Annotated in this window: 51 protein-coding genes and 3 pseudogenes (2 of these 54 cut by a window edge); 18 read left to right on the top strand and 36 right to left on the bottom strand. The window is 72.0% G+C overall.

Annotated elements, in window-relative coordinates; translation table 11 throughout:
- The 3 genes from mug to ACLJWH_RS26850 form a co-directional block, all read right to left on the bottom strand.
- Positions 1-106: the 5' portion of a G/U mismatch-specific DNA glycosylase gene (mug, locus tag ACLJWH_RS26860; RefSeq protein WP_411144323.1), read on the bottom strand. The gene continues 443 nt to the left of window position 1, outside the view; 106 of the gene's 549 nt are visible here — the first part of the coding sequence; the start codon lies at positions 104-106; the stop codon falls past the left edge of the window.
- Between the two features lies 1 nt (position 107).
- Positions 108-1,550: an adenylosuccinate lyase gene (gene purB, locus ACLJWH_RS26855; RefSeq protein WP_411144417.1), complete on the bottom strand. Its 1,443-nt coding sequence runs from the start codon at positions 1,548-1,550 to the stop codon at positions 108-110.
- 100 nt (positions 1,551-1,650) lie between these two features.
- Complete coding sequence (locus ACLJWH_RS26850) at positions 1,651-2,421, bottom strand: SGNH/GDSL hydrolase family protein (RefSeq protein WP_411144322.1); 771 nt, start codon at positions 2,419-2,421, stop codon at positions 1,651-1,653.
- A gap of 167 nt (positions 2,422-2,588) precedes the next feature.
- Between ACLJWH_RS26850 and ACLJWH_RS26845 the strand changes: the two genes are divergently transcribed.
- Positions 2,589-3,212 (top strand): TetR/AcrR family transcriptional regulator, encoded by a 624-nt coding sequence (locus ACLJWH_RS26845; RefSeq protein WP_411144321.1) that lies wholly within the window; start codon positions 2,589-2,591, stop codon positions 3,210-3,212.
- Between the two features lie 179 nt (positions 3,213-3,391).
- Here the strand turns inward: ACLJWH_RS26845 and ACLJWH_RS26840 are convergent.
- The 3 genes and pseudogenes from ACLJWH_RS26840 to ACLJWH_RS26830 all read right to left on the bottom strand — a co-directional run.
- A pseudogene (locus tag ACLJWH_RS26840) lies at positions 3,392-4,453 on the bottom strand (FAD-dependent oxidoreductase); the annotation flags it as partial.
- Positions 4,454-4,762: 309 nt separating this feature from the next.
- Entirely contained in the window at positions 4,763-5,782 is a 1,020-nt protein-coding gene (locus tag ACLJWH_RS26835) for a hemolysin family protein (RefSeq protein ID WP_411144320.1), read from the bottom strand.
- Entirely contained in the window at positions 5,779-7,122 is a 1,344-nt protein-coding gene (locus ACLJWH_RS26830; protein WP_411144319.1) for a hemolysin family protein, read from the bottom strand. Before ACLJWH_RS26830 ends, ACLJWH_RS26835 begins: the two co-directional genes overlap by 4 nt.
- Before the next feature lie 295 nt (positions 7,123-7,417).
- Between ACLJWH_RS26830 and ACLJWH_RS26825 the strand changes: the two genes are divergently transcribed.
- A complete protein-coding gene (locus tag ACLJWH_RS26825; RefSeq protein WP_411144318.1) occupies positions 7,418-7,966 on the top strand; it encodes an FABP family protein in 549 nt (182 codons plus the stop codon).
- Between the two features lie 569 nt (positions 7,967-8,535).
- Here ACLJWH_RS26825 and ACLJWH_RS26820 read toward each other — a convergent pair.
- Positions 8,536-8,922 (bottom strand): transposase, encoded by a 387-nt coding sequence (locus ACLJWH_RS26820; RefSeq protein ID WP_411144317.1) that lies wholly within the window; start codon positions 8,920-8,922, stop codon positions 8,536-8,538.
- A 370-nt stretch (positions 8,923-9,292) separates the two neighbouring features.
- Complete coding sequence (locus ACLJWH_RS26815; RefSeq protein WP_411144416.1) at positions 9,293-9,958, bottom strand: TetR family transcriptional regulator; 666 nt, start codon at positions 9,956-9,958, stop codon at positions 9,293-9,295.
- 108 nt (positions 9,959-10,066) lie between these two features.
- Here ACLJWH_RS26815 and ACLJWH_RS26810 point away from each other — a divergent pair, with 108 nt between their 5' ends.
- Entirely contained in the window at positions 10,067-11,014 is a 948-nt protein-coding gene (locus tag ACLJWH_RS26810; RefSeq protein WP_411144316.1) for an SDR family NAD(P)-dependent oxidoreductase, read from the top strand.
- 20 nt (positions 11,015-11,034) lie between these two features.
- Here the strand turns inward: ACLJWH_RS26810 and ACLJWH_RS26805 are convergent.
- Together ACLJWH_RS26805 and ACLJWH_RS26800 are read right to left on the bottom strand one after the other, a co-directional pair.
- Positions 11,035-11,148: pseudogene (locus ACLJWH_RS26805) on the bottom strand (VOC family protein); the annotation flags it as partial.
- 215 nt (positions 11,149-11,363) lie between these two features.
- Positions 11,364-12,014 (bottom strand): GntR family transcriptional regulator, encoded by a 651-nt coding sequence (locus ACLJWH_RS26800; protein ID WP_411144315.1) that lies wholly within the window; start codon positions 12,012-12,014, stop codon positions 11,364-11,366.
- 238 nt (positions 12,015-12,252) lie between these two features.
- Here ACLJWH_RS26800 and ACLJWH_RS26795 point away from each other — a divergent pair, with 238 nt between their 5' ends.
- A complete protein-coding gene (locus ACLJWH_RS26795; protein ID WP_411144314.1) occupies positions 12,253-13,224 on the top strand; it encodes a multidrug resistance efflux transporter family protein in 972 nt (323 codons plus the stop codon).
- On the opposite strand, the gene ACLJWH_RS26790 is transcribed toward ACLJWH_RS26795, so the two are convergent.
- Together ACLJWH_RS26790 and ACLJWH_RS26785 are read right to left on the bottom strand one after the other, a co-directional pair.
- Complete coding sequence (locus tag ACLJWH_RS26790) at positions 13,202-13,414, bottom strand: hypothetical protein (RefSeq protein ID WP_411144313.1); 213 nt, start codon at positions 13,412-13,414, stop codon at positions 13,202-13,204. The two genes, ACLJWH_RS26795 and ACLJWH_RS26790, sit on opposite strands and share 23 nt — an antisense overlap.
- A complete protein-coding gene (locus ACLJWH_RS26785) occupies positions 13,411-13,608 on the bottom strand; it encodes a hypothetical protein (protein WP_411144312.1) in 198 nt (65 codons plus the stop codon). The genes ACLJWH_RS26790 and ACLJWH_RS26785 overlap by 4 nt, the downstream gene beginning before the upstream one ends.
- Before the next feature lie 123 nt (positions 13,609-13,731).
- Between ACLJWH_RS26785 and ACLJWH_RS26780 the strand changes: the two genes are divergently transcribed.
- Positions 13,732-14,892, top strand: a complete 1,161-nt coding sequence (locus ACLJWH_RS26780; RefSeq protein WP_411144311.1) for an FAD-dependent monooxygenase — start codon at positions 13,732-13,734, stop codon at positions 14,890-14,892.
- Between the two features lie 376 nt (positions 14,893-15,268).
- On the opposite strand, the gene ACLJWH_RS26775 is transcribed toward ACLJWH_RS26780, so the two are convergent.
- Together ACLJWH_RS26775 and ACLJWH_RS26770 are read right to left on the bottom strand one after the other, a co-directional pair.
- Complete coding sequence (locus ACLJWH_RS26775) at positions 15,269-16,228, bottom strand: LysR family transcriptional regulator (protein WP_411144310.1); 960 nt, start codon at positions 16,226-16,228, stop codon at positions 15,269-15,271.
- Positions 16,229-16,450: 222 nt separating this feature from the next.
- Entirely contained in the window at positions 16,451-16,843 is a 393-nt protein-coding gene (locus ACLJWH_RS26770; protein ID WP_411144309.1) for a helix-turn-helix domain-containing protein, read from the bottom strand.
- Positions 16,844-17,057: 214 nt separating this feature from the next.
- Between ACLJWH_RS26770 and ACLJWH_RS26765 the strand changes: the two genes are divergently transcribed.
- Positions 17,058-17,366 (top strand): toxin-antitoxin system HicB family antitoxin, encoded by a 309-nt coding sequence (locus ACLJWH_RS26765; RefSeq protein WP_411144308.1) that lies wholly within the window; start codon positions 17,058-17,060, stop codon positions 17,364-17,366.
- A complete protein-coding gene (locus ACLJWH_RS26760; RefSeq protein ID WP_411144307.1) occupies positions 17,363-17,734 on the top strand; it encodes a fic family toxin-antitoxin system, toxin component in 372 nt (123 codons plus the stop codon). Before ACLJWH_RS26765 ends, ACLJWH_RS26760 begins: the two co-directional genes overlap by 4 nt.
- An 84-nt stretch (positions 17,735-17,818) precedes the next feature.
- Here ACLJWH_RS26760 and ACLJWH_RS26755 read toward each other — a convergent pair whose 3' ends face one another.
- Entirely contained in the window at positions 17,819-18,487 is a 669-nt protein-coding gene (locus tag ACLJWH_RS26755; protein ID WP_411144306.1) for a class I SAM-dependent methyltransferase, read from the bottom strand.
- Positions 18,488-18,854: 367 nt separating this feature from the next.
- Between ACLJWH_RS26755 and ACLJWH_RS26750 the strand changes: the two genes are divergently transcribed.
- Entirely contained in the window at positions 18,855-19,781 is a 927-nt protein-coding gene (locus ACLJWH_RS26750) for an aminoglycoside phosphotransferase family protein (RefSeq protein WP_411144305.1), read from the top strand.
- 714 nt (positions 19,782-20,495) lie between these two features.
- Here ACLJWH_RS26750 and ACLJWH_RS26745 read toward each other — a convergent pair.
- Positions 20,496-20,687, bottom strand: a complete 192-nt coding sequence (locus ACLJWH_RS26745) for a nuclear transport factor 2 family protein (protein WP_411144304.1) — start codon at positions 20,685-20,687, stop codon at positions 20,496-20,498.
- A gap of 118 nt (positions 20,688-20,805) precedes the next feature.
- Here ACLJWH_RS26745 and ACLJWH_RS26740 point away from each other — a divergent pair, with 118 nt between their 5' ends.
- The 5 genes from ACLJWH_RS26740 to ACLJWH_RS26720 all read left to right on the top strand — a co-directional run bounded on the left by ACLJWH_RS26740 (position 20,806) and on the right by ACLJWH_RS26720 (position 27,110).
- Entirely contained in the window at positions 20,806-20,961 is a 156-nt protein-coding gene (locus ACLJWH_RS26740) for a hypothetical protein (RefSeq protein ID WP_411144303.1), read from the top strand.
- 369 nt (positions 20,962-21,330) lie between these two features.
- Positions 21,331-22,806 (top strand): amidohydrolase family protein, encoded by a 1,476-nt coding sequence (locus ACLJWH_RS26735; RefSeq protein WP_411144302.1) that lies wholly within the window; start codon positions 21,331-21,333, stop codon positions 22,804-22,806.
- On the top strand, positions 22,803-23,915 hold the full coding sequence (locus ACLJWH_RS26730; RefSeq protein ID WP_411144301.1) for a M20 family metallopeptidase: 1,113 nt from the start codon (positions 22,803-22,805) through the stop codon (positions 23,913-23,915). The genes ACLJWH_RS26735 and ACLJWH_RS26730 overlap by 4 nt, the downstream gene beginning before the upstream one ends.
- Before the next feature lie 1,005 nt (positions 23,916-24,920).
- The gene (locus tag ACLJWH_RS26725; RefSeq protein WP_411144300.1) at positions 24,921-26,180 is read left to right on the top strand and encodes an MFS transporter; all 1,260 of its coding nucleotides are present in this window, start codon (positions 24,921-24,923) and stop codon (positions 26,178-26,180) included.
- Between the two features lie 36 nt (positions 26,181-26,216).
- On the top strand, positions 26,217-27,110 hold the full coding sequence (locus ACLJWH_RS26720; RefSeq protein ID WP_411144299.1) for a serine hydrolase: 894 nt from the start codon (positions 26,217-26,219) through the stop codon (positions 27,108-27,110).
- Positions 27,111-27,423: 313 nt separating this feature from the next.
- On the opposite strand, the gene ACLJWH_RS26715 is transcribed toward ACLJWH_RS26720, so the two are convergent.
- Positions 27,424-29,046 carry an amidohydrolase gene (locus ACLJWH_RS26715; protein ID WP_411144298.1) on the bottom strand — a complete coding sequence of 541 codons (1,623 nt, stop codon included), beginning with the start codon at positions 29,044-29,046 and terminating at the stop codon, positions 27,424-27,426.
- Positions 29,047-29,300: 254 nt separating this feature from the next.
- On the opposite strand from ACLJWH_RS26715, the gene ACLJWH_RS26710 reads away from it, so the two are divergent.
- Positions 29,301-30,290: an Lrp/AsnC family transcriptional regulator gene (locus ACLJWH_RS26710; protein ID WP_411144297.1), complete on the top strand. Its 990-nt coding sequence runs from the start codon at positions 29,301-29,303 to the stop codon at positions 30,288-30,290.
- Positions 30,291-30,491: 201 nt separating this feature from the next.
- Positions 30,492-30,644, top strand: a complete 153-nt coding sequence (locus ACLJWH_RS26705; protein WP_411144296.1) for a hypothetical protein — start codon at positions 30,492-30,494, stop codon at positions 30,642-30,644.
- Positions 30,645-30,651: 7 nt separating this feature from the next.
- Here ACLJWH_RS26705 and ACLJWH_RS26700 read toward each other — a convergent pair whose 3' ends face one another.
- From ACLJWH_RS26700 to ACLJWH_RS26680, 5 genes are all read right to left on the bottom strand, one after another.
- Positions 30,652-31,146, bottom strand: a complete 495-nt coding sequence (locus tag ACLJWH_RS26700) for a DUF1269 domain-containing protein (protein ID WP_411144295.1) — start codon at positions 31,144-31,146, stop codon at positions 30,652-30,654.
- Positions 31,147-32,181: 1,035 nt separating this feature from the next.
- Positions 32,182-33,060, bottom strand: a complete 879-nt coding sequence (locus ACLJWH_RS26695; RefSeq protein ID WP_411144294.1) for a hypothetical protein — start codon at positions 33,058-33,060, stop codon at positions 32,182-32,184.
- A gap of 5 nt (positions 33,061-33,065) precedes the next feature.
- Complete coding sequence (locus tag ACLJWH_RS26690) at positions 33,066-33,719, bottom strand: papain-like cysteine protease family protein (protein ID WP_411144293.1); 654 nt, start codon at positions 33,717-33,719, stop codon at positions 33,066-33,068.
- Positions 33,720-34,005: 286 nt separating this feature from the next.
- Positions 34,006-36,171 carry a LuxR C-terminal-related transcriptional regulator gene (locus tag ACLJWH_RS26685; RefSeq protein WP_411144292.1) on the bottom strand — a complete coding sequence of 722 codons (2,166 nt, stop codon included), beginning with the start codon at positions 36,169-36,171 and terminating at the stop codon, positions 34,006-34,008.
- Between the two features lie 7 nt (positions 36,172-36,178).
- Positions 36,179-36,913: an ATP-binding protein gene (locus tag ACLJWH_RS26680; RefSeq protein WP_411144291.1), complete on the bottom strand. Its 735-nt coding sequence runs from the start codon at positions 36,911-36,913 to the stop codon at positions 36,179-36,181.
- Positions 36,914-37,762: 849 nt separating this feature from the next.
- On the opposite strand from ACLJWH_RS26680, the gene ACLJWH_RS26675 reads away from it, so the two are divergent.
- Positions 37,763-37,978 carry a hypothetical protein gene (locus ACLJWH_RS26675; RefSeq protein ID WP_411144290.1) on the top strand — a complete coding sequence of 72 codons (216 nt, stop codon included), beginning with the start codon at positions 37,763-37,765 and terminating at the stop codon, positions 37,976-37,978.
- Positions 37,979-38,276: 298 nt separating this feature from the next.
- Here ACLJWH_RS26675 and dctA read toward each other — a convergent pair whose 3' ends face one another.
- The 4 genes and pseudogenes from dctA to ACLJWH_RS26655 all read right to left on the bottom strand — a co-directional run.
- Positions 38,277-39,647, bottom strand: a complete 1,371-nt coding sequence (gene dctA, locus ACLJWH_RS26670; protein ID WP_411144289.1) for a C4-dicarboxylate transporter DctA — start codon at positions 39,645-39,647, stop codon at positions 38,277-38,279.
- Positions 39,648-39,826: 179 nt separating this feature from the next.
- A complete protein-coding gene (locus tag ACLJWH_RS26665; RefSeq protein ID WP_411144288.1) occupies positions 39,827-40,885 on the bottom strand; it encodes a tartrate dehydrogenase in 1,059 nt (352 codons plus the stop codon).
- 72 nt (positions 40,886-40,957) lie between these two features.
- Positions 40,958-41,842: a LysR family transcriptional regulator gene (locus tag ACLJWH_RS26660; protein WP_411144415.1), complete on the bottom strand. Its 885-nt coding sequence runs from the start codon at positions 41,840-41,842 to the stop codon at positions 40,958-40,960.
- A 278-nt stretch (positions 41,843-42,120) separates the two neighbouring features.
- Positions 42,121-42,600 (bottom strand): annotated as a pseudogene (locus tag ACLJWH_RS26655) (transposase); the annotation flags it as partial.
- A gap of 173 nt (positions 42,601-42,773) precedes the next feature.
- Here ACLJWH_RS26655 and ACLJWH_RS26650 point away from each other — a divergent pair.
- The gene (locus ACLJWH_RS26650) at positions 42,774-44,588 is read left to right on the top strand and encodes an FAD-dependent oxidoreductase (protein WP_411144287.1); all 1,815 of its coding nucleotides are present in this window, start codon (positions 42,774-42,776) and stop codon (positions 44,586-44,588) included.
- A 420-nt stretch (positions 44,589-45,008) separates the two neighbouring features.
- On the opposite strand, the gene ACLJWH_RS26645 is transcribed toward ACLJWH_RS26650, so the two are convergent.
- The 4 genes from ACLJWH_RS26645 to bioB form a co-directional block, all read right to left on the bottom strand.
- A complete protein-coding gene (locus ACLJWH_RS26645) occupies positions 45,009-45,293 on the bottom strand; it encodes a MarR family transcriptional regulator (RefSeq protein WP_411144286.1) in 285 nt (94 codons plus the stop codon).
- 284 nt (positions 45,294-45,577) lie between these two features.
- A complete protein-coding gene (bioD, locus tag ACLJWH_RS26640; RefSeq protein ID WP_411144285.1) occupies positions 45,578-46,279 on the bottom strand; it encodes a dethiobiotin synthase in 702 nt (233 codons plus the stop codon).
- Between the two features lie 156 nt (positions 46,280-46,435).
- On the bottom strand, positions 46,436-47,740 hold the full coding sequence (locus ACLJWH_RS26635) for an adenosylmethionine--8-amino-7-oxononanoate transaminase (protein WP_411144284.1): 1,305 nt from the start codon (positions 47,738-47,740) through the stop codon (positions 46,436-46,438).
- The gene (bioB, locus tag ACLJWH_RS26630) at positions 47,733-48,875 is read right to left on the bottom strand and encodes a biotin synthase BioB (protein ID WP_411144283.1); all 1,143 of its coding nucleotides are present in this window, start codon (positions 48,873-48,875) and stop codon (positions 47,733-47,735) included. Before bioB ends, ACLJWH_RS26635 begins: the two co-directional genes overlap by 8 nt.
- Positions 48,876-49,020: 145 nt before the next feature.
- Here bioB and ACLJWH_RS26625 point away from each other — a divergent pair, with 145 nt between their 5' ends.
- Positions 49,021-50,223, top strand: a complete 1,203-nt coding sequence (locus ACLJWH_RS26625; protein WP_411144414.1) for an 8-amino-7-oxononanoate synthase — start codon at positions 49,021-49,023, stop codon at positions 50,221-50,223.
- Positions 50,224-50,263: 40 nt separating this feature from the next.
- Here the strand turns inward: ACLJWH_RS26625 and ACLJWH_RS26620 are convergent, their stop codons facing one another.
- The 6 genes in view from ACLJWH_RS26620 to ACLJWH_RS26595 are tightly spaced (at most 39 nt apart) and all read right to left on the bottom strand, a layout consistent with a single transcriptional unit that may run on beyond the window.
- A complete protein-coding gene (locus ACLJWH_RS26620) occupies positions 50,264-51,655 on the bottom strand; it encodes an NDP-hexose 2,3-dehydratase family protein (protein ID WP_411144282.1) in 1,392 nt (463 codons plus the stop codon).
- Positions 51,656-51,664: 9 nt separating this feature from the next.
- Positions 51,665-52,852, bottom strand: a complete 1,188-nt coding sequence (locus tag ACLJWH_RS26615) for a nucleotide disphospho-sugar-binding domain-containing protein (RefSeq protein ID WP_411144281.1) — start codon at positions 52,850-52,852, stop codon at positions 51,665-51,667.
- Entirely contained in the window at positions 52,840-53,847 is a 1,008-nt protein-coding gene (gene rfbB / locus ACLJWH_RS26610; protein WP_411144280.1) for a dTDP-glucose 4,6-dehydratase, read from the bottom strand. Before rfbB ends, ACLJWH_RS26615 begins: the two co-directional genes overlap by 13 nt.
- Positions 53,844-54,911, bottom strand: coding sequence for a glucose-1-phosphate thymidylyltransferase (locus ACLJWH_RS26605; RefSeq protein ID WP_411144279.1), 1,068 nt, complete (start codon positions 54,909-54,911; stop codon positions 53,844-53,846). The genes rfbB and ACLJWH_RS26605 overlap by 4 nt, the downstream gene beginning before the upstream one ends.
- A gap of 39 nt (positions 54,912-54,950) precedes the next feature.
- The gene (locus ACLJWH_RS26600; RefSeq protein ID WP_411144278.1) at positions 54,951-55,571 is read right to left on the bottom strand and encodes a dTDP-4-dehydrorhamnose 3,5-epimerase family protein; all 621 of its coding nucleotides are present in this window, start codon (positions 55,569-55,571) and stop codon (positions 54,951-54,953) included.
- 12 nt (positions 55,572-55,583) lie between these two features.
- On the bottom strand, positions 55,584-56,104 hold the 3' portion of the coding sequence (locus tag ACLJWH_RS26595) for a Gfo/Idh/MocA family protein (RefSeq protein ID WP_411144277.1). 469 nt of this gene lie beyond the right edge of the window; only the last 521 of its 990 coding nucleotides appear in the window; the start codon falls outside the window, past its right edge; the stop codon is at positions 55,584-55,586.

Genomic DNA, 56,104 nt, shown 5'->3' with positions numbered 1-56,104 from the left:
TCAGCCCGGGGTTGATACCGCAGAAGAGCACCCGCAGCCCGCTCGCGGCCACGTCCGGGACGAGGCGGTCGCGAGCGGCCTGCAACTCTTCGGGGGTGAAGGCCACGTCAGAGGATGGAGCCCGGGACGTACGCCGCGGCCTCGGGGTGCTGCCCCACGATCTCCTCGATCCGGGCGACGACGGCGGCCACCTGACCGGCGGCCGCGCCGGTGAAGGACAGCTTGTCCGCCATCAGCGCGTCCAGCTGCGCCTTGTCCAGCGGGATCCGCGGGTCCGCCGCCAGTTTGTCCAGCAGCTCGTTGCGCTCCGCGCCCTGCTCGCGCATGGCCAGCGCCGAGGCGACCGCGTGCTCCTTGATCGCCTCGTGCGCCTCCTCGCGTCCCACCCCGGCCCGTACGGCGCCCATCAGCACCTTCGTGGTGGCGAGGAACGGCAGATACCGGTCCAGCTCACGGGCGACGACGGCCGGGAAGGCGCCGAACTCGTCCAGCACGGTCAGGAAGGTCTCCAGCAGGCCGTCCAGGGCGAAGAACGAGTCCGGCAGGGCGACCCGGCGCACCACGGAACAGGACACATCGCCCTCGTTCCACTGGTCGCCGGAGAGCTCGCCGGCCATCGAGGCGTAGCCGCGCAGGATCACCATCAGGCCGTTGACGCGCTCGCAGGAGCGGGTGTTCATCTTGTGCGGCATCGCCGAGGAGCCGACCTGGCCGGGCTTGAAGCCCTCGGTCACCAGCTCGTGCCCGGCCATCAGCCGGATCGTCTTGGCGATCGACGACGGCGCGGCGGCCAGCTGCACCAGCGCGGAGACCACGTCGTAGTCCAGCGAACGCGGGTAGACCTGCCCGACCGAGGTGAACGCCTGGCCGAAGCCGAGGTGCGCGGCGATCCGCTGCTCCAGCTCGGCGAGCCTGGCGGTCCCTTCGGCGCCGCCGCCCATCAGGTCGAGCATGTCCTGGGAGGTGCCGACCGGGCCCTTGATACCGCGCAGCGGGTAGCGGGCCAGCAGGTCCGTCAGCCGCCCGTACGCCACCAGCAGTTCGTCCGCCGCGGTGGCGAAGCGCTTGCCCAGCGTCGTGGCCTGCGCGGCGACATTGTGCGAGCGGCCCGCCATGACCAGCTCCGCGTGCTCGGCGGCCAGCGCGCCCAGCCGCGCCAGCACCGCGACGGTACGGTCGCGCATCAGCTCCAGCGACAGCCGCACCTGGAGCTGCTCGACGTTCTCCGTCAGGTCGCGGGAGGTCATGCCCTTGTGGACCTGCTCATGCCCGGCGAGCGCGTTGAACTCCTCGATCCGGGCCTTCACATCGTGCCGGGTGACCTTCTCGCGCTCGGCGATCGAGACCAGGTCGACGTTGTCCAGGACCCGCTCGTAATCGGCCAGCGCCTGCTCGGGAACCTCCACCCCCAGGTCCTTCTGGGCACGCAGCACGGCGAGCCACAGCTTCCGCTCCAGCTTGACCTTGTACTCGGGGGACCACAGCACAGCCAGCTCCGCGGAGGCGTAGCGGCCGGCCAGGACATTGGGGATGCGAGGCTTCGCAGACACAGCAGTCACGTGGCAAGAGTCTACTGGCGATTTCCGCAGGCCAGCGCCCCGGTCCCGGTTGTACGATCCGCCAAGGCGCGGCCGGACGGCGGAGGCGGCCTCAGCCCTCGTAGGGCAGCAGCTCGGGCCGCTTGGCCGGCCGGCCGTCGCCGGACGACCGCCCGGTGAGCCGCCGGCCCACCCACGGCACCAGATGCTCGCGCGCGAACCGCAGATCCGCGGCCCGCCGGGTGCCCCAGCCCGGCGGCGCGGCGGCGGGGAGCGGCGTGTCCCAGTCCGACTCCGCGGCCAGGCCGAGCGCCTGCCAGACGGCCTCCGCCACCCGGCGGTGCCCCTCGGCGTTGAGATGCAGCCGGTCGTCCGCCCACAGCCGCGGATCGGCGAGCGTCCGCGATCCGTACAGATCGACGACCACCGCGCCGTGCCGCTCCGCCGCCTCGTCGATCCGCGCGAACAGCTGCTCCATCCGGGGCCGGAAGCGCTCCAGGACCGGACCGCGCCGGCCCGGACTGCGCATCAGCACCAGCTGCCCGCCGCCGTCGGCCAGCCGCGCCGCGGCCCGGTCCAGCAGCGCGCACACCCGGTCCACCTCGCAGGAGGGCCGCAGTACGTCATTGAGCCCGCCGACCAGGGTCACCAGGTCCGCGCCCATCGCGGCCGCGGGCCCGCACTGCTCGTCGACGATCTGCCCGATGAGCTTGCCGCGCACCGCGAGGTTGGCGTAGCGGAAGCCGGGCGACCGGGCCGCCAGCCGCGCGGCGAGCAGATCGGCCCAGCCCCGGAAGGAGCCGTCCGGCAGTCCGTCCGACATGCCTTCGGTGAAGCTGTCGCCGACCGCGACGAAACTGGTGTAGTGGGCATTCATCTCCATGGCGCGGCGATCCTATCCCGCGGTGTACGGTCGGATGCCGGCCGGCCGGGGGCGCCGGGCCGGCGCGGGGCAGCAGCCGGAATCACACGGCGCGGACTCGGAGACGATGCGGGGACGATGCGGGGAAAACAGAGCGGTGTGCGAGGACGGGCAGGGGTGGGCGTGCGATGACTCCGCGCAGGAGCGCTGACCCCGACGCGCTGACGTTCACCGAGCGGGCCCGCCGTGCGCAGCTCATCGAGTGCACCATCGACCTGATCTCCACCCGCGGTTACCCGGCGGCCTCGCTGTCCGCCATCGCCGAGCGGGCCGGCCTCTCCAAGGCCGCCGTCCTCTACCACTTCACCTCGAAGGACAACCTCACCCGGGCGGCGCTCGCCCAGGTACTGGAGCAGTTCGGCGCGTACGTCACGGAGCGCGTGGCGCGGGCGACGGACCCGAAGGACGCGATCATCGCCTACGTACGCGCGATGATCGGCTACCAGCAGGCCAACCGCCGCCAGGTCCGCGTGATCACCGAGATGCTCCTCGACGACCACGGCGGCACCCGGCTGAAAACCCCCGGTGCGCACGACACCCACGAGCGGTGGCAGACCCTCGCCGCTCTCCTGGCGGACGGCCAACGGGCGGGCGTATTGCGGGATTTCGACCCGCAGACCCTCGCGCTCGCGATCGGCGGGGCGATCGACGGGGTGATCGGACACTGGCTGGCCCACCCGGAACTCGATCTGGACGCGGCCACCGCGGAGCTGGAGACGTTCACCCTGCACGCCATCGAACGCCGCGGCTGACGGCGCCGCGCACCGCGCTCGCACCGGCACCGGCACCGGCGGCGGCGCGCGGCGCCGGCGCTCAGGCCGGGCGCCGGGCGAAGGCGGGGGTGCGCTCCGGACGGATACCGACCCCGCCGGAGGTAGCCGGTGACGGTCCGCAGCGGCGGCACCCGCCGCAGCAGCCGGACCGGCAGCGGCAGCCGGTCGCCGTCGAGCCTGCCGTCCAGTGCGGAGCGGATCAGCGCGTGCTCGGACCGCTGGGACTGCTGGACGACGGTCACCGGCAGCTGTCGCCGCTTCTGCACGCGCGCCAGGTCCACGGTGCCGACCGTGCCACGGCGCAGCGGCGCCGCCAGGATCCGGGCCGCCGCGACCGCGTCCTGCAACGCGAGATTGACGCCGACGCCGCCGACCGGCGACATGGTGTGCGCCGCGTCCCCGATGCACAGCAGACCGTGCCGGTACCAGCGCCGCAGCCGTCCGAAGGTCACCTCCAGCAGCTTCACCTCGTCCCAGGACCGGATCGCGCCGGTCACCCCGGCGTCCCAGCCGAACAGGGCGCCCAGCCGGTCCCGGAGCCACTGGATGTCCTGGGCCCGCAGCTCCGCGTCCCGGCCCTTCCCGATCAGATACGAGGTCTGGTAGTACGTGCCCCGGTCCATCGTGACCGCCGCCTGGCCGCCGCCGAACCGTGCGAAGACCCGCCCGTCCTTGAGCCCGTCGGACGGCGCGTCCACCCGTATCTGCCAGACGTCCAGGGGCACCTCGAACAGGTCCTGGCGGAGCCCGGCGGCGTGCCGGACCGCCGAGTCACGGCCGTCGCAGGCGACGGTCAGATCCGCGGCGATCTCACCGGGCACCCCCTCCTCGTCCACGAAGCGGACCCCGGTCACGCGGCCGCCCTCGGTGCGCAGCCCGGTGACCTCGGTGCGCATCCGCAGGGTGAAGGACGGCTCCTCGGCGGCGGCGCTCGCGATCAGGTTGAGGAAGTCCCACTGCGGGACCATCGCGAAGTACTTGTGCCGCCCGGGGATACGGCGCATATCGGCCAGCACGACCGTGGTGCCGTCGAGCTGCGCCCGCATCTCCGAGAGCCGGGGGAACGGCAGCCGCGCGAACGCCTCACCGAGCCCGAGGTCGTCCAGCAGCCGCAGCGTCGACGGGTGGACGGTGTCGCCGCGGAAGTCGCGCAGGAAGTCCCGGTGCTTCTCCAGGACCGTCACCTCGACACCGGCCCTGGCGAGCAGCAGGCCGAGCATCATGCCTGCCGGTCCGCCGCCCACAATGCAGCACGTCGTGCGGTTCATGCCGTTGCTCCCTCGTCGCGTACGGATGGGTGGACCGGCAGCGCGATACGAGCGACTAACCGATCGGTCAGTAATCTAACCGATCGGTTGGATGGTGGTCGTTGTGGTCGTTGTGGTCGTTGTGGTCGTTGTGGGGTGCGCGGGGGTGGCCGGAGCGGAATGGCGTGTCGCGCGCATGACAACACTCACTCTCAAAAGAAGGTGGCGACGCTGCCATGGGCGCGCGTCGCCACCTCCTCGTCGGCTACCGGCTACCGGCCGTCACGCGGCGGGCTGCTGGAGCACCAGCTCCCGCAGTACGTCCTCCATCGTGACCAGCCCAGCCAGCTTCCCGTCGTCACCGGTCACCGCGGCCAGATGCGTACGGGATCCGCGCATCGCCGTCAGGACGTCGTCCAGCAGCGTCGCGGCCCGGATCCGGGCGATCGGGCGCAGCGCGGCGACCGGGAACGGCTCCTCGCGCGGGATGCTGTCCAGCGCGTCCTTGACGTGCAGATAGCCGAGGATGCGACGGGTGTCATCGACGACCGGGAAGCGCGAGAAACCGGATTCGGCGGCCAGCCGCTCCAGACCGTCCGGGGTGATCCCGAGCCGCGCCGACACCACCCGCTCGACGGGCAGGACGACGTCCCGGACCGGGCGGCGGCCCAGCTCCAGGGCGTCCCGCAGCCGTTCCTTGGCACGGTCGTCCAGCAGACCGGCGTTCCGCGAGTCCTCGACCATCTTGGCGAGCTGGTCGTCCGAGAACGTCGCGGCCACCTCGTCCTTGACCTCCACCCGCAGCAGTCTGAGCAGGCTGTTGGCGAGCTTGTTCACCGCGAAGATCACCGGGCGCAGCGCCCGGGTCAGCGCGACCAGCGGCGGGCCCAGCAGCAGCGCACTGCGCACCGGGTCGGCCAGCGCGACGTTCTTCGGCACCATCTCACCGAAGAGCATGTGCAGATACGTCGCCACGGCCAGCGCGATCACGAACGAGAGCGGGTGCACCAGCACATCCGGCATGCCGACGGCGTTGAACACCGGCTCCAGCAGATGGGCGATGGCCGGCTCCGCGACCGCGCCCAGCACCAGGGTGCACAGCGTGATGCCCAGCTGCGCGGCGGCCAGCAGGGCGGAGACGTGTTGCAGACCCCAGAGCACGCTGTCCGCGCGGCGGTCGCCGTTCTCGGCGTGCGGTTCGATCTGGCTGCGGCGCACCGAGATCAGCGCGAATTCGGCGCCCACGAAGAAGGCGTTGACGACCAGCGTCAGCAGGCCCACGAAGAGCTGGAGTGCGGTCATCGGCCGGCCTCCGCGTCCTGGGCGTCGGCGCTGCCGGGCAGCGGGGCGCGCAACAGCACGCGCGCCGCGCGGTGGCCGGACGCGTCGAGTACCTCCATCGACCAGCCGGCCACCTGGAGGCGGTCGCCGTCCACCGGGATCCGGCCGAGCTCGGTGGCGATCAGGCCGGCCAGCGTCTCGTACGGGCCCTCGGGCAGGCGGAGCCCGATGCCCTGGAGCTGGTCGGTACGGGCGGCGCCGTCGGCGTGGAACATGCTGCGGCCGTCCGTGTCGGTGCCGGCCGGTGCCAGGTCGGGGATCTCCAGCGGGTCGTGTTCGTCACGGACCTCGCCGACGACCTCCTCGACGATGTCCTCCAGCGTCGCGACACCGGCCGTGCCGCCGTACTCGTCGATGACCACGGCCATCGTGCGCTTGCCGGACAGCCGGTCCAGCAGCCGGTTCACCGGCAGCGTCTCGGGGACGAGCAGCGGCTCGCGCAGCAGCTCGGAGACGGGATGGCGGGGGCGGCGCTCGGCCGGGATCGCGAGCACGTCCTTGATGTGCGCGACGCCGACGACGCTGTCCAGGCTGCCGCGGTAGACGGGGAAGCGGGACAGACCGGTCGCCCGGGTCGCGTGCGCGACGTCCTCGGCGGTCGACTGCACGTCCAGGGCCGTCACCTGCACCCGCGGCGTCATGACGTTCTCCGCGGTGAGGTCGGCGAGGTTGAGGGTGCGGACGAACAGCTCGGCGGTGTCCGGCTCCAGCGCGCCTTCCCTGGCGGAGTGCCGGGCCAGCGCCACCAGCTCCTGCGGACCGCGGGCGGACGCCAGCTCCTCGGCGGGCTCCATGCCCATCCGGCGGACCATGTGGTTCGCGGTGGTGTTCAGGTGACCGATCAGCGGCTTGAAGGCGGCGCTGAAACCGCGCTGCGCGGTGGCGACCTTCTTCGCGATGACCAGCGGACTGGAGATGGCCCAGTTCTTCGGGACCAGCTCGCCGACGACCATCAGGACGACCGTGGAGAGCGCCGTACCGATGACCACGGCCACCGAATTCGCGGCGGAGCGCGGCAGACCCGTCGCGTCCAGCGGTCCGGCCAGCAGGGCGGCGATGGCCGGCTTGGACAGCATGCCGATGACCAGGCCGGTGACGGTGATGCCGAGCTGGGCACCGGAGAGCTGGAAGGTGAGCCCGCGGACGGCCTTCAGGGCGCTGTCCGCACCGCGCTCGCCGCGCTCGGCGGCGCGTTCCAGATCGCTGCGCTCCACGGTCGTCAGCGAGAACTCGGCCGCGACGAAGACACCACAGGCCAGGGTGAGCAGGAGCGCGAGGGCCAGCAGGAGCAGCTCGGTCATCGGGTCACCTCCGCCCCGTGATCGAACAGGACCGGGAGGTTCGCGCTATGTCGGGAGGATGCTCGACTACTGGGAGGTTCGCCCATGGTTGGACGCTCACACACCTTTCACTCGGGGAGGGGGAAACACCATGGTAAAGGACCCGCAAAGCAGCGGCCGGGTGTGGAGCGTCGCCCGGCGGACGGCCCCGGCGGCCCCGGTGCTGTCCTCGTCGCTTCCGGCGCGCTGTGGTTCTCGGAGAGCGGCAGCCTCTAGGCTGCCACCCGGCACCGGCCTCGACCCAGGAGCGCACATCATGTCCGACCCGGCCCGGCAGCACCCGTATCCCGACGCCCTTGGGCCGGACGAGACCCCCGCACCGCACGCACTGCTCGCGCCCCTGATCGGATTCCTGGGCACCTGGACCGGCCGGGGGCAGGGCGGGTATCCGACGCTCGCCGAGGAGTTCGCGTACGCGCAGGAGGTCACCTTCAGTCACGACGGGCGTCCCTTCCTCCGCTACGAGGCGCGTGCCTGGCTGCTCGACGCGGACGGTACCCCGCTGCGGCCGTCGGCCCGGGAGAGCGGCTGGTGGCGGTTGCAGCCCGGTGGGCACGTGGAGGCGCTGATCACCCAGCCCACCGGCATCGCGGAGATCCTGGTCGGTCGCGCCGATGACGCCACGGCCGACCTCACCACCCATGAGGTGGCCCGCACGCCCACCGCCAAGGAGGTGAACGCGACCCGCCGCCGCTACACCCTGACCGACGAGGACACGCTCACCTTCGTCCACGACCTCGGGGCGGTCGGCCAGCCGCTCCAGCACCACCTCTCGGCACAGCTCCGGCGCGGGGGCGGCAGCTAGGACGTGTTTGGGATGTGGTCACAGGGTCTGCCGTATCAGGGTGAGTTGGACGGTGGCCTCGTAGTGGACGGCGAGTTTGTCGTAGCGTGTCGCGACGCCACGAGCCTGTTTCGGCAGGCCGATCCGGCATTCGGCCTTGTGCCTGCATTTGTAGAGTTCGCGGTCGAAGCCGTGTGTGCCGTCCGCGCGCGCTGCCGTGCTGTAGACGGTGTCCGGCCTGGTCGCGCTTCTCCGGGATGGTGTGAGCGATCTGCCGACGGCGCAGGTACTCGCGGATCGGGCGGGGGGGAATTACGCGCGGTCCGCTAGCACACGGTCGGGGCGGACGCGTGGGCGTCCGCGGCCCGGCCGGGGTATGCGGATGCGTTCCATGGCCTCGGTGAACACCGGGGCATCGCCGCGCTGCCCGGCGGTGGCCACGGTCGCCGGGACGTGGGACGAGGCGTTCACGGGCAGGTGCGGTTTCGTGGTCAGGCCGGTGTGCGAGCGTGCGAGGCCGTGGTCGTCCGGCTCGGCTGCCGGCCCGTCCGGGACCGGCCGGCCCGGATCGCAAGCCTTTTTTTCGGGCCTCAGCGGCGTGCTGGTGCCTGGCAGACCGTGGAGTCGACGGACACCTCCCACTCGATGTGCCCAGCGGCATCTGCCGTGACCTGCAACTTCTTGAGGACCAGAGTCCATGTTCCGTCGATCTGCCGGCGGCGGAACAGCGTGTACGCGGCCTCCCGCGGCCCGTACCGCTCGGGTATGTCCCGCCACGGCGGGCCGGTCCTCGCCCGCCACCGGATCCCGTCGAAGCACTGCCGCCGATCCCGCGGCGGCCTCCCCGTCTTCGGTATCGGTGGCAACAGCGGCTCCAGCCACGACCACTGGTCGTCCCGGCTCCAGCCACGACCACTGGTCGTCCCGGCAGATCTCCACGTGCCATTCCAAGATCGAAACACGACCTTGATCAACATCTCAGACACGTCCTAGCCGAGTGGGACGCCCACATTGCGGCCCACGGCAAGGCCACCCCCGGTGAGGCGAAACGCGATGCCGCCATCGCCGACCTCAAGAAGCGCCTGACCGCGAAGACCCAGGAGTGCGCGCTCCTGGAGAAGAAGCTGAAGGCCGCCCAGACGGCGATCGCCGCCCTCTTCCATGACAACGAGGCCATAAGGCAGCAACTCGCCAAGGACGCCTCAACCACCGTCACACCTTTCCGCCCTCGCGGCCCCCGCTGAGCATCAGGTCCCATGCGCGGCTCGCTGAGTTCGGGCACCTCGGCCTCCACCGTCCGAGCGCGAGAATTGCAGAGGATTTTCGCCTGTTCCAGTGCGACGCACGTCAGCTGCGGGGGAGCACGCCCAGGAGGGTTGAGGTCAGAGCCAGCTTCAAGTAGTCCTTCAGCTCCAGGTGGAAGCGGGCCAGGTCGGGCTCGGCCTGGTAGGCCGCCTGCAGACTGGGTGGGGGTGTGCTGTACGCCGGCAGCGCGCCGGCCATGAGCATGGTTTGCAGGCTGAACAGTGTTGCGTTCTCGCCCAGCTCCGGCAGGTACTTCAGGAGCAGGGCGGTCATGGTTGTCAGGCGGTCCAGGGAGGCGCGCTTGTAGCGTGCGACGGCCTCGACGGAGACGTTGTGTTCCAAAACGCTGCCCTGTGCGCCGAAGAGTTCGCACAGCACCACTCGGCCGGAGAGTGAGCGGCTGAGGATCTCGGCCACCGCTGCCGCTCGATCGGCCATGGGCGGATTCTCGTCGATACCGGCGGCCAACTCGCCTGCCAGTTCCGTCAGCCACTCCTGTAGGAAGCGGTCCAGCAGTTCTAGCAGCACCGCCTCGCGAGACTCGAAGTAGCGCAGCACGTTCGGCTTCGCCAGCCCTACTCGGCGGCTGAGCTCGTTCAGGGTGACCGCGGCCACGGGCATCTCATCGAGCATCGCCGACGCCGTGTCGAGGATCGCCCGTCGGCGGATCTCCCGCTGCTCTTCGGTTCGCGCCCGCTGGAAAGTCACGATCACCAGCCTAACTTAAGTACCTCCGGTACGTTGGTAATGTACCGGAGGTACTTTAGCGTCGCAGACGCAAGATACCTCCGGTACGTAAATGGGTGGGAGCTCGACATGAGAGAAAAGTGGACGACGGCGAACATTCCGGACCAGTGCGGGCGAGTGGCCGTGGTGACCGGGGCCAACACCGGACTGGGGTACGAGACCGCCAAGGCGCTCGCCGAGCATGGAGCGTCCGTGGTGCTCGCCGTGCGCAACGTCGAGAAGGGCGAGCAAGCCGCAGCCTGCATGACCGGCGACGTGACCGTCCAGGCGCTGGACCTGACCTCGCTCGACTCCGTCCGGACCGCGGCGGCGTCGCTACGGTCCCGGCTCGACCGGATCGACCTGCTGATCAACAACGCCGGAGTGATGTACACCCCGAAGCAGACCACCCGGGACGGCTTCGAGATGCAGTTCGGCACCAACCACCTCGGCCACTTCGCGCTCACCGGGCTGCTGCTGGACCTGATGCTGCCGGTGCCCGGCTCGCGCGTGGTGACGGTCAGCAGCACCGGCCACCGCATCCGAGCCGCGATCCACTTCGACGATCTGCAATGGGAGCGGTCGTACAGCCGGGCCGGTGCCTATGGTCAGTCCAAGCTGGCCAACCTCATGTTCACCTACGAGCTGCAGCGCCGGCTCGCCACGCACGGCACCACCGTCGCGGTGGCCGCACACCCCGGCCTGTCCAGCACCGAGCTCGCCCGCAACAGCCCCGCGACCCTCCGGCTTCCACTCACTTGGCTCGCGCCGCTGATCACCCAGACGCCGGCGATGGGCGCGCTGCCGACCCTGCGCGCCGCCACCGACCCAGCCGCGCTCGGCGGCCAGTACTACGGCCCCGGCGGACGCAACGAGGTCAAGGGCCACCCCCGGCTGGTCACCTCCAGCCCGCAGTCGTACGAGGCAGCCGTCCAGCAGCGGCTGTGGGCCGTCTCCGAAGACCTCACCGGGGTGCGGTTCCCCATCGGTGAGTCCGAGCAGAGCCCGTTTCCCTCCGGATCGGCCACCACCATGTAGCCCGCGCTGCCAGCAGGCGCCGACCCGTCGCGGCGTAAGCGGGTGGCGCCAAGACCGACGAGGCGCACGCACTCTGCTTCGAGGGAGACCATCCGCTCTTCGCTGTGCAGGCCGCTTGCGGCGCATACGTCCAAGCGGGCAGTTACGTCCAAGTGGGCAGTACTTGGACGTCTTGCCCTCGGGAACCTGCTGAAAGAACATCTGCATCAGATGATCAGTGAGAAGCGGCCTGACCGGGATGTCTCATGAGACATGCTGAGCGCGCAGAACGCGCCCATGCAACCACCTGCGCGCGACAGCGGTGGCCGGAATCCGGCGAGGCTCCGTCCGGGCCACGGCGTGGGCGGCCTCACGCCTCCGGATCGTCCACCGCGTCGAGTTCGCCCCAGATCTCGCCCGACAGCTCCGCCGCGGCGTCCGGCGCACCCGCCGCGCAGGCGTCGATCAGTGCGTCGTGCCGCGCGGCCGAGGCGCGTGCCGCGGTGCTGGAGAACCGGCGGCGCTCCAGCCGGCGGAGCAGCGGGGTGTAGCGCCGGACCGTCTCGGCCAGCGCCGCGTTGCCGCACACCTCGATGGGCACGGCGTGCAGCGCGTCGTCGGCGGCGATGGCGGCCGTCGGGTCCGCGGCGTCCAGCGCGCGGACGAACGCGGCGTTGGCCGCCCGCATCCGCGCCAGATGCGCCTCGGTCATCCGGGGGACGGCCGTCCGGACGGCCAGTGCGTGCATCGCCTGGACGACCGCCAGTGCGTCGTGGATCTCCTGTGCCACCACGGGGGCGACCCGGGTGAAGCTCTGCGGTTTCGACACCACCAGCCGCTCCCCGGCGAGGCGGGCGAGCGCCTGCCGGACGGGAGCGCGGGAGAGTCCGAGGCGCTCGGCGAGTTCCGCGTCGTTGAGTTTCTGCCCGGGAGACAGTTCGCCGGAGACGATCGCCTCCAGCAGCGCGTCGTACGCCTCGTCGCGCAGCAGCCTTCTCGGCACCGGTTCCAGTGCGGTCACGCCCCGATCCTAAGCGCCCACCCCGCCCGCCGGGACCGCTCGGGAGGTCACTAACATTTCAGATGTCAATTGCCCCGGCTGTGCGGCGCCAGCCGCGGACACCGGACCAGGGGCAGGTCAGCGGCGAGAGGGCGGGGGAGACACGGTGCCGATACGGATACCGGCAAGGGCGCGGACCGCACCACGGACGGACCTGGGGAGCACCAGGGCGGGGACCGGGACACCGGCGCGTGGGGGCGTGGCCGGCCCCATGGCGCTGGGCGTCGTCGCCGCCGCCTGCTTCGCCACCACTTTCGTGCTCAACCGCTGGATGAGCGTCGCGGGCGGCTCCTGGCTGTGGAGCGCGAGCCTGCGCTATCTCTTCATGGTCGTCCCGATGGTCGCGCTGGTCGCCCTCCGCGGCGGGCTGCCCGGCGTACTGCGCAGCCTGCGGGCCCGCCCCGGGGTCTGGCTGGTCTGGTCGACCGTCGGCTTCGGGCTCTTCTACGCCCCGCTGACCTGGGCCGGCGAGGCGGGCGCGGGCTGGCTGGTCGCCTCCACCTGGCAGCTGGTGATCGTCGCGGGCATCGTCATCGGCGCCCTCGGCGGCGGCCGGATCCCGCCGCGCACCCTGGGCGTCTCCGCGCTGATCGTCGTCGGCGTCGCCCTGGCCCAGCTCCAGCACGCCAGCGGTACCGGGCTCGGCACGGTCCTCCAGGTGGTGCTGCCGGTGACGGTCGCCGCCGTCGCCTACCCCCTCGGCAACCGCAGGCTGCTGGGCCTGGACGGCCTGGACGGCGTCCAGCGCACCCTGGCGATGACGCTCGGCTCGCTCCCGCTGTGGCTGGTCCTGGCCGGTACCGCGGCCGTGACCCAGGGCCCGCCCACCGGCGGCCAGTTGGTGCAGTGCCTGGCGGTCGCCCTGATGTCCGGCGTGGTGGCCACCACCCTCTTCTTCCGCGCCACCGACCGGGTGCGCCACCACCCCGCCGCGCTGGGCGCCGTGGAGGCGACCCAGGCGGCCGAGGTGCCCTTCACCCTGCTCGGCGAGGCGCTGGTGGTGGGCGTCGCGGCGCCCACGGCGGCGGGCTGGGCCGGACTGGCGCTCATCGTGCTCGGACTGTGCGCGCACGCGCTGGGCCGGACACCGGGCGGCACCGCCGCCCGGCGGGACGACGGCGCCCCGGCCCCAGCCCCGGCCCCCGCGGTCAGCGGCCACCCGCGGCGGTGAGCCGGGCCCGGTGATGCGGCTCCGTGGCCACCGACACCGCCGTGAGCGCCGACGCCGTGGCTCCGTCCAGCACCGCATGGTCGGGATGGGCGTGCAGCAGGTGGCTGAGCGCCGGCAGATCGTCGGCGGCACCGGCGACGGCGGCCCGCGCGGCGGCGGGTGCCCCGGGCAGGCCGGCTGACGCCGTCACCGTGCGGTCGGCTTGGCCGGCAGGGTCTGCGGTCGACCGAGGTGCACCGACGAGCCACGGGTCAACACGATCCCGTGCAGGCCGGCGAGGTCACGGCGTACCGCGGCGGGCGAGGTGCCGAGCCGGTCGGCGGCCTTGGCCACGTTGGTTTCCTGGGGCAGCGCGTCGCGTGCGGCGAGCAGGTTCAGATCCACCGGCCCGCCCGAGGTCATTGCTCAGAACGGAATTATTGCGTGCCGTTCTTTGCATTGCTGTCACGGCATCCCGTGCCAAGGCTTGAGGTGTCCGCGGAGCGCGGGCGATGCAGTCACTGAGATGTGCGTCGGCAGCATAGGGAGAGAGACGTGCGAAACAGGAATGTTCTGATCTCCGGAGCGAGTGTGGCGGGGCTGGCGCTGGCCTACTGGTTGCAGCGCGCGGGTCTCCAGCCGACTGTCGTGGAGCGGGCGCCCGGCCTGCGCAGGGGTGGGCAGGCCATCGACATCCGTGGCGCGGCGCTGCACGTCGTGGAACGGATGGGGCTGCTCGACGAGATCCGGGCCGCGACAACCGACATGCGTGGCATGTCGTTTGTGGACAGCCGGGGTGCGGAGTTGACCAGGTCCACCGAGGCCACCCTGACCGGCGGGTTGATCGACAACGACGACGTCGAAATCATGCGCGATGACTTGACCACCCTGTTGTTCGACGCCGGCCGCTCCGGGGTCGAGTATTTGTTCGGTGATGTCATCACCTCCCTCGCGCAGGGCGACGACGCCGTCGAGGTCGAGTTCCAGCACGCCCGTCCGCGCCGTTTCGACCTGGTGATCGGCGCGGACGGCCTGCACTCCGGCGTGCGCAGGCTGGCCTTCGGCCCGGAGTCGGAGTTCGTCCACTTCCTCGGCAGCTATCTCGCGATCTTCAGCGTGGAGAACTTCCTCGGCCTCGACCATTGGCAGATGTACCACACTGTCGATGACGCGCTGATCGGCGTCTACAGCGTGCGGCAGAACACCGAAGCACGGGTGATGCTGCGGTTCCGGTCCGAGGAACTCGACGTCAGCCACCGGGATCTCAAGCGGCAGAAGAACATCATCGCCGGGCGCTTCGCCGATGTCGGCTGGGAAACTCCCCGGCTGCTGGCAAGCATGTGGGACGCGCCGGATTTCTACTTCGACCCGATGAGCCAGGCCCGCCTCGATCGCTGGTCGAACGGGCGAGTCGCGCTCGTCGGCGACGCGGGTTACTGCGCTTCGCCGCGAGGCGGCATGGGCACCAGCATGGCCCTCGTCGGCACCTACGTGCTCGCAGGTGAACTCGCGAACAGCCACGGCGACCACCGCGCGGCCTTCACGCGCTACCAGCAGATGACGGGAGGCTACGTCCGCGGGATCCAGCAACTCGCGCTGGACAAGGCCGTCGACCGGACGGTCCCGCCCGCCGACCTCGCCCACGCGGCCAACGCCATCGCCCTCGCGGACTATCCCGACCACGGCTGACGCCGCCGACGGAGCACCCCCGGCGCCACGCCGCGTCCCCCATGTCCGCCATATCCGCCATGTCCGCCACCCGGCATGAGCGAGTCTCGGTCACCTCCGCCCCGAGGCGGGACACCTGATCAAGGAACTGGCCCAGCCGGTGGCGGAGTTGCTGCTTGCCACAGAAGGAACTCAGCCCGGCGGACGGCCCACGCCGGGACAGTGCCGACACGCCGGTCCTCGTCCGCACACCGGACGGCCCCCACCACGCGACGAGCGCGACGCAACGGACCTGACCGGCGAAGGGCATCACCACGGCGCGACCTGGAACGCGGTCCCGGACTCGGTTATGTCTGCCACCTGTTGGGGGTGTCTGCCTGCCGTCCCGCCCTCGCCCCTACCCCGTGGTGCTCCCCGGAGAGCGGTCGTCCCCCGTCCGGGACCGCGACCGCCTGGCAGCCGCGGTCCCGGACGGGTCCAGGACCGCGGCTGCCAGGCGGTCGCGGAACCAGCAGTGTCCCGGGTCGGTCGAGTTGCGGGGGTGCCAGGCCATTCCGAGGTCGAGCGGGGTCAGATCGAGGGGGATGGGGAAGGTGCGCAGTCCCAGTGCGGAGATGGTGTCGGGGAGCCAGTCGGCCAGGGTGAGGGTAATGAGGTCGGTGTCCCGGGCGAGCATCATCGCGCTCGTATGGCTGGGTACCACGACCGCGATCCGGCGCCGCAGCCCGAGCCCCGCGAGCACGCTGTCGATGGGCCCGAGGCGCTTGCCGAGCCGGGAGATGCCGATGTGGTCGGCCGCGGCGAAACGGCGGGCGTCGATCCGCCCGTCGAAGAGCGGATGACCGCTGCGGGCGATCCCGACCAGCGGCACCTGGGTGAGCGGTTGGGTCCGGATCTCCGGGTCCAGGTGTCCGAGGACACCCAGTTCGACGTCCACCCAGCCCTGCCGCAGCGCGGGGCCGCCCTCCAGGGCCTCCGGCAGGAAGACCACGTCCACGTGCGGGGCCTCCGTGTGGATCCGCTCGGTCAAGGTCCCGGCCAGCCCCACCAGGAGCAGGTCGGTGGCCTGCACGGTGAAGGTGCGCTGGAGGTGTACGGCATCGAAACCGGCTCCGGGCCGCAGGACGTTGTCGCAGCTGCGCAGCAACGCGCCCACCTCCTCGCGGAGTTCCAGGGCGCGCGGCGTCGGGACCATCTCCTGGCCCGCGCGGACCAGCAGCGGGTCACCGACCGCACGGCGGAGCCGGGCCAGCGTACGGCTGGCTGCCGCGGGGGACGTGCCGAGTCGCTCCGCGGCGCGGGTCACGCTGTTCTCCTGGAGCAGGGCGTCCAGGGCGCGTAACAGGTTGAGATCCATTGATGCTCCTGAGCTGTGCTTTTACTCTTTGTTGCAGGGTCTGGGCGGGCTGGACATCCCCAAGCTCGGCGAGCCCGGCTCCCACGGTCCGGCCTGCATCCCACGCCCGGCCTGATCCGCTTGTGTGCGGGCGTGGAACATGTGCCGCACGCCACGGGGCGAGCCGCACGAGAACCTGTCCCCGACCGATCGGTCGACGACCGGTACGGGCAGTGCGGGCGGTCAGGCGCTCGGCCGCATCCACGCCATCGTGAAGCACGTCGGCACGCCCGCGGCCGTCGCTTCCTTGCGGTACGTCCTCGGCGACCGGCCGACGATGGCGCGGAACGTGCGGCTGAAGGTTCCCGGGCTGCCGAAGCCGACCTCGAAGCAGATGTCCGTCACGCTGCGGTCGGTCTCCCGCAGCAGGAACATCGCCCGCTCGACCCGGCGGCGCTGGAGGTAGCGGTGCGGCGTCTCACCGAACGTGGCCCGGAAGGTGCGTGCGAAGTGCGCCGGTGAGACATGGGCGATCCGGGCCAGGGCGGGAACGTCCAGCGGCTGCGCGTAGGCGCGGTCCATCGCATCCCGCGCCCGAAGCATGCGGCGGTTGGTCTCTTCTGTAGCGCGGCTCACGACGCCATCTCATCATGGAGCTCCGTCCGCCGGCCGGGGACGGATCGGTACCCGGTACGGGCCCGCCGGCCGCCGGGCGGCGCCGACGTGATCGAGGCGGTGGGGGGGGACGGGAAGGCCCCCGCAGACCGGGCAGCCAAGGCGGCTCGGTTCGAGCCGGACGTCGGCGCTCGGCCGCTTGCTGGTGCTAGCGGATGCGAGCTAGCTTGGAGGCGTGGCGAAGACACAGCTGAACGTCCGTGTGGACGAAGCCACCGCCGAGGCGGCGCGGGCGCGCGCCCTACAGCGGGGAGTGAGTGTGAACCGCTATATCGAAGAGCTCGTCCTGAAGGACGCGGGAGAGGTCGGCCAGACCTTCGTCGAGGCCGCCTCCGACTTCATGAAGCAGTACGAGCGGGTCTTCGCGGAGGAATTCGGCCTCGATCCCGGCGGGGACCGCGGCCGCGAACCGACCACCGGCGGCGAACGGGCTTCCGGCGGCGCACGGACCACCGGCCGGGAAGGACACCCGGGCGCGAAGTGACGCTCCGCATCGATCTCGCCTGGCTCCTCCTGATCGCCGAACAGCACACCCCCGGCGATCCCCAGGTCACCGACTGGGGCGCCCTGGTGGCCGCCGTCAGCCGCCATGAGGCGGAGATCTTCGGTGTCCCCGTCTACCCCGACCCCCAGGACCGGGCCGCCGCGCTCCTCCAACTCCTGCTCCAGGTACCGGCACTGGAGCGCTCCAACGCGATGTTCGCCACCGCCGTTGCCTACGGCTACCTCGTCGCCAGCGGCCTGAAGATCGCCACATCCCCGGAGCGCGTGCGCGACCTCGCCCACCTCATAAGGGCGGGGGCGACGGACGTCCACACGATCGCGAACGAACTGCGGACCTGGACCGTGTGACACCACCGGGCACCCGCCACCGGCCACCCGGCAGTCGGCTCGCCAGGGAGCTTGTACGGAGCGGCTCGGCCCCCGGCCGTCCGCTCAGCCGATCGGCCGCCGCGCCGTGCCCAGTACCGCCGGCGACATGGGCAGCTGCGGGCCCCGCTCCGGCACGTTGAGCCGCCGTACGCCCACCACCTCGAACCCCGCCGCCCGGATCTCCCCGAGCGGATCGCGCCAGCAGTGACAGCCGCCCGTCAGCAGCGGCCACACCGTACGGTCCAACGACCACTGCACCGCCGCCAGCCCACCGCCGGACGCCCGCCCGTGCTCGAAGAACCGCAGTTCACCGCCGGGGCGCAGGACCCGCAGCAGTTCCCCGAGCGCCCGCCGCACATCGTGCACGGAGCACAGCACCAGCGACGCCACCGCCACATCGAACGCCTCGCTCTTGACCGGCAGTCGCTCCGCCACCCCCGGTACCAGATCGACCGGCACCGCGGCGCGCGCCGCCGCCGTCCGTGCCACCCGCCGCAATGTGGGCTCCGGTTCGATCGCCACCACCTCCGACACCGTCCCCGGGTAGTGCGCGAAGTTCAGCCCGGTGCCCGCACCCACCTCGATGACCCGGCCCATCACCCCCGTCAGCAGCTCACGCCGGAGCGCGGCCAGCCCCGCCCGCCCCTCCGCGGCCGCCGCGCAGCGCGCGTAGTAGCGGGCGAAGATCGGGTGGTGCACGGTTTCCCGTGAAACTTTCCTGCGCTGCCACATGACGGCCCCTTCCGGCGACGACGGCCACTGCGCTCGCTGTCAGTCTCCCCGCCGACGGGCGGCCGAGTCCCCGAACGTGGGTGTGAGACAGTCCGCCCCTGGGGGCGCCATCGCGTATTCCTCACCGGTCCGCCCCTGTTGGGGCGCGCAGCGTGACGGCGTCCCCGTGGCGCCCCCGTTCGCGGAGATCACCCCGGACGCGTCACCCCGCGGGTGCCGCATGACCCCGCAGGTACTACCCGATCCGCTGGGATGGTGTGTGGCTAAAGTGGCGGCATGCTTTGACGCCTGCCCGGTATCCGGGCACCCCCGTGGCCTCCTTCGTTCGTCGCATCCCGACTCCGAACCCACGAAGGAGACTTTTCCCATGAACACGTCGACTCTCATCGACGTCCCCGACGCGTTCGCCGCGTCCTACGGCGCGCACGGTGCCGAGGAGCGGGCCTGGATCGCCGAACTGCCCCGCCTCGGCGGTGACTTCCTGGAGCGCTGGGGGCTGCGGCTCGACGGCCCGGCCGCATACGGCATGGCCTCGCTCGTCCTGCCCGTGCGCCAGGCCGACGGCGCACCCGCCGTCCTCAAGCTCCAGCAACTCCGGGAGGAGACCGCCGGCGTCGCCACCGCTCTGCGGGTGTGGCGAGGCGACGGCATGGTGTGCCTGCTCGACCATGACGCGGCGAGCGGCACGCAGTTGCTGGAACGGCTGGACGCGGCCCGGCCACTGTCCTCGGTGACCGACGACCAGGTGGCCGTGCAGCGCCTGGCCGAGCTGATGGCCCGGCTGACCGCGGTGCCCGCTCCCCAGGGCCTGCGCCGCTTGTCCGACCTCGCCGCCGCCATGCTCGACCGGACCCCGCAGGCCGTGCCGGCGCTGCGCGACCCCGCGGAACGGCGTCTGGTGCGCACCTGCGCCTCCATCGTGGCCGAGCTGATCGGCGAACCCGGTGACCGTCTGCTGCACTGGGACCTGCACTACGACAACGTCCTCGCCGGGGAGCGGGAGCCCTGGCTGGCCATCGACCCCGAACCGCTGGCCGGCGACCCCGGATTCGAACTGCTGCCGGCACTGGACAACAGGTGGGACGAGGTGCTGGCGACGGGTGATGTCGCACGGGCGGTGCTCCGCCGCTTCGACCTGCTGACCGAGGTCGTCGGCCTGGACCGGCGGCGGGCCGCCGGCTGGACTCTCGGCCGCGTGTTGCAGAACGCGCTGTGGGACATCGAAGACGGCAAGACCGCGCTGGGACCGGCTCAGACCGCCATCGCCACGGCCCTGCTGCACCGTTCGCCGTAGCCGCTCGCCACAGCCACCCGGAAGAGCCGTTCGCCGCAGCCGTCGGGAAGAGCCGGGTGACGGGCCGGGGCACCGTCCCGTCCAGGGCTCCCGCCCTGCCGTGCCCGCCCGCCGTGCCGGAGCATCGTGGCGCGGACCGGGCGCGTCCACGCGCGGGGCGCGGCCGAGGCGCTTGCCGTACTGAGGCGACACCGCGTCACGGGGGAGTCCGGTAGGCGCGCGTGAGCCCGGCAACGCACTGCGACCGGCAACGCACTGCGATCGAGGGCGAAGCCGTGGCACGGTGCCGAGGCGGCGGACCCCGGGGAACGACAGCTGCCGAACCGTCCCCGTGCCGCGACCGGATGTGGCTCGACGGCCCTGGGCCTCCCGTACACCGTGCGGCAGGTTCTGCCCGATCTGCTGCACGAGATCCGGTCGGTGCTCGGCGACCGGCTGCTGGGCCTGTACGTGTACGGGACGGCGGTGAGCGGCGACTACGACGAGGGGGTCAGCGACATCGACCTGCTGGCAGCCGTCGCCGACGGGCCGGGGCCCGGCACCCTGAGCGCACTGGATGCCGGCCACCGCCGCTTCTGGGCCGGGCACCCGGGCTCTCTCGACCGACTCGACATCCTCTGTCTGCCTGCCGCGTACCTCTCCGGTGAGCTGAGTGTCTCGGGTGAGCCGGCCGTCTCGGGTGAACTGCCGGTTCCGGCCACGGTGTCACCCGGTTCACCGTTCCGGGCGGGCACTGCGCCGCGAGGGTGGCACCGCGTCGCCGCCGGCCGCGGTGCCGGAGATGGCGTTGTCGCCGGGCAGGGTCCAGGTGGCGTCGTCGTGCAGCAGCGACCGGATCGCCTGCCAGTCTCCCGTGGCGAGGGCGGTGTGGAACTGCCGGCCGAGGGTGTGAGCCGGTCCGGACACTGGCCGACCTGTCACGGCCCGGCGGCGTCGCGTTCTCCGCGCGGAGGTCTCCCCTGACGTCGACGAACGGCGCGCCGGTCTCCGGGAGTGCCTGCGACGCTGTAGTGACCGGGTCGAGGTGATCCTGGACGCTGCCCGCGACCGGGGCGAGACGCCGCCCCCGCTGGAGCGGATCGTCGCCCCGCTCTACTTCCGCGTCGTCTTCTCGGTCCCCGGCACCGACGAGATGTACGCCCGCGCCCTGGTGGCCGACCTGCTCACCGCCCGGACCTGACCGCGCGATTCCTGGGCGGCCGCCGTGGTGGTGCGGTGGCCCCGCCGGCCCGGGGGCGAACCGTCAGCGCGGGCTCCGGGCCTGCCCGGCCGGTCACTTGACATGCGGGCGAGACAACCAGGCCCGATAGCGGCGATTCTGTGTTGTTCGGGTCGTCGGGTGTGGTGTGCCAAGGCCCGGACAGCCCGGCGGACCGGCCCGGTGGCGTGGACGACAACGGGGACCTTGTCGTGCCGGGTTCGTCGGGGTGCATGAACAGACCGCCACGGATTCGTCGGATCGGACCAACAGCGGTCCCGTATCCCCCTCCTAAGGTTGCACCGGAGACCAGCGGGTGCTCCAGTGCGTCCTCGACGAGGAGACGAAAGCATGCAGACACTTTTGCGTGGCGGCCGTGTCATTGATCCGGGAACCGGGCTCGACGGTATCGCCGACGTCCTTGTATCCGACGGCGTGGTCGGCGCCGTCGCAGCCGGGCTGGACGCGCCGCCGGGATGCACGGTCCTCGACGTCACGGGTCTGGTCGTCGGGCCGGGGTTCGTCGATCTGCACAGCCATGTGCACTCGATCGCGGGGCACCGGTTGCAGGCCATGGACGGCGTGACGACGGCGCTCGACCTGGAAGCGGGCCTCATGCCCATCGGGCGGGCGTACGCCGAGGCCGCCGCGGCCGGACGCCCGCTGCACTACGGCTTCTCCGCCTCGTGGGGTGGTGCCCGAGCCCAGGTGCTCGCCGGCATCCGGCCCGACGCACAGATCGCGAGCGGCCTCGCGGTGCTGGGAAACCCCGCATGGCAACGCTCCTCTTCCCCTCGCGAACTCGCGAAGTGGCTGGCTCTGATCGAAGGTGAGCTGACCGCCGGAGCACTCGGCATCGGAGTCCTCCTCGGGTACGCGCCCCACAGTGCGCCTGCCGAGTTCCTCGCGGTCGCCCGGCTTGCCGCGAAGGCCGGTGCGCCGACGTATACACACGTCCGCGAGCTGGTCGAGGTGGATCCCGGCACTCCGGCAGACGGCTCCGAGGAGATCGTCATCGCCGCGGCCGAGACCGGCGCCGCGATGCACCACTGCCACGTCAACAGCACTTCGGGCCACCACATCGACCGGGTACTCGGCGCGTTGGACAGTTCACGGCGGTCGGGATCCCGCGTGACCGTCGAGGCATACCCGTACGGGGCGGGCAGCACGGCGATCGGCGCCGCCTTCCTCGACGCCGATCGGCTGCGGATGAAGGGCCTGTCCGCATCGAGCGTCGTGATGCTCGAATCGGGGGAGCGCATCGCCGACGAAGGCCGCCTGCGGCAGTTGCGGAACAGCGACCCCGGGGCGCCCTGCATTCTGGAGTTCCTCGACGAGGGCAACCCGCGCGATCTGGCGATGCTGCACCAGGCACTGGCCTTCCCGGACGCGATCGTCGCCAGTGACGCGATGCCCGTCTTCTGGCAGGACGGCAGCAACGACAGCACCGTGTGGCCACTGCCGCCCGGGGGGACGACGCACCCGCGCACGGCGGGCACGTTCGCCAGGACGTTGCGCGTGATGGTGCGCGAGAGCGGCGCCTGGGACTGGCCGGAGGCGTTCCGGCGCTGTGCCCACCTGCCGGCGCGGGTCCTCGACGACGTGGCGCCGGGCGCTCGGGCGAAGGGACACCTCGGGGTCGGTGCGGACGCCGACATCGTCGTCCTCGACCCCGGGACGATCACTGATTCCGCGACCTACTTCGACCCCACGCGGCCGTCCGTGGGCGTGCGGCACTTGTTCGTCGGCGGTGTCCCGGTGGTCACTGCGGGGGAGCTGCGGGTCGACGCGCTCCCCGGCCGGCCGCTGCGAGGTGAGCCGCGATGACGTCGACGCACACCGATGTGGCGGTGCGCGCCCTCCTCGCGGACATCGAAACCCTGGTCCGGTGCGAATCGCCGTCGTCCGATCACGAAGCCGTCGCCCGCAGCGCGGATGTCGTGGCGGCGTTGGGACGCCGGCTGCTGGACGCGGAACCGGATCGCGTCGTGGTCGACGGATGCACACACCTGAGATGGCGGTTCGGCGAGACGCCCCGTGTCCTGTTGCTCGGACACCACGACACGGTGTGGCCCGCCGGATCGCTGGAGACACACCCGTATTCCGTCCGGGACGGGGTGCTGCGCGGACCGGGCTGCTTCGACATGAAGGCGGGTGTCGTGATGGCGCTGCACGCCGCCGCGGCCGCCGGGAACCGGACGGGGCTGTCGATCCTGGTCACCGGTGACGAGGAGATCGGCTCGCCCTCGTCGCGGCGGCTGATCGAGGAGGAGGCTCGCGGCTGCGACGCGGTGTTCGTGCTGGAGGCGTCGGCCGACGGCGGAGCGCTGAAGTGCCGCCGCAAGGGCGTTTCCCTGTACCGGATCGACGTGGCAGGCCGGGCCGCACACGCCGGGCTCGAACCGGAGAAAGGGGTGAACGCGGGGGTGGAGGTCGCACACCAGATCCTCGCCGTCGCGGCACTCGCCGACGCCGAACGCGGCACGACAGTGGTGCCGACGGCCCTCTCCGCCGGTACCACGACCAACACCGTTCCCGCCCGCGCCAGTGTGGCGGTCGACGTCCGGGTGTGGGACGAGGCGGAGCAGCGACGCGTCGACCAGGCCGTGCGGGGCCTCCGGCCGGTACTGGCGGACTCGCGGATCCGGGTCTCGGGTGGCATCAACCGACCGCCGTTGCAGGCGGACGCATCGTCGGGGTTGTTCGACCTCGCTACGTCGCTCGCTGCCGATATCGGCCTCGGCGCGCCCACCGCCGCCGCTGTCGGTGGCGCGTCGGACGGTAACTTCACCGCCGGCCTCGGGATCCCCACCCTCGACGGCCTCGGCGCCGTAGGCGGCGGGGCCCACGCGGACGACGAACACGTCGTCGTCGCCGAACTGCCGCGGCGCACCGCACTGCTCACCGCCCTGATCGACGCCGTGCTGGCGAAATGAACGCCCTGCGGTACGACGAATGCGGCGGGCGACCATGGTGCGGCACCACGGTGATCCGCCCGGCAAGCCAGGAACGGAGAGTCCCGTGAGGATCTCGCGACGCATGTGTCAGGTCTGACGTCCCCGGTCGCGAGCGCAGCCGCGCCGGCCGCCGCGAACACCGCTGCCGCGGCCTCAAGGGTGGAGATCCGGGACCTGACCGAGGTTTCCGACCTGGTCGACCGCTCGTCCTGCGGGGCGGCCACCGGCCCGTGCCCCAGGGACCGGGCCTCGGCGTCCCCCCCCGCTTCCCGGCCTGCTGGCGGAGGTCACCACCTCGCAGGTGTGGCTCGGCGCGTAGCACGGGACGAATGCGGTGTGGGGGCTTCGGCCGGGTTGGCCCAACGGGGGCCCCTACGAACGGAGTTACCTCCGAGCGTCGCCGACACCGGTGCCTGGCAAGCCATACACAGGCCGGGCACGCGTCCTCGAAGACCTCGGGGAAATCCGGCGGGCCGCCGGCAAGCCTGGCGTCACCCCGCTCGGACCGGCCCGGGGCGCCTCGTGGGCGCAGGCCGCCGCGCTCCGAACCCCGCCCGCCGGGGGGCGTCGGGGACGGCCCAGCGCGGACGCCGGGCGATCGGCATCGGCCCGCCCTCGACGGTGCCGGGCTCGGCCGCTCGCGCGAGGGCGCGGACCGGGCGCTGTGGGTGCCGCTCACCGACGGGGGCGCCCGACGGGTCGTCACGGCGGCGGAGGTCCACGTCCATGGGCTCCTGCTGGATCCGCCGAAGTCGGCGGGATCACCTCGACGACCCGGCGAGCGGTTCGCGTTGATGCGGCAACTCCCGCTGTCGCCACCTCCGTTCGGCCCACCACAGTGAGCGGAATCCGGACACAGCAACGAAATGCCTTCGTCGGTACCGCCCGAACACCACCGGAAAGTTTGTGGAACTCCACGAACCGGCTGCGTGACCTGATGTTCAGGATGGCCACCAACCTCGACGCAGCGGTACGGAGGTATCCATGACGGCGGTGGTCACCGAGGACACCTGGACACCGGCTCGGGTCAACCGGACAGCACTGATCACGATGGTGGTCATGCTGTTCGCCTGGTCGGTCGACTACATCGACCGGTTCTCCATCAGCATGGCGCTGTCGTCGATCGGACGGGATTTCGGGCTCGGCAAGGCCGAACAGGGCCTGCTGGTCGCCGTGTTCGCGCTGGTCTACATGATCTGCCAGATCCCGGCGGGGCTCCTGGCCGATCGATACGGCTCCCGCAAACCGATGCTGGTCACGCTCGTACTGTGGTCGGCGTTCACCGCGCTGACCGGGATGGCCGGCACCTTCGGTCTGCTTCTCCTGGTCCGTGGCCTGTTCGGCGTCTGCCAGGGCGTGTTCCCGGCGGCGTCGTTCAAAGCCGTCGCGGAACGGACGACACCGGCGAACCGGGCGACCGCCACCGGCGTGATGATGTCCGCCAGCGGGATCGGGGCCGGGCTGGCACCCCTGATCGTCGGCCCGTTGCTGATGGCCGTCGGCTGGCGGCACACCTTCTTCTGGATGGCGGGTTGCGGCGCGGCCATCGGCATCGCGGTGTGGGCGATGCTGCCGAAGGCACTGCCGGACCGGCTGAGCCGGCTTCCCCGCACGGTCGTGCAGACGCCCGAGATCTCGCGGGCACAGCTGCTGAAGTCCCCTGTGGTGTGGAAGTTCGCGCTGCTGTTCTGCCTGGTGAACATGCTCAATTACGGCCTGATCACCTGGGTGCCCAGCTACCTGCTGGAGGCCAGACACCTGTCGCTGAACCAGACCGGCGTGCTGGCGGCGATCCCGATGCTGGTCGGCGTCGTCACGACCGTCCTCGGCGGCTGGCTGTTCGACCGGTACTTCCATGACAAGGCCCGGCGGTACCTGGTGTCCATCGCGATGGTGACCGCGGTCCTGCTCGTCCTGATGGTGTCGGCGGACAGCACAGCGGAGTTCACCCTCTACGAGACGTTGGCCGTCGGGGTGTCCGGGATGGCGACGATGTGCATCTTCGGCCTTCCGCTGCGGGTGCTTCCCACCGCGGTGACCGGCCTCGGCTCCGGGATCATGAACTTCGGCGGCCAGGTCGCCGGCGTGGTCGCCCCGGTGACGATGGGCTGGCTGACGGACACGTTCTCCTACAGCGCGGCGTTCGGCTTCCTCATCGGCACCACGCTGCTCGCCGCGGTGATCGCGCTCTGGGTCCCGCAGCGCGCCGAACAGTTCACCTTCACGCCGGCCAGTTCCCAGTAGACGGTCCATACCGGACAGACAGGAGCGATCCCCCCCATGGTCACCGAATCAGAGCTGATAGAGACGATCACCCGCCGCGCGGCCGAAGTCGGCGTCCGGGTCTGGCTGCACGCGGCCGATCTGGACGGCCCGCGGCAGGTGGGCATCGACGCCGCGGAGCCGGTGGTCACCGCGTCCGTGTTCAAGGTTCCCGTCGCACTGGAGCTTGCCCGGCAGGCGGCCGCCGGGGAAGTCGACCTCGCCGAGCGCATCGAGGTGGCACCGGGACATCCGACCGCCAGCCCGTACGGCCTCGCGACGTTCCGCCATGAGGTCACGATGTCCTGGTACGACCTGGCCGTGCTGATGATCGGTATCAGCGACAACGTCGCCACGGACCTGATCGTCGGGAAGGTGGGAAAGGCCGCGGTCGCCGAGTCGCTGCGCCGGCTCGACCTGCCCCACACGGCCGTCCCTCAGGACTGTGGGGAGCTGTTGCGCACGATCGGGGAGGACCTCGGGATCGACTACCAGGACGACGAGCGGATTCTGGCGGCGTTGCCGACCGAACAGCTCGCCGGACTCCGTGCGTTGACACCCCAGGACACCTGCCGGACCACCGCCGCGGAAAGCACCCGCTTGCTGGGCCTGATCTGGCGGGACGAAGCGGCGCCCGCGGCGGCGTGCGCCGACGTCCGGCGCTGGATGGAGCTACAGGTGTGGCCGCACCGGCTGCGCTCCGGCTTCGCGGACGACGACGTCAGGACCAGCGGCAAGACCGGAACGCTGCCCTCACTGCGCAACGAGATCGGCGTGGTGGAGTATCCGGACGGCGGCCGGTACGCGGTCGGCGTCTTCACCAGGGCCGTCGATGCCCGTTCGAGAGTTCCCGAGCGGGACGCCTTCATCGGGTTCGCCGCAGCTCAGGCGGTGGACTGGCTTCGGCGGTGACCATGCCGGCCGGGTGTGGCACCGGCCGCGATGAATGTTCCGCTGGCGGCGACGACGCCGAGTCGCGGGTGCCCGGCGAACGCGAGGTCCGGTTCCCCTCGCGGGGGCCGGTCGCGGGCGGAGCCGGTTCGGCGCTGTACCCGTGCTCCCGCTCCGAGGTGCCGGCGGAGGTGCTTTCCGCGCAGGCGGAGGTGAACCGCCGGGACGACGGCGGCGAGAACGCCGGTGCAACCCTTCTCCGGACCGGCTCGCGGGGTTGAACCTCGGGAGCCGGTCCTCGCCGTTGACCGCGGTCGCCGGGTGGCTGCCGGGGTCAGCCGACGGGGCGGGGGCTGTGGACGAGGCGGCCGCCGAGGAGGGTGTGGGTGGGGTCGAGGTCGCGCAGGGAGTCGGTCCGGCAGTGGGCGGGGTCCTGGTCCCAGACGGTGAGATCGGCGAGTCGGCCGGGGGTGAGGGTGCCGCGCAGGTGGTCCTCGCCGAGCAGGCGGGCGGCCTGGGTGGTGTGCAGGGCGATGGCCTCGTCGTAGCCGATGGCGTGCTGGGGGCCTTGCACTCCGATGACGGTCTGGCGGGTGGTCATGCCCCAGACGGAGCGCATGGCGCCGAACCGGCCGACGGGGAAGTCGGATCCGGCGGTGACCAGGGCGCCCTGGTCGAGCCAGCCCCGGGCCGGGAAGAGGGCGGCGACGCGTTCCGGGCCCCAGAATCCCAGCTCCACCTCGGCGGTGTCGTGCAGCAGCGGCTGCTGGATGGTGACGGGGACGCCCAGGGCGACGGCGCGGGCGCGCTGCTCGGCGCCGGCCAGGCCGCCGTGCTCCATGACCAGCGTCCCTGCGGGCAGGCCGGGGTTGCGCCGCAGGACGCGTTCGTAGACATCGAGGAGGGTGCGGACGGCGCGGTCGCCGTAGGCGTGGGTGCCGGCCCGCCAGCCGCGGCGGACCACCGCCTCGACCGCCTCCACCAGCGCGTCCGGCTCCCAGGTCAGCGTTCCACGGAAGCCGTGGTCGCATGCGTAGGGCTCCTCGGTGGCCCCGGCCTCCAGGCCGCCGTCGATCATGAACTTCACGCCCCACACCCGCAGCCACGGGTCGGCGCTGTACCGCCAGTCCGCCATGGCGTCGAGCAACTCCTCCACCTGCGCCGCGCCGGTCAGGCCGACTGCCGAGATCAGGGCTCGCACCCGGGTGCTGAGCGCGCCCTGCTGCCGGGCGGCCCGTAGCGTCGCGTAGTCGTCGAGGGTGACCATGCAGTCCCGGACGGTGCCGATTCCGGTGGCGGCGTACCGGCTGCTGGCCAGGCGCAGCCCGTCGACGCGCCGGGCCTGCTCCGGTGCGGGGACCAGGCGCTCGACCAGGCCCGTGGCGTTGTCGATCAGCCGGCCGTTGAGCCTGCCGTCGCCGTCGCGGCCGATCACCCCGCCCGGGGGCTCGGGCGTGTCCTCGGTGATGCCCGCGAGGCGCAGCGCGTAGGAGTTGACGACGGCGTTGTGGCCGCCGCGCCTGACCAGGACCGGGTGCCGGTCGGTGGCCCGGTCGAGTTCGGCAGCGGTGGGCATCCGCCGCTCGGCGAGGTTGAGTTCCTGCCAGTTGGCGGTGGTGCGGATCCACCGGCCTTCGGGCGTGGTCCGGGCGCGTTGCCGGATCAGGTCCAGGAATTCGGGGACGGTGCGGGCCTGGTGGACGGGTACGTCGTGGGCGCCGTCCCCGGCGAAGACCAGGTGGGTGTGGGTGTCGTCGAACGCGGGCAGGACGGTGGCCCCGGGCAGGTCGAGGACCGTGGTGCGCGCGGTCACCCAGTGGTCCAGCGCCCTGGGGTCGGGTGACAGGGCGGCGATGCGGTCGCCCCGGACCGCCAGGACCCGCTGCGGGTCCTGGCCGGGCACCAGGGTGTGCACCGCGGCGGCCCGGATCAGCAGATCGGCACCGTGATCGGTCATGGTCACTCCACAGCATCTCGGCGTTCTCGTTCGGCGCGTGCAGCGAGGCGGCGGCGGGGCCGACCGGCAGCCGGACCGCCCGGACACCGGAGCCGCCGGAGGTGGCGAGCGCGCGGGGCCGGCGTCCTGGGCGGCGGTAAGCCGGGAGTGCCTGCCACCACGTCCGCTGACAGGACCGTTGTACGGGCAGGCAGCGTGATTCACGCACCTTCAGCGGCTTGCGTGCAGGAAATACGCCACTACTGCGACCTACTATGCAGATTGTGCGCCACACGCTGGACGAGACCGATCGCCGGATCACGGCTGCCCTGCTCGCCCTGCCCCGCGCCTCCTGGCGTGCGGTCGGCCGCTGCCTGGGCATCTCCGAGCGCACCGTCGTACGCCGCGCCACCCCGCTGTACGCCGACGGCACCCTGCGCGCCACCGCCGTCCGCAACCCGGCACACTTCCCGCACCTGATACCGATGGCGCTGCGCATCCGCTGCCGCCCCAACAGGATCCGCGCGGTGGCGCGCACCCTGGCCCGCCGCACCGACACCGTCTGGGTCGACATCCTCGGCGGCGACGAGATCTCCACGATCGTCTTCCTCGACGGCCCGACCGCCCGCAACACCCTGCTGCTGCGGGACCTGCCCGCCACCGACGCCGTGGGCTCCTGGACCGCCCACACCCTGCTGCGTGTCTTCCCGACCTCGTTCCACTGGACCGCCGGCCTGCTCTCGCCCCAGGACATCGCCGGGCTCGACCCCGCCCCGCGACTGCCGGCAGCGGCTCCGGTGTCCCTCGGCAGCATCGACACCGCCCTGATCTCGGCCCTCGCCGAGAACGGCCGGGCCACCTACGCCGACCTCGCCCAGCGCGCCGGCACCACCGCGCTCACCGCCCGCCGCCGACTCGACGCCCTCGTACGCGGCCAGGTCGTACGCCTGGCCACGGAGGTGGACCTCGCCCTGCTCGGGGTGCACGCCGAGGCCCTGCTGTGGATGACCGTGCAACCCGGCGCACTCCAGGAGACCGCCACGGCCCTCAGCGCCCACCCGCAGGTCCGGTTCACCGCCGCCACCACCGGCAGCGCCAACCTCCTCATCGCCCTTGCCGCAGCCGACCTCGACGCCCTGTACACCTTCCTGACCGCCACCGTCGGCGCCCTGGGCGGGATCACCGCCATCGACACCACTCCCTTGCTGGCGACCGTCAAACGCACCGGACTGATCCGCCACACACCCCTGGCACCTCCCGTCTAGCCGGCGTGCGGCGCTCCGGAATCGGGGGTCTCGGGGCCGCCGGGAACGGCGTCGTACGCGGCCTCGGCGGCCTGACGGAGCGATCGTCGCGCCCACCGCTCCGGCGCGGTGGGCGGGCGAACCGGTCCGTGTCCTGGATCTCAACGCCTGAACGTCACACCGCACCGCTGCCCGCCGTGGACGGTCTGAGGGCAGTGGGCAGTGGGCAGTGGGCCGGCGCCGATGACGGCGGCGGCCCGGCCGGCGGTGCGGGACGGCTTCGCCGAGGTCGACGCCCGCTTCGATGCCCTGGCAGCGAAGAGGGACCACAACCAGGCGCAGATCGTCGACCTGGTACCCGCTCAGCAGAGCTGAGCCCGGCCTAATGCCTCTGCGCGATGGCCTCCTCCACTTCCTTGCGGATGTCCCTCGCGGGATAGCGCGTGGCCGTCCCGTAAGGGGCGAGCAGTCCGTCGGCGAGCGATGAATCGTCCTCCACCAGTTCGACCACCAGCACAGTGCTTCCCGGCGGCACCTCCGCCGCCAGGATCTCCAGCGCCGCGTTGGCTGCGGTCGCCTCGCGCGCGTCATGGGCACCGCCGATGAGCCCGCCCGCGCCGAAGCCGATCATGACGCCGAGTGGGCCGCCGAGGATGCCCAGGAGCCCGCCGATCAGGCCGCCGGCGGCGAAGGCGCGGGCGGTGCCGGTGCTGTCGACGGCGTCGGGGAAATCGAGGACGCCGTCGGCGTCACGTGCGATGACCGCTCCCTCACGCAGTTTCACCTCGCCGTCGGCGTGCGCCTGCCGCAGTGAGTCGAGCGCCAGGTGGCCGGTCTGCGGGTCGTCGACGTTCAGGAAGAGGATGCTGTCGTTCATACCTTCCACTGTTGGTGCTCCCGGCCCTCGGCGCACCCCGGCGGGGCCTGTCACGCCGCACTCGCGGCGGCCTGGCTGCGCCTGGTCGCGTGACCGGGCCTCGCGATCACCCGCGACACCGGCGACCGTAAAAGCTTCGCCGGCCGGGTCGCGCCGGGCGGGCGGGCCGCAGGAACCTGGGCCGGATGAGCAGGCTATGGATTGGTCGGGGTCGTGGGAGGCCCACCACGCGCGGAAGTCCTGGTCGCGGACGGACAGTTCTCCGACCAGGGCCTGGAAGCAGGGCTTTGCCGCCCGAAGCCAGGTGGGCGGGCAGCACCCGGCCTCGCGGTCTCGACGCGCAGGACGCGGCCGCACTCGACTGTGGCCAGGAAACGGGCCTGGGTGCCGACGCGCACCTGGAGACCGACTGTCTCGCCGCAGCGCTCCATCAGCTCGCGCGGCAAGGGTGGCGCAGCCGGGCCCCGGGGCTCGGGGTTGCTGCCGGTCGCACCGAGCGGACGTACCATCAGCTCGCTGATCGCCGCCCGCCGTGGGGAGCAGACCGACGCGGCCCTCAGTGATCAGCTCGCTCTGGAGTCCGCCGGGCACCCGGGTGCCCGGCGGGCCCGGCCACGCGGCGGTGCGTTTCAGCAACCCGACGAGCGGCGGCGACGTGATGTCGACGATCCGGGCCGAGTTCCACCGGCCGCGCTCCGGCGCCGCGACGCGGGTGCGGCGCGAGGCCGGTCCGTCGGTGTGCCAGGTCTTCGAGGCAGCGGCACCGTCCGTATCGGTGACCGCACCCGGACGCTGTCGCGCGGCGATGTCTGCGCCGTGCCGTCCTGGGAGCCGCTCGCCGTCGAGGCCGCCGCCGGAGACGGCCCGCTCATGCGGCTTCGCATCCACGGCGGAGGAGGCGCAGTGGCAGGGCGTCGGAAACCCGCTCCTCGTCGCTCCCCGGGCCGCAACCCGCTCCCGGCCCGCCGGCCCGGTGGGGAAGCGGGGCCGGCGGGCCGGGAGCAGGTGCCGGGTGCGGGCGCTTCGCGGATGTCGCTACGCAGGTGTCGCTCCGCGGCGGCGTCGGACGAGGTAGGCGCCGCCGCCGAGGAGCAGGCCGCCGCCCGCCGCCGCGAGGGCCGCGACAGAGGTGCCGGCGGGCGGGCGCTCGGGCGTGGCCGCGGCGGATGCCGTGCGCGGGGAGAAGCCGCCGAGCTTGCCGGAGCGCTGGTACTCGGAGCCGGCCAGCTTGTCCGCGTACCGCGTGTGGACGAGCTTCCGGTACGCCTGTGTGGTCACCCCGTGGGCGCCGACCGACTGCCGGGCACTGTCGTTGAGCGGCAGCACGCGGTCTCCGGAGAGCTTGTACCACGCGGCGATCTGCGGTTCGGTGAAGACTGCGGCGCCCTGGGCCCGGCGCGTGTAGGTCAGCTCGTCGGAGCCCGAAAGGACGTTGGCGACGTCCCACCGGTGTGTGCGGGCGTTGCGTACGGTCCACACCGTCGCGGTCTCGCCCGTCGCCGAGCGAGCCTCGGCGGCCAGGTAGGAGAACCGCGCGACCGGCGCCGATGCACGCTCGCCGCGGACGAAGCCGGGGTCCAGGGAGTAGACGGGCAGGGCGGAGCCGACCAGCTCCGGCGCCTGCGCCGCGGCGTCCTGCCGGGTCACCTTCGAGTCGGCTATGGTGCCGTGCTTCGACGCCTTGTGCTCGTGCAGGTGGACGAAGAAGGCGGCCAGCCTGTCCGTGGTGTCCTGGCTGCCGAGCGTCTGCCTGGCCGCGTCGCGGTCGGCGGTGGTCACCGATCCGGCCAGGAATGTGCTGGAGGCACCGGCGGCGGAGGCCGTGGTGGGGGGCAGCAGCACGAGGGCGCCGAGGCTCGCGGCGAGCGCCGCGCCGCCGAGACGGCGAAGGCGCGAGGGGGAGTTGTCCGTCATCACACTCACTTCTCTCCGTACAGGGACTCGGCCCAGTTGAACTGGTTGTTGCTGACGTACGTGGAGTAGTCCATCTCGCCGTAGCGGGGGTTGGAGGGCCAGGGGTCCGCGTACAGCATCGTGCCGTTGGCGGAGTCGTAGCCGTACAGGACGTTCGCGTGGCCACCGCCTGCGGTCCAGTAGATGCCGACTTCGACGGGGGAGTTGGCGTCGACGGACGAGGCGACCGTCGAGAAGGGGAGGACGCCCGTGACGTTGCCGGGGCTCATGCCGAGCCCTGACCAGGCGCTCTGCACGTCGGTGAGTTCGCCGGGACGGTTGGGACAGGCGGTGTTGCCGTCCTGGCCGTGCGCGAGGTTGCAGAACGTGTTCTGGTCGGTGTTCTGCCCGTAGCCCAGGTGCTGGGCTACCGACAGGCCCGTCGCGACCCAGCACCACTGGTCCTGCACCTGGGTCTGCTCGCTGAAGTCGAGCCGGGAGCCGTAGCCGCCCGCCGGCTCGGCGGGCGCGGGCGCAGCAACGGCGGTGCCCGCCAGCGGCAGGGCCAGGCAGGCGGCGGCAGCGAGCCCGGCGAGTGCCACGGACCGTGGCCGCCGGGGAGGCGGGGGCGGGGACGCCTGCATGGCTCCCGAAGGCGTCCTGCGATTCCGCAGAATCATGGTGTCTCCTTCGCACCCGGCTGATGAGGCCGGGCAATACATGTGGGGGGCGGCCGTCGAGGTCGTATCGAGGGGCCGCACCACACCTCCCGGTGCGGGCGGAACTCGTCGGCCGACTGGACGAACGAGACAACGGTGGAGCCGCCGCGGCACGGCGGAGAACCCCCTCGCCCCCAGAGCAAGGGGTTCTCCGGTACCCCCCTCATACGCCCGGGCACAGCCAAAAGACTTGGTGGCGGCCGGTGTTGGGGGGCGGTGCGACGTGGGCAGACCCGTTCCGCCGCGTTCAGCGTCGAGGGGCGCTCCGCGGTTCGTCGGCGGTGTGCCGGAACAGTCCGACCAGCTCGGCGCGTGAGCGGATGCCGAGCTTGCGGTAGACGCGGGTCAGCGTCGACTCGATGGTCTTCGCCGACAGGAACAGCCGCGCGGCGATCTCGCGGTTGGTGGCGCCGTCGCCGGCCATCCGCGCCACCCGGTCCTCGGCCGGGGTCAGCGACCGCCACGGCACCGCCGGTGTGGCGTCGCCGCCGCCCGCCGCGTCCTCGACGTGCGCGAAACGGTGCATCGCGGCACGGGCCCCGTCGAGCCAGGGGCGGGCCTCGGCCCGTTCGAACACGGCCGCCGCGTCCTGCCAGCACGTCAGCGCCGCCGTGACGTGCCGTCGGCGCCGCTCCACGGCGCCCAGGGCCAGCAGATCGCGGCCGTGCTCCAGCGGCAGCCCCAGGCTCTGGTGCCGCTCGGCCGCCTCCCTCAGGTCCGACACCGCGCCGGCCAGGTCGCCGGAACCGGCGCGCAGCAGCGCCTCGGCCCGCAGCAGCGACATGGCGGCGCCCGTTCTGCCCAGGCGGAGCGTGGTGTCGCGTACCTCGTCGATGACCGCGGCGGCCCGCTCGTGCTCGCCCGCCGCGATGAGCGCTTCGGCGAGGTCGGACGGCCACGGCACCGGGACGGGATCGACGATGCCGCGCCGCCGGGCGATGGCCCGCGCCCGGCTCAGGCAGTCCACGGCCGCCGCGGCGTCGCCCGCCCGCATCCGGACCTGCCCCAACAGGCAGAGGGCGAGCGGCAGGTAGATGAGATCCCGCTCCGCGTCCGCCACCCGGACACTCTCGTGCGCGAGCGCCGCGGCCCGGTTCAGGTCGCCGCCCGCCGCCTCGGCGACGGCCGCCGCATAGCATGCCTGCCCGAGGTGCGCGCCCAGCTCGCGGGCCCGGCACAGTGCCTCGCGCGCGGCGGCCATCGCCCGCCCGCAGCGCCCGGCCCGTACCTCCACATCGATGGCCGCGCACAGCAGGAAGACCGTGTCCTCGGCGTCGTCGGCCGTCTTCGCGCGGTGCAGCAGCCCGTCGAGTTCGTCGCTCGCCTCGGTGAGCCGGTCGGCGAAGAAGTCCAGCCTGGCCTTGATCGCCCGGGGGCCGTTGTGGCAGGTCGGCCCGGTGTCCTGCGGCAGGGCCAGCGCGCGGACCAGCGGTTCGGTGGCGTCGGTGCGGCCCAGCAGGGTGCCGACGAACGCCTGGAGCGCCAGGGCCAGTACCTCGGTCGTACGGTCGCCGCCGCGCCGGGCCTGGGTCGCGGCCCGGTCGGCCTCCGCCCAGGTGACGGCCGTGTCGCCGTCGGCTATGTGGGCCTTGCAGGCACGCAGATAGTGCAGGTGGGCCCGGTCGTGGGGCGCGTCTCCGGCGTGCGCGAAGGCTTCCGCGAAGACCTCGTCCAGGCCGGAGAGCGCCTGGTCGGCAGCGGTGATGACGAGGATGCGGGCGCGTACGTGCCGGCCTGGGGTGTCGGCATCCGCGGCGGCGGCGAGCGCCAGCTCGCGGCAGAGTTCGTGGTCCGCTGCGGCGTACGCGTGTCCGGCGCCGGCCAGCAGGCGTTCGCAGCGGCGGCCGGTGAACCGCGCCGGGGTACGGGCCGCCGCGAGGCGGGCCAGCGCGGCCGCCGCATCGGGCGCGCCCCGCCGGGCGATCTCTTCGGCGGCGGCGGTCACGAACGCGGCCACCCCCTCGTCGGGTTCCGTGCCGGACAGGGCCAGGTGCCGGGCACGTTCGGCACGGTCGGCGGTCACCGCCCCGAGCCGCGCGTGTGCGTCCAGCCGCTCGGCCGCGGTGGCCCCGGCGTACAGGGCGCAGGCGAAGAGCGGGTGGGCGAAACGGAGACGGACGCCGCCCTCGTCCGCGACGAGGACACCGGCCGCGAGGGCGTTCTCGACGGTGCGGGACACCGGGTCGCCGTCGGCGGACAGCCTCGCGAGGCGGGCGCCCGGCGCCGCGCCCGTGCCGTCGGCCGCTCCGCCGCCGAGCAGTTGCCGCACGGTGCCCGCGGTGGCCGCGCAGCGCAGCAGGCCGACGGTGAACCGCCGGGTGCAGGCGGCGGTCAGCAGCACCGAGCGCCCGTCCGGTCCGGTGCCCGACAGCCGCTTGGCGAGCCCGTCGCGTATGCGGGCCGGAACGGGCAACGGTCGGTCACGCGACAGTGGTTCGGCCTGATAGTCCAGTGCGCGGACGATCTCCAGGGCGTCGCCCGGGGTTCCCCGCGCTCGCCTCGTGCACCCGGCGGATCAGCCAGCCCGGCAGCGCCGGGCCCTCCCGGTCGCCGAGCATCTCCCGCAGCTCCGACAGGCCCGCGGGCGGCACCGCCAGCTCCAGCACGGGGCCGGGACAGAAGGCCGCGCCCGCCGGGGCCTCCTGCCCGTGCGCGGAGGTTTCCGCGGTGAGCACGCGCACGCCCGCGGAGCGCAGGCGGCGCGCGGCGTACCGGAGGATCTCGGCGCTCGGCCGGTCCACCCAGTGTGCCCCGTCGATGGCCACGAGCACCGGACCGCCGAGGGCCAGGCCGCTCAGCAGCGCGAGCGTGCCGAGGCGCAGGGCGAGCGGATCCGGCGCGCCCGCCGCAGGGGGCTCACGGCGCAGGACGACGCGCAGCGCGGACCGCTGCGGCGCGGACAGCCGCGCCAGTTCCTCGCCGGGCAGCGAGTCGAGCAGGTCGGCGAGCGTGGCGAACGGCAACTCGCCCTCGGAGGCGGTGGGTTCGGCGCACAGTACGGTCTCGGCGCGGGCGCGCGCGGCGTCGACGAGGCCGCCGAGGAGGTGTGAGGTGCCGATGCCGGCCGGGCCGTGCAGGACGACGCTGCCGCCGTCGGCGAGGTGCAGACGGGCCGCGCGTGCCACGTCGTGCCGCGCCGCGGGATCGTTAAGCACCACAGGCGGTCCTCACAGCGTTCCGGGAGCGCGCGAGGGAGGGGCAACCCCTGTGCGTCATTCTTCGACGCCGGCTCACCACCCAACATGCTCATGCCATGCCTGTCGCGAAGTCAACGCTCGCGGAGGGCCCTGATGCGCTGCCCCCACACGCTGGGGCGAGCGCGGTCACAGGGCGGGGAGCGTCCCGCACGCCCTGCCCGGAGGGCACCCACCGCCTGGCTCCGGAAGGCCCCGGCACCCGCGGCGCGCCGTGGACCACGGAGACGACCGGCGCGCACCGCAGGCGTCACGCGCCGCCGTACATCGGTGCAGGTGCCGGGATCTGGTGCCCCTTGCTTCTCCACTGCGCCCGGGAAGGCCCCGCCCGGCCGATGCGAGTCCGGGAACTCCCCGGGGATCCGGTCGGCGAAGGGCCGCGCGGGTTGTTCCCGTCGCGATTTGCACTCTGACGCCGCGTCAGCCCGCCTCCCGCTGCTAGCCGGCACTCCACGGCGACTCGCCGTCGGCGGACGCGACCGGCAGCACTGGGCCCATCCCGGGTTCTTTGACGACGCGTCCATGCGAACACCGCCTTCGAGAACTCGGACCACCTCACCCGAACGCTCCGCCGAGGCTCGGACACATCCAACTCCACCACCACCTCGTCGACGGATGCCTGGCCGGGACCGGACTGACACTCGCCACACCGACCCACCCTGAAAACCTCAGTAATTGCCTGCGGATGACTCCTCGCCGGCGGCGTGATCGCTTCTGCGGCCGGGAACATGCCGTGTTGTGTCCGTGGGAGTGACGCCATGTCGGTGCGGTCCAAGGGCCTGCCGCCGGTTCCGGGGGCGGACCGCGGTTGTGGCCCGTGCCGCATTCCCCGACGGCAGTCTGCCGATCAGGGTCCGTGACCGGCTGGCGGAGGTGTTCGCCGGCGAGCTGTTCGTCGGCTCCTTCGGCGCGCGCGGCGCCCCGGGGATGCCTCCAGACGTGCTGTCGCTGGTCACTGTCTCGCAGTTCACCGAGAACCTGACTGATCGGCAGGCTGCCGCGATGGCCATGCGCGCCATCGACTGAAAATGTGCCCTCGGCATGGAGCTGGCACCGGTTTCGGCTTCACCGTGCTGAGCAAGTTCCGTGCCCGTACCGGCGGGCACGGCCTGGAGCGGATGGTCTTCGACCGGCTGGTGGAGCATTGCCGGGCTGCCGGGCTGATCGGCGCAGCTGCTCGCTGACCCGGCACGTGGAGGCCCGGCCGGACATCCGGCCGGGCCTCGGTGCGCGTACGCATCGGGCGTACGCCGTCCGGGCTCTGGGCGCGACAGAAGCGAACCCGGGACGTCAGGGGTGCGGAGGCGTCAAGCACGGCCAGGGATTACGCCTTGGTGAGGGTGGCCGGAGGGGCAGGTGCGGGCTCCGTCGCTTCCGGCGTGCCCAAGGCGACTGGCGTCTTGCTCCGCAGCATCTCGTTGACGCGAGTGACGTCCAGGACGCGTTCCCAGCGGGCGACGACGAGGGTGGCGACGCTGTTGCCGGCGAGGTTGGTCAGTGCGCGGCATTCGGACATGAACTTGTCGATGCCGAAGATCAGCATGATGCCGGCGGCGGGGACGGTGCCGACGGTGGAAAGGGTGGCGGCGAGGGCGATGAAACCGGCGCCGGTGATGCCGCCGGAGCCCTTCGAGGTGAGGATCATGACGGCGAGCAGGCCGAGTTGCCGGCCGATGCTGAGCGGGGTGTCGGTGGCCTGAGCGATGTAGACGGCGGCCAGGGACAGGTAGATGGAGCTGCCGTCGAGGTTGAAGGAGTAACCGGTGGGCACGGTGAGGCCGACGATGTCGCGGCGGATGCCGAGTCCTTCGAGTTTGGTCATGAGCCGGGGCAGGGCGCTCTCCGAGGAGGAGGTGCCCAGTACGAGCAGTAGTTCCTCCCGGAGATAGCGCAACAGCCGGAAGATGTTGACCTTGAGGAAGGCGGTCACGCTGCCCAGGATGACGATGACGAAGAACGCCGACGTGCCGTAGGAGAGCGCGATCAGTTGGCCGAGGCTGGTGAGGGTGGAGACACCGTACTTGCCGATGGTGAAGGCCATCGCGCCGAACGCACCGACCGGAGCCGCCAGCATGATGTAGTGCAGGATCTTGAAGACCACGGCGCTGAGCCGGGTCACCCCGTCCACGATCGGTTCACCGATCGGTCCCACTGCCTTGAGGGCGATGCCGAACAGCACCGCGAAGAAGATGACCTGGAGGATGTTGCCCTCGGCGAAGGCGCCGACAGCGCTGGTGGGCACCAGGTCGGTGAGAAAGTGCCACCAGCTCTGGCCTTTCCCGTCCTTGACGTACCGGGCGGCGTCGCCGGTGAGGTGGAGGTCGCCGGGGTGGGCGTGGACCCCGGCGCCGGGCTGGAAGAGGTTGACGGCGATGAGGCCGACCAGGAGGGCGACGAGGGTGCCCGCCTGGAAGTAGGCGAGGGACTTCAGCCCCACGCGGCCGACCCTGCCGAGGCTGTCGACGCCGCCGATGCCCGCGACGATGGTCAGGAAGACGATCGGCGTGATGAGCATCTTGATGGCGGCCACGAAGGTGGTGCCGACCGGTTCCAGGGCGACTCCCACCGACGGCCACAACCAGCCGGTCATGATGCCGGTGGCGATCGCGGTCAGGACCCAGAAGTACAGCTGCCGGTACCAGGGCCTGGCAGCGGGTTCAGTCTGCGGTGGGAGGGAGGACGCGGGTGCTGCCATGGCGTTACTCCTCTTTGAGAAATGGGCGCAGCCGAAGCGCAGGGCGGTCCCGCGGGCGGGGCCGGTGGGAGGGCGCGGCTCGGGAGCGGACGGAAAGGGCCGTCCAGCGAGAAGGTGAAAAGGGGAGCGGGCCGGGGCGGCGTCGTCCACGCCGCCCCGGCCAGGGGAAGGCGATCAGCTCAGAGGAGTTCGAGGAGCTTGTCGGTGAACTCCGCCGTGGTGGCGGTGCCACCCAGGTCGGGCGTGCGGACGTCCGTCTTGGCCAGGACCGCCGCGATGGCGTCGGTGACCTCCTTGCCGGCCTCGGGGTGGCCGAGGTGGTCGAGCATCATGGCTGCCGACCAGATCGCACCCAGCGGGTTGGCGATGCCCTGGCCGGCGATGTCGGGCGCGGAGCCGTGTACCGGCTCGAACATCGAAGGGAACTCGCGCTCCGGGTTGAGGTTGGCGGCCGGTGCGATGCCGATCGATCCGGCCACCGCGGCAGCCAGATCGCTGAGAATGTCGCCGAAGAGGTTGGACGCGACGACCACGTCGAAGCGGGCCGGGTCGAGGACGAACTTGGCCGCCAGCGCGTCGATGTGCTCCTGGTCCCAGCCCACCTGCGGGTGAGCGGCGGCGCGCTCGGCGACCAGCTCGTCCCAGAACGGCATGGTGTGCACGATGCCGTTCGACTTGGTGGCCGAGGTGACCTTCCCGCCGCGCTGTGCGGCCAGGTCGAAGGCGTAGTCCAGGACGCGGGTCACTCCGGCACGGGTGAACACGGCCTCCTGTACGGCCATCTCCTCCGGGAAGCCCCGGTTGAGGCGTCCGCCGATCTCGCTGTACTCGCCCTCGACGTTCTCACGGACCACGACGAAGTCGACCTCTCCCGCCACCGCGTCGCGCACCGGGCTGTCGATGCCCTCGAAGACACGGATCGGCCGCAGGTTGACGTACTGGCGGAAGCCGCGGCGGATCGGGATCAGCAGCCCCCACAGTGAGACGTGGTCGGGCACGCCCGGGTAGCCGACCGCGCCGAGCAGGATGGCGTCCTTGTCACGCAGCTGGTCGAGGCCGTCTTCGGGCATCATCGTGCCCTCGCGCAGGTACCGCTCGCAGGACCAGTCGTCGTAGGCGATGTAGTGGAAGCCGAAGCCGTGGCGGCTGCCGACGGCGTCGAGGGCCTGCTGAGCGGGGGGCAGTACCTCGGCGCCGATGCCGTCACCGGGTATCAGGGCAATGCGGTGGTTCGTCATGCATCGATTCCAGCAACGGGCCCGCCACGGCGTCCAAGACGCAGTCCTGATCTGCCTTATAAGCAGTACTTATCAGCTGTCGTGAACGGGCAGGGCGGTCTTCAGGAACGCCTCAGCGGCCGGGGACAGTCCGGTACGGCGGCTGATCAGCCCGACGGCGAGCGTGCGCGTCGGCTCGATGTCCAGCACTCGCGCGCCGGCGCGCTCGGCCATGACCCGCCAGGACTCTGTCACGACGGCCACGCCCACCCCCGCCAGAACCAGCGGCAGGATGGCCACGCGGTGCTCGGTCTCGGCGGCGATGGTGAAGGTGATCTCGCGTTCCAGCAGTCCGTCGACGTACGCCCGCATTCCTGTCCCTCGTTGCCCGACGATGAGCCGGTGCCCTGCCAGCTCCCGGCAGTCCACCGACTCCCGGCCGGCGAACGGTCCGTCAGGTGGCGCCACCAGTACGAAACGCTGTGCGCCGACGAGGTGGGCCGACACGTCCTTGTCCGGCGGCCGCCCCGAGGCGGCCAGCAGCCCCAGCTCGACCGCACCGGTGCGCACCATGTCGACGACGTCCTGGGGGGTGAAGGCGGCCTTGATGACCACCGCCACCCCCGGCCAGCGGCCGCTGAAGGCGCGGATCATCGACGTCAGAGGCTCCACTGCCTGCGACGGCATCGCCGCCATATCGAGTCGGCCCTCGCGCAGTTCGTGGACGGCGGCGACGCTGGACCGGGCCGTCTCAAGGCTGCGTACGGCTGCGCGCGCAGGCTCGATGAGAGCCTCGCCCGCCTCGGTGAGGACCGCCCGGCGGCCGATCCGGTGGAAGAGGGCGCTGCCCAGATCACGTTCCAGTGCCTGAACCGTCTGCGACAGCGCGGGCTGCGACAGATACAGCGCAGCTGCCGCGCGGTGGAAGCCGCCCTGGTCGACGATGGCGAGGAAGTACTCAAGCTGCCGGATGTCCATCTCCGCCATCCTCCCTGTTGTGAGCGTCGGAGGGTCCGGGCCCGGCCAGGTGGTTCGTATCCTTCGGCGTGCATCGTCTGATGCACCAGCCGCTGACGCGGCCCCGTACAGCGTGGATCACGGACGCATCGTGCGTCGGCCGGGCGCTGTCCACGACGTGGTGGCCGCAGTGCTGAGATCACCCTCGCGGACGGCACGACGCGGCACGAGCCGGGGCGGCTGATCACCAGCCCGCTCGATGTGGAGGGGTACCCCGCCCGCGAGCTGGTGGGGCTGTATCACCGCAGGTGGCAGGCGAAAACCACGTATTTCTCGATCAAGGCGACGATGCTCGACGGCCGCGTCCCGCACCAGAACCGGACGGGCTCCGGCTCGGTGGCGGGCCACTCGGCCAGCAGCCGGCACGCGGGCAGTTCCGGGCCGGCAACGGTTTTGCGGATCTCGCGTCCGGCGGGGCGGACCCGCAGAGCGACGAGCTGCCCGTACATGCGCTTGAGGTCACTGCGGCCGGAGCCGGGCCGGGAGCCCTCGCGCCACTGCGCGAGTCTGGCCGGAGAACGTCGGGCACCGACGGACGGCTGCTTCACGCGCCTGGCAGCATCGGGGTACTTCGCCACCGGCGGGCGGCCGGTCCCGTTGTAGGGCGGGGTGTGCGGCACGGCGTCGCCGGGGTGGGCGGTCACCGTGCTGGAGATGCCCACCGCGTAGTGCAGCTCGCGTTCCTGGAGGCCGGGCCGGAAGGCGGCGGTGTCCCCGTATCCGCCGTCGGCCCTACAGACCTAAGACCACCTCTGCTGGCGCATCACACCAGCCTGTCGCGCACCGGAGGCTGCTTTCACGCCAATGTACGCAGGGTGAGGCAGTGACCTTCCGTGCTGCATGTGGCTCTCCTAGGCTCCTGCGCGAGGTATTACCGAGGGTAGGGGCCGAAATGGACCGTAGCGGTAGCGGATCAAGCACGCGGCGGGGCTTCCTCAGCGGGGCCGTGGGCGGTGCGCTGGCCCTCACCACCAACGCCCTCTCCTCCGCGAGCGAGGCCACCGCGGCCCCGCGCGGTACCGCCGGAAGGGCGGCGCGGGCGGCCCGCCGGGTAGCCGTCCTCGGTGGCGGGGTGGCCGGTCTGACCGCCGCGCACGAGCTGGCCGAACGCGGCTTCCACGTCACCGTCTACGAGCGCAAACCGCACGGGCTCGGCGGCAAGGCCCGCAGTATGGACGTCCCGGAAAGCGCCCGCGGCGGCCGCAAGCCGCTGCCCGGCGAACACGGCTTCCGCTTCATCCCGGGGATCTACCACAACCTTCCCGACACGCTGCGCCGTATCCCCTTCCCCGGCAACGCCAACGGCTGCCACGACAACCTGGTGGCCTCCACCGAGGTGATGCTGGCCCGCACCGGCGGCCGCGAGGATCTCCGCTTTCCCTTCGAAACCATCGGCACTGCCCCGCCGGTTCTGACCCCCGACTCGTTCACGCGGATGCTCATCGGCCTGCTGGACACCGCCGTGCACATCCCGCCGCACGAGGCCGCCTACTTCGTCAACCGGCTGCTGGTCTACCTCACCAGCTGCGACGCCCGCCGCCGGGAGACCTGGGAGCGGGTTCCGTGGTGGACGTATCTGAACGCCGCGCGGATGTCGTACGACTACCAGCGGCTGCTGGCCATCGGCATCACCCGCAACATCGTGGCGACCAAGGCGGAGATAGCCAGCACCCGGACGGTGGCGTCTGTCGTCGAGGCGTTCATCTTCAACCTGCTGGGGCGGGGTGCGGACGGCCAGCCGGACCGGGTCCTGAACCTGCCCACCAACGAGGCGTGGATCGACCCGTGGGTGACCTATCTGCGCTCTCTGGGCGTGGAGTTCAGAGTCGGCTGGTCGGTGAACGAGCTGAAGCTGGCAGGGGGCCGGATCACCGAGACAGTGGTGACGGACCCTCGGGGCGTACGGCAGCTGATCGCCGCGGACTACTTCGTCCAGGCGATGCCGGTCGAGCACGCCCGCAAGACCTGGGACGCCACCCTACGGGCCGCCGATCCCCAACTGGCGCGCTGCGACAAACTACAGACGGACTGGATGACCGGCATCCAGTTCTATCTCACCGAGCCGACACCGGTCATCCACGGCCATGTCGACCACATCGACTCACCCTGGGCGCTGACCTCCGTCGGCCAGGCCCAATACTGGAAAGCGCGGAATTTCCCGGCCGACTACGGGGACGGGACGGTCGCCGACTGCCTGTCCGTCGACATCTCCGAGTGGGACAAGCCGGGAATCCTCTACGGCAAGACGGCCAAGGAGTGCACTCGCGACGAGGTCGCCCGCGAGGTGTGGGCACAGATGAAGGCAGGGCTCAACGACACCGGCGCCGCGGTGCTGCGGGACAACACACTGCACTCGTGGTTCCTGGACCCGGCCGTGGACGGCCTGGGCACCTCCAACCCCACCAACGACGAGCAGCTGCTGATCCACCCCACCGGCACCTGGTTCAACCGGCCCACCGCCCGCACTGCGATCCCCAACCTCTTCCTCGCCGGGGACTACGTGGCCGTCGATATCGACCTGGCGACGATGGAGGGCGCCAATGAGGCGGCAAGGCGGGCCGTGAACGCGCTGCTGGACGAGACCGGGTCCCGCGCCGAGCGCTGCGCGCTCCTGCGCCCCTATCAGGCCCCGGAATTCGAACCCTTCAAGGCCGACGATGCCATTCGCCATCGCCTGGGCCTACGCAACGCGTTCGACCTGGGATAACACCGAACGAGAGTAATTCCGCCCTGCCTATCGAGACCGATCCGCATCCTGGTCCCGATCGCGAGGCCGGCGAGGGTATTCGGGCACCGGCACCACAGGCACGGCGGAACGGATCCGGGCGGTGGACGGAACGTTCACGGCGGGTCCTCGTACAGACACATACGAGGTGAAGGCACACCTCCCCGCAGGCGAACTGACCTGAGCACCCCGGCCGACGACGGCCCACAGCCAGGCGCGCGGAAGCCCGCGCGTGCGAGACGGGAGGGCCGGGCGAGTCGGGCAGCGCATCGCAGGGGCGACAGCGGACGGCCATGGAGGAGCGACGTGGTGCGAAGGATGCGCGCCGGGCAGGCGGACATCGCACCCGCGCCAGGGTGTCCGGCAGGCGCTCCCGGGCCGCCGGATCAGCTGTCGGCAGGGTCAGCTGTCGGCAGGGTCATGCAAGTGTTCGGCCAGTGTGAACAGAGCGGGCAACGCTGCCCGCACCGCTTCACGATCCTGCGGCCCCAGGGCGCCCGGAGCCGACGTGAAACGCCGCTCCTGAGCCCGCGCCCAGGCGTCCAGCTGTGCCACTCCGGCCGTGGACATGTGAATCACCGAAGCCCGGCCGTCCTCGGGATCGGGCTCGCGGACCACCACTCCAGGAGCCGGACGGCGGCCTGCGCGCCCTGCCCCGATACGGAAGACCGGCAGCACCAGCCGCATCAGAACATCCCAGTGCCCCGTTGACGTGTATCCGGGTCACGCCCCCACGGGAGCGTCGCCGAGAGGGAAACCGCGCGCATGGCCGGGTGTCAGCCGGGACAGGGGAGTCAACGGCGGACGTCGCGCAGATGAGTCGCGATGTCCACCGGACATGACGACGGCCGGCCGGACAGGAGGCTCGCCGGGGCGAGTCCGGACGGTCGGGCCCGGTGGCCGTGTTCCCGGGCGCGGTGCGGCGGTGTGCCCGGTCCGCCAGGTAAGCGCCCTCCCGCCGTCCGGCACCGTCAGGCCGGGATCCGGAAGGTGTCCGAGCCGCCCAGTTCGGGGGCCAGCCAGCCGGGCGCCGCGGTGCGGAAGGCGGCCGGCGGCAGTGCGCCGGAGCCCTCCGGTACGAGGCCCAGGAGCGGGGCGCCCGCGGCGTCGGGCAGTTCGGCGAGATTGCAGCGGGCGGCGAGACCGGGTGCGGCGGGCCAGCTGCCGATGACGATGCCGGGGCAGTCGAGTCCGTACGAGCGCAGGGCCAGGGCGGTCAGCGTCGTCGCGTTGAGGGTGCCGAGGCCGGGCTCGACGACCACCAGGACCGGGGCGCCGGCCAGCCGGGCGGCGTCGGCGAGGGTGTTGCCGTGCGCGTCGAAGCGTACGAGGAGCCCGCCCGCGCCCTCGACCAGCACCAGGTCGTGCGCGGCGGCCAGCTTGGCCGCGGTCTCGGCGATCTCCACGGGGCCGACCGGCGGCAGCCCGGCCCGCCGCGCCGCCGTCGCGGGTGCCAACGGCTCGGGATAGCGGGCCAGTTCCACCGTGGTGACCGGGCCGGCCAGCCGCTCGACCTCCGCCGTGTCGCCCGTCTCGTGGGCGGTGACGCCGGTCTGCGCCGGTTTGAGTACGGCGACCGAGCGGCCCCGGACCAGCGTCGCCGCGGCGATCGCGGCCGTGGTGACGGTCTTGCCGATCTCCGTGCCCGTGCCCGTCACGAACAGCACCGACATGGCGTTCCTCCGACTGTGGGTTGGATGACTTGCGGGTTGGATGGCTTGGGGGATGAGTGGCCAGGGGTGGGCGGCCATGGGGAGCGGGGGTGCGGCGGCGCCCCGGCCGGGGCTGTGCGGCGGAGGCGGGTCAAGTCGCCTCCACCGCACGGGAGTTCAGCCCGCACGGGCGGCGGCGCACACCGCGGCGCAGATGCGCGCCACGTCCTCGTCGCCGGTGATGTACGGCGGCATCGTATAGAGGAGATCCCGGAACGGGCGCAGCCATACGCCCTCCCGGACCGCCGCCCGGGTCGCGGCCGCCAGGTCCACCTCGTGGTCGAGCTGGACGACGCCGATCGCACCGAGGACGCGTACCTCGCGCACCCCGGGAAGGCGCTCCGCCGCCGCGAGGCCGTCGCGCAGCCCGGTCTCGATCCGCGCGACCTCGCGGGCCCAGTCCTGGGACAGCAGCAGGTCGAGGGCGGCGCCGGCGACGGCGGTGGCGAGCGGATTGCCCATGAAGGTGGGGCCGTGCGCCAGCACCGGCAGCGCGCCGCGCGAGATGCCGTCCGCGACGGCCGTCGTGCACAGCGTCGCCGCCAGCGTCAGGTACCCGCCGGTCAGCGCCTTGCCCACGCACATCACATCCGGTGCGACACCGGCGTGTTCGGCCGCGAAGAGGGTGCCCGTACGGCCGAAGCCGGTCGCGATCTCGTCGAAGACGAGCAGCACACCGTGCGCGTCGCACGCCTCCCGCAGCACCCGCAGATACGCGGGGGAGTGGAAGCGCATACCGCCCGCGCCCTGCACCACGGGCTCCACGATCACCGCCGCCAGCTCCTCGGCGTGGCGGGCGATCAGCTCGCGCAGCTGCGCCGCGTACGCCGCGTCGGGTGCGGCGTCGAAGCCGGGCGGCGGCGCGTCCGCGAAGATCTGCCGGGGCAGCACGCCCTGCCACAGCTCGTGCATCCCGCCGTCCGGATCGCAGACGGACATCGGCTGCCAGGTGTCGCCGTGATAGCCGCCGCGCCACGTCAGCAGCCGTTGTTTGCGGGGCTTTCCGGCCGAGCGCCAGTACTGGAGGCACATCTTGACGGCGACCTCGACGGAGACCGAACCGGAGTCGGCGAGGAAGACGTGCCGCAGCGGCTGCGGGGTGATGTCGACCAGCCGTTTCGCGAGCCGTACGGCGGGCTCGTGGGTGAGCCCGCCGAACATCACATGGCTCATCCGGTCCAGCTGCCCGCGCACGGCGTCGTCGAGCACCGGGTGGCGGTAGCCGTGCACCGCCGACCACCACGACGACATCCCGTCCACCAGCTCGGTCCGGCCCTCGACCGGTTCGGCCAGCCGCAGCCGGACGCCGGACGCCGACTCGACCAGCAGCGGCTCGGTGCGGCCGGGCATCGGTCCGTACGGATGCCAGACGTGCTCCCGGTCGAGGGTGAGCAGTTCCCCGGGGGTGAGCGGCTCAGGCATTGGGCGGAAGGTCGGTGCCGGCGCCGCGACGGCGGACCGCGACCAGACCCTGCCGGGTCGCCTCGTCCGGGGCGGGGGCGGGTGCGGGGGGTGTGCCGGTGGCCTCGGTGGCCGGGGCCGCAGCGGCACCCGTGCGGTGCGGGGGGAGTGTGGTGGTGTCCGTGCCCTCGACCTCGAAACCGGCGTCCGCGATCATCGCCAGGTCGTCCTTGCCGGCCTGGCCCTCGCTGGTCAGATAGTCGCCGAGGAAAAGGGAGTTGACCAGGTGCAGAGCGAGCGGCTGCATGCTGCGCAGATGGACCTCGCGGCCGCCGGCCAGCCGGACCTCGACGTCCGGGCAGACGAACCGGACCATCGCCAGGATGCGCAGCGCGCGCTGCGGGGTGAGGTTCCACTCCTCCGCGAGCGGAGTGCCCTCGAACGGGATGAGGAAGTTGACCGGGACGGAATCGGGGTCCAGCTCGCGCAGCGCGTAGACGACATCGACCAGATCCGCGTCGCTCTCGCCCATCCCGGCGATCAGCCCGGAGCAGGCCGACAGGCCGGCGGCCTGGGCCTGCTGGACGGTGGCGACCCGGTCGGCGAAGTCATGGGTGGTGCAGATGTCGCCGTACGTGGCTTCCGAGGTGTTGAGGTTGTGGTTGTAGGCATCGGCGCCCGCCGCGTGCAGCCGGCCGGCCTGGCCGTCGGTGAGCAGTCCGAGGCAGGCGCACACCTCGACGCCCTCGTTCTGCTCCTTGATGGCGGAAATGGTCTCCGAGACGCGCTCCACGTCCCTGTCGGTGGGACCGCGGCCACTGGCGACCAGGCAGACGCGCTTGGCGCCGCCGGCCACCCCGGCGGCGGCCGCCTTGGCGGCGTCATCGGGCTTGAGCCAGGTGTACTTGAGGATCTCCGCCTTCGAGCCCAGCCGCTGGGAGCAGTACGAGCAGTCCTCGGGGCACAGGCCCGACTTGAGGTTGACGAGGTAGTTGAGCTTGACCCGCCGCCCGAACCACCGGCGGCGTACCTTTCCGGCCGCGGCCACGACATCGAGCAGTTCGTCATCGGACGTCGCCAGCACGGCGAGCGCCTCGTCACGGGACGGCACCTCGCGCCGTAGTCCCTTGTCCACCAGTGTGTTCAGCAGGTCCATGGTGCTGATCCTGACGTACGCCACCGTCATCGGCCAAGGAGGATTCCTACAACGAGGTGCACGAGGGGTGTGGGTATCGCCACAGTGTGGGCGGGCTGAACGACCGCTAACGTCTATCGACAGCCCACAATCGAGAAGGATGCCGATGCCGCAGGACCACGCCTCGTCGCCGCCCCGCGGCGCCTCGCCCGCGACGCTCGCCGGCCCGCCCGCCGCGGCCTTCGACTGGATCGACGAGGCGTGTGCCGAGCGGCACCGCGCCGGGCTGGTCCGCACCCTGCGGCCGCGGCCGGCCGACTCCCCGCTGCTCGATCTGGCGAGCAACGACTACCTGGGGCTCGCCCGGCACCCCGAGGTGACACGCGGCGCCGCACGGGCCGCCCACCGCTGGGGCGCGGGCGCGACGGGATCCCGGCTGGTCACCGGCAGCACCGAACTGCACGCCCGGCTGGAGAGCGAACTCGCCGCCTTCTGCGGCTTCGAGGCGGCCCTGGTGCTCTCCTCCGGCTACGCCGCCAACCTCGCCGCCGTCACCGCGCTCACCGCCCACGGCACCCTGGTCGTCTCGGACGCGGGCAACCACGCCTCCCTCATCGACGGCTGCCGGCTCTCCCGCGCCCGTACCGCAGTCGTCCCGCACGCCGCTCCGACGGCCGTCCGCACCGCGCTGACCGGCCAGGACGGCCGGGCGCTGATGGTCACCGACGCGGTGTTCTCGGTCGACGGCGACGCCGCGCCGCTGCCTGCCCTCGCGGAGGTCTGCCGGGCCCACGGCGCCGGCCTCCTGGTCGACGACGCACACGGCCTGGGAGTCCTGGGGGACGGCGGACGCGGCGCGCTCGCCGCCGCCGGGCTGGCCGGCCGCGACGATGTGGTGGCCACGGTGACGCTCTCCAAGTCGCTCGGCAGCCAGGGCGGGGCGGTGCTGGGCCCGGCCCGGGTCATCGAGCATCTGGTCAACACGGCCCGGACGTTCATCTTCGACACCGGGCTCGCACCGGCCGCGGCCGGCGGCGCCCTCGCGGCGCTGCGGCTGCTGGGCCGCGAACCGCGGCGCGCCGCACGGGCGCGGGAGGTCGGCGCGGAACTGCACCGCAGGCTCGCGGCGGCGGGCCTCGCGGCGGTCCGGCCGGACGCCGCGGTGGTCTCCGTACGGGCCCCGTCGCCCGGACAGGCGCTCCGCTGGGCGGCGGACTGCCGGCGGGCCGGGCTCGCGGTCGGCTGCTTCCGCCCGCCGTCGGTGCCCGACGGGATCTCCCGGCTGCGGCTCACCGCCCGCGCGGATCTGACGCCGGCCCAGCTCGACACCGCGGTCGACGTGATCGTGGCGACCGCGCCGACGCCCTGAGCGAGATCCGTACGAGCCGCGGGGCGCCGGCGCCGGGGCGTCAGCCGGCGGCCGGGCCCGGGGCACCGGCCGCCATCGCGTGGTAACAGGCGATCAGCGTGCGCGCCTGGACGTTGATGTAGTGCTCGTGCCGTACCAGCGCGCTCAGCTGACCCGGGGTGACCCAGACATAGCCGGGCGGCGGATCCAGCGGTGCCTCCTCCTCGGTCGCCTCGACGATCAGATAGCGGCTCTCCGCGTTGATGAAACGGCCGCCCTCCTCGGAGTGCAGGGCCTCGTAGCGGATCCGGGAGCGGTCGGCGCGCAGCACCAGGTCCAGGAACGGCGGGCGCTGCCCGGCCGGCAGATGGGCGTAGTTGCCGGGCGTGTACTGCACGGTGGGCCCGAGCTCGACGGGCTTGACGAAACCGGCCTCCACCCGGGCGTGCATCAGGAGGTGCGCGACCCCGCCGATGGTCCGGGTCAAGAACGCGGTGACTCCGGTGCCGACCGGTTCGAAGAGCGGCTGCGTCCAGCTGGTCACCTCGCGGTTCCCGGCCTGCACCGACACCGCCACGACCCGGAAGTAGCGGCCCTCGTCGTGATCGATGGACATCCGGCCACGGGTCCAGCCCGGTACCCGGGCGAGCGGGACGCACTCGGCCCGCACCCGCTGCCGGGCCCGCTCACCGGTGAACCACGACAGCAGCCGCGTATCGGAGTGCAGCGCCCCCGCCTCGTCGTGGTCGAGGGGCGCGCAGGCCAGGACCGTGCGGGAGTCCATGTTGACGACGTTGTCCCGCAGCAGCAGCTCGCCGATCTGGCCGAGCGTCAGCCAGCAGAAGTCGTCGTCCAGCGGAACGTCCTCCCGGGTTTCGACGATCATGTTGCGGTTGCTCTTGCGGAAGAACCACGAACCGTGTTCCGACTGGAGCGCATCGGCCAGCACCCGCTCCGGGTCCGGCCGGACGAAATGGTCCAGGTACTTCACATCCGCGCCCTGGTGGGCCTTGGTGTAATTGCTGCGCGTCGCCTGGACGGTGGGGGACAGCTGCAACAGATTCCGGTTGCCCGGCTCCATCTTGGCCTGCATCAGGAAATGCAGCACCCCGTCGAACTCCTTGGCGAGGATGCCGAGGATGCCCACCTCGGGCTGTCTGATGACGGGCTGCTGCCACGCGGTGACCGGGCCGTCCGCCGCCGTCTCGACGCGGAGCCCCTCGACCGTGAAGAAGCGCCCGCTGTGGTGCCCCAGATTCCCCGTCTCCCGCTCGAACGACCAGCCCCGCAGCTCGGCGAACGGGATGCGGTCCACCCGGAAGGCATGCGCCGCGCCCCGCGCCGCGAGCCAGGCGGCGAAGTCCTCGGTGCGCAGCATCGCCCCCTGCCGGGCCCTGGCCGACCGGGACATCCGTACGGGAGTCGCGGTGTCCGCGCGCTCCGACAGCTTCATATCGACCCCTCAGCGGACTCGGTCGCGGACCTGGACGAGCTGTTCGAGGTCGGCGGCGACGCGGGACGGTGCGGGCATCTCACCCATGGCCCGCCGCAGTTCCCCGGCCGCCTTGCGGTGACCCGGCTCCGCCACCACCGACTCCAGCGCCGCCCGCAGCCGCACCGGATCGTCCTGGTGCGCGGCGCCGTCGAGAGTGACGGCGGCTCCGGCGGCGGCCAGCTGCTCGCCGTGCGCGAACTGGTCCGCCAGCTGTGGCAGGACGAGCTGCGGCAGGCCGAAGGACGTCGCGGTCATGCCCGTGCCGGTACCGCCGTGGTGCACCACCGCGTCGCAGTCGGCGAAGAGCAGATGCAGCGGCACCGGATCGACCATCCGCACCCCGTCCGGCACCGGACCCACCGCCGCCCGGTGCGCCTCGGGAACGGTCGCGACCGCCTCCACGTCGGGCAGCCCCTCGAACGCCGTCAGGATGCGCCGCAGCAGCGGCACCCCGTTCAGCTCCAGCGTCAGCGACCCCAGCGAGACGGCGACCCGCCGCACCGGTGACCCCGCCGGCCGCCGCTCGCGCAGCCACCCGGGCAGCTCACCGCTGCCGTTGAAGGGCACGTACCGGATCGGCCGGCCCGGTGCGAGCTCCGGCAGTTGGAGGCCGGGCGGGCACGGGTCGAGGACGACCGTGGGACCGGGCAGCTCCGCGAGCCCCAGCTCCGCGCAGTGCCGCCGCAGCGCCCGCCGGGCACCGGTGAGGAACGGCCCGGACAGCGGATCGACCCCGTAGCGCTGATGCACGACCGGGATGCCCAGCGCCCCGCCCACGGCGAGGACGTTGCACTCCAGCGCATCGGAGACGATCACATCGGGGCGGAACTCGCGGGCGAAGGCGACGTACTCGGGCAGCACGCGCTCGCTGTGGGCCAGCCAGTTGGGGGGGAACTCGCTCAGCTGCTCCGCGGTCCAGCGGCCGATCACCTCCAGCGGCCGCTTGCCCGGCGGCAGCAGCCGGCGCAGCTCCTCGTCGGCGCGGAACCAGTCGCCGAGGGAGACGGCGTTCAGCCCGGCCTGCCGGGCCACGCCCAGCACATCCGGCTGCCCGGCCACCAGCAGTTCGTGGCCGGCGGCGCGCAGCGCCCACGCCAGCGGGACCAGCGGCATGAAATGGGTGGCGGCGGGGCTCGGGATCATCAGGACGCGCATGGGGTCTCCAGGTCGTGAGCGGGCGGACTCTGGTGCTTGCCGGCCGTCCACCAGCCGGGGTTGTCGCGGTACCAGGCGACGGTCTCCGCCAGACCCTGTTCGAAGGGCACCCACGGGGCGTACCCCAGCTCCTCGCGGATCTTGCTCTCGTCGAGGGAGTAGCGCCGGTCGTGGCACTTGCGGTCGGCGACGTACCGGATCATGGAGTCGTCCGCACCGCACAGCTCCAGCAGCCGCCGCGTCAGGTCGGCGTTGGTGCGCTCGTTGCCGCCGCCGATGTGGTAGACCTCCCCGGCCCGGCCGCCCGTCAGCACCAGCTGGATGCCACGGCAGTGGTCGTCCACGTGCAGCCACTCGCGGACGTTGAGCCCGTCGCCGTAGAGCGGCACCGGCCGGCCCTCCAGCAGCTGGGTGACGAAGAGCGGGATGACCTTCTCGGGGTGCTGGTACGGCCCGTAGTTGTTGGAGCAGCGGGTGATCGACAGGTCCAGGCCGTGGGTCTTGACGTAGGACCGGGCCACCAGGTCGGCGGCGGCCTTGGACGCGGCATAGGGGGAGTTGGGCTCCAGCGGCGACCGCTCGGTCCACGAGCCCTCGGCGATGGAGCCGTACACCTCGTCGGTGGAGACGTGCACGACGCGCGCGACGCCGCTGCGCAGACAGGCTTCGAGGAGGGTCTGGGTGCCGAAGACATTCGTCGTGACGAAGTCGGCGGCGGCCTCGATGGAGCGGTCGACGTGCGATTCGGCGGCGAAGTGCACCACCGCGTCATGGCCGGGCAGCAGATCGAGGAGGAGCGGCAGATCGGTGACATCGCCGTGGACGAACGTCAGCCGGGGGTGCTGGCCGGGGAGGTTGGCGCGGTTGCCCGCGTAGGTGAGCTTGTCCAGGACGGTGACCTGGGCGTCCTCGTAGCCGGGATAGCCGCCGGCCAGCAGCGTGCGGACGTAGTGCGAGCCGATGAAGCCGGCGGCACCGGTGGCCAGCACCCTCATGCCGCCACCTCGATCCGGGCGTGGTCGCCGACGACCAGGCAGTGGTGGTCCGCGCCCTCGGCCCGCGCGTCCACGGTCGCCGCGCGGCCGATCAACGAGCCGCGCAGGCCCCGGACCTGGGTCACGGTCGCGCCGTCCAGGGTGATCGAGTACTCGATCCGGGTGTCCCGCAGCACACAGTCGCGCCCGATCGCGGTGTGCGGACCGATATGGCAGTTCTCCACCACGCTGCCCGCACCGACGATCACCGGCCCTTCGATCCGGGAGCCGGTGACCCGGGCCCCGGCCCCGATGATCACCGGCCCGCGCAGCTCGCTCGCCGCGTCCACCTCGCCCGCCACACCGGACACGATGCCGTCCAGCAGCTTGCGGTTGCACTCCAGCACATCCGCCACGCTGCCGGTGTCCTTCCAGTACCCGCCGTACTCGCCCGCCCGTACCACCGCGCCGGACGACACCAGCCACTGCACGGCGTCGGTGATCTCCAGCTCGCCCCGGGCGCTGGGCCCGATGGCGGCCACGGCCTCGTGAATGGCCGGGGTGAAGAAGTACACGCCGATCAGCGCGAGATCGCTGCGCGGCCGCGCGGGCTTCTCCACCAGGCGCAGCACCTCGCCGTCCGGGCCGAGTTCGGCCACTCCGTACGCGCTGGGATCCGCCACCTTGCGCACGAGGAGCTGGGCGGCGGGGCGGTGCGCGGTGAACTGCTCGGCGGACTCCCTGATGCCTTCGGGCAGCATGTTGTCGCCGAGATACATGACGAAGTCGTCATCGGCGAGGAAGTCCCGCGCTATGGCGACCGTGTGCGCGAGACCGCGGGGCGCGTCCTGTTCGATGAACGTCAGGCGCAGCCCCAGCCGGGAACCGTCCCCGAGCGCCGCGGCGATCTGCGGACCCCGGTCCCCGACGATCACCCCGACCTCGGTGACTCCCAGCTCCCGGATGTTCTCCAGCACATATTCCAGCACCGGCTTATTGGCAATGGGAATGAGCTGTTTGGGCATGGAATGGCTGAACGGCCGCAGACGGGTCCCCGACCCGCCCGCCAACACCAGGGCCTTCATGACAGTTCCTCTTCTCGCCTCGCGGACGGGCATCGCAGGTCACCGCTCGCGCAGCCGTGCATAGTGCGCGAGACACTCGTCGTACGTCGGCAGCAGCCCCGCGGCGATTGCCTCGGCCGCATTCGGCGCGGCCGCGTCCTTGTCGGACATCACCGGGTCGCAGGTGAGATTCCAGGGAATTCCCAGCTGTGGATCCAGCGCATTGACGTCGATCATTGTGCCGGGCACATACTCCGTGGAGCAGAGGTAATTCATGCACACGTCGTCGGTCAGCGCGAGAAACGCATGACCGAGTCCGTCGGCCATGTACACGGAGACCCCCGACTCCTCGTCCTGGTGCGTGATCTCGAACTCCCCGAACGTGGGGGAGCCGACCCGCAGATCCACCGCCACGTCGAGCACCGCGCCCCGGACGCACGTCACGAGCTTCGCCTGCCCCGGCGGCAGGCTCGTCGCATGGATACCGCGCAGCGTCCCGCGCCGCGACACCGAATAGTTGGCCTGCGCGATCCGGAAGGGATAGCCGATGGCCTCGGTCAGCGCGGCCGACCGGAACGCCTCGTAGAAGGAGCCCCGCCGGTCGGGAATCCTCCGCGGGGTGATGCGGAACGCGTTCGGGATTTTCAGCTCGGACACGTCGAATTGCTGCTCGGGACGCAACGGATACTCCTGTCACCTGTCCGCGTAGACCGCTTGACGGGCCATGTCGTCGATCAGTCCGACCAGCCGCACGGAGGCGTCCAGTTCGGACCCGGTTCCCGCATCACGGGCCACCGCGCCCACGAAATCCTCGACGATGCGGGCGAATTGGTCGTCGGCCGGCAGCACAATTTCCTCACGGTGGTCCTGACGCTCCACCCGGACGACGGGCTGCCACGAAGCGGGCGGCGTGAAAACGCGGTCCACGCTCAGCCGGCCGGTACTGCCCAGAATCTCGTAGTCGGTGCGGTACGAATGCTCCATGCCGAACGTGAGCTGCGCCGGAATTCCCGACGGGGTGGTCAGCAGCACGCTGCCCGACAGCACGGCGCCCTGCCGGCGGCGCAGCGTCGCGCCCACCACCGTCAGCTCCGGCCCCAGGAAGTACAGGGCCGCCCGGAGCGGATAGACCGCGACGTCGAGGAGCGCGCCGCCGCCCACCTCGGGCCGGTAGCGGATGTCGCCCTCCGGCTTCGGCGGGATGGTGAACGCGC

It is taken from the genome of Streptomyces sp. x-80 (assembly GCF_046549095.1).
Taxonomy (GTDB): domain Bacteria; phylum Actinomycetota; class Actinomycetes; order Streptomycetales; family Streptomycetaceae; genus Streptomyces; species Streptomyces celluloflavus.
Note: the sequence above shows the minus strand (reverse complement) of the source record. Positions and strands in the feature narration are given on the sequence as shown.

Coding starts and splice junctions, on each gene's coding strand:
- ACLJWH_RS26850 (WP_411144322.1), bottom strand. CDS start 2,421: ATGGAGATGAATGCCCACTACACCAGTTTCGTCGCGGTCGGCGACAGC.
- ACLJWH_RS26845 (WP_411144321.1), top strand. CDS start 2,589: ATGACTCCGCGCAGGAGCGCTGACCCCGACGCGCTGACGTTCACCGAG.
- ACLJWH_RS26835 (WP_411144320.1), bottom strand. CDS start 5,782: ATGACCGCACTCCAGCTCTTCGTGGGCCTGCTGACGCTGGTCGTCAAC.
- ACLJWH_RS26830 (WP_411144319.1), bottom strand. CDS start 7,122: ATGACCGAGCTGCTCCTGCTGGCCCTCGCGCTCCTGCTCACCCTGGCC.
- ACLJWH_RS26825 (WP_411144318.1), top strand. CDS start 7,418: ATGTCCGACCCGGCCCGGCAGCACCCGTATCCCGACGCCCTTGGGCCG.
- ACLJWH_RS26820 (WP_411144317.1), bottom strand. CDS start 8,922: ATGTTGATCAAGGTCGTGTTTCGATCTTGGAATGGCACGTGGAGATCT.
- ACLJWH_RS26810 (WP_411144316.1), top strand. CDS start 10,067: ATGAGAGAAAAGTGGACGACGGCGAACATTCCGGACCAGTGCGGGCGA.
- ACLJWH_RS26775 (WP_411144310.1), bottom strand. CDS start 16,228: ATGGATCTCAACCTGTTACGCGCCCTGGACGCCCTGCTCCAGGAGAAC.
- ACLJWH_RS26755 (WP_411144306.1), bottom strand. CDS start 18,487: ATGTGGCAGCGCAGGAAAGTTTCACGGGAAACCGTGCACCACCCGATC.
- ACLJWH_RS26750 (WP_411144305.1), top strand. CDS start 18,855: ATGAACACGTCGACTCTCATCGACGTCCCCGACGCGTTCGCCGCGTCC.
- ACLJWH_RS26735 (WP_411144302.1), top strand. CDS start 21,331: ATGCAGACACTTTTGCGTGGCGGCCGTGTCATTGATCCGGGAACCGGG.
- ACLJWH_RS26730 (WP_411144301.1), top strand. CDS start 22,803: ATGACGTCGACGCACACCGATGTGGCGGTGCGCGCCCTCCTCGCGGAC.
- ACLJWH_RS26725 (WP_411144300.1), top strand. CDS start 24,921: ATGACGGCGGTGGTCACCGAGGACACCTGGACACCGGCTCGGGTCAAC.
- ACLJWH_RS26720 (WP_411144299.1), top strand. CDS start 26,217: ATGGTCACCGAATCAGAGCTGATAGAGACGATCACCCGCCGCGCGGCC.
- ACLJWH_RS26715 (WP_411144298.1), bottom strand. CDS start 29,046: ATGACCGATCACGGTGCCGATCTGCTGATCCGGGCCGCCGCGGTGCAC.
- ACLJWH_RS26710 (WP_411144297.1), top strand. CDS start 29,301: ATGCAGATTGTGCGCCACACGCTGGACGAGACCGATCGCCGGATCACG.
- ACLJWH_RS26700 (WP_411144295.1), bottom strand. CDS start 31,146: ATGAACGACAGCATCCTCTTCCTGAACGTCGACGACCCGCAGACCGGC.
- ACLJWH_RS26695 (WP_411144294.1), bottom strand. CDS start 33,060: ATGACGGACAACTCCCCCTCGCGCCTTCGCCGTCTCGGCGGCGCGGCG.
- ACLJWH_RS26690 (WP_411144293.1), bottom strand. CDS start 33,719: ATGATTCTGCGGAATCGCAGGACGCCTTCGGGAGCCATGCAGGCGTCC.
- dctA (WP_411144289.1), bottom strand. CDS start 39,647: ATGGCAGCACCCGCGTCCTCCCTCCCACCGCAGACTGAACCCGCTGCC.
- ACLJWH_RS26665 (WP_411144288.1), bottom strand. CDS start 40,885: ATGACGAACCACCGCATTGCCCTGATACCCGGTGACGGCATCGGCGCC.
- ACLJWH_RS26660 (WP_411144415.1), bottom strand. CDS start 41,842: ATGGACATCCGGCAGCTTGAGTACTTCCTCGCCATCGTCGACCAGGGC.
- ACLJWH_RS26650 (WP_411144287.1), top strand. CDS start 42,774: ATGGACCGTAGCGGTAGCGGATCAAGCACGCGGCGGGGCTTCCTCAGC.
- ACLJWH_RS26645 (WP_411144286.1), bottom strand. CDS start 45,293: ATGCGGCTGGTGCTGCCGGTCTTCCGTATCGGGGCAGGGCGCGCAGGC.
- bioD (WP_411144285.1), bottom strand. CDS start 46,279: ATGTCGGTGCTGTTCGTGACGGGCACGGGCACGGAGATCGGCAAGACC.
- ACLJWH_RS26635 (WP_411144284.1), bottom strand. CDS start 47,740: ATGCCTGAGCCGCTCACCCCCGGGGAACTGCTCACCCTCGACCGGGAG.
- bioB (WP_411144283.1), bottom strand. CDS start 48,875: ATGGACCTGCTGAACACACTGGTGGACAAGGGACTACGGCGCGAGGTG.
- ACLJWH_RS26625 (WP_411144414.1), top strand. CDS start 49,021: ATGCCGCAGGACCACGCCTCGTCGCCGCCCCGCGGCGCCTCGCCCGCG.
- ACLJWH_RS26620 (WP_411144282.1), bottom strand. CDS start 51,655: ATGAAGCTGTCGGAGCGCGCGGACACCGCGACTCCCGTACGGATGTCC.
- ACLJWH_RS26615 (WP_411144281.1), bottom strand. CDS start 52,852: ATGCGCGTCCTGATGATCCCGAGCCCCGCCGCCACCCATTTCATGCCG.
- rfbB (WP_411144280.1), bottom strand. CDS start 53,847: ATGAGGGTGCTGGCCACCGGTGCCGCCGGCTTCATCGGCTCGCACTAC.
- ACLJWH_RS26605 (WP_411144279.1), bottom strand. CDS start 54,911: ATGAAGGCCCTGGTGTTGGCGGGCGGGTCGGGGACCCGTCTGCGGCCG.